Genomic DNA, 57,671 nt, shown 5'->3' with positions numbered 1-57,671 from the left:
TTTATTTTTTCTTCTTCCACTAATCGCATGACAGCTGCGCAAGTAAATGATTTTGTCAAAGAAGCTAAGCCAAATACAGTATTCCGATCAATTGGTAATGCTTTTTCTTTATTTTTAAAGCCAAAACTTTTCTCGTAAACAATATTCCCTTGTTCCGCAACGGCAACAATACATCCTGGCACTTCATATGCATCCAGTAAATGTTCGATGCGTTCTTCAAATTCATTGAACTTCTTCATAAATTTCCTCCTAAACAACAGCTATGTTAAGTCATGATTCATATACTGGCCTAAATTTCAAGAAGTTTTGATAGGCAAAGCCTTTTACCTCATCCTCTGAATAGTATTTTAATAGTTCATTAATTAAATTTTGATACTTCGCACTATTCTCCAAGCTTGTAATATAACAATCTATTCCGTCAAAATCCGATCCAAATCCAATTTTGTTCACTCCACCTAATGAACATAAGTGATCAATATGTTTGATCAAATCAGAAATCTTTACCTTATTCGCATTTTCTTTAATAAAAGGCGGGTTAAAAACGACATGGATTAATCCATTTTTCTCAAATAAACATTTGATTTGCTCATCATTAAGATTACGTGGATGGTCACAAACACTTCGAGCATTAGAATGGCTAGCGATTGGATAGTTTGCAAGCTCCATCACGTCCCAAAAGCCTTTTATTGATAAATGAGATACGTCAGTTAAAACGCGATGTTCATTATTTAATTTGACAACTTCTTTCCCAAGGGCGGTTAAACCGGCACCCCGTTCTTCTCCTACACCATCTGCACATAAGTTAGCATGATTCCATGTAAGTCCTACTGACATTACACCAAGATCATATAGCTCTTTTAATTTATTTAAGTCATTTCCGAATGCATCAGCACCTTCTAATGTTAAAATAGCACCTATTTCCCTATCTTTTAAACTATCTATCTCATCCCAGCGTTTAATAAACTTCATTTCTGAGTTTTTTTCAATAATTTCCGTATGAAACAATTCAGCCTGTTCTAAAGCGTACTCCCATAATTTATCTGTCGGAACTTCTGGAGAAATAAATATTGCAAAACATTGTAATAACAGTTCCCCTTCTTTCAACCTTTCTAAATTCGTGTCTAACGTTTTTTCCTTTTTAAAGTCCAAAAACGTATTACTGCGTTTCGCCTGTTGCATTTTATATAGAGCATCACAATGTGTATCGATTATTTTCATCCAAACGATTCTCCTTTGTCTATTCATCCATTCATAAAAATGAATCATAAAGTTATCTATCTACTATTATTTTTATGTTAGAATCGATTTCCACTACAGGTGGTCGCTGTGGAGACTCAAGACTCATGCTAATCCCACCGGAGTCGCCACCTTTCGTTCTAGGTAACTCACCTCGATATTCAAATACTTAATTATTTTTATGTTAAATTAATAATAAAGGTTAGTCCCCAAAAAGGATATTTTTCAAAAAAAGGTTATCCAAAAACACGATATATAGTAGTTTTTTCTATCACGATACATCTATATATAGTGCAAAAAATGGATAAGTTACCTTTTTGGGAGTGAACCATAATAAAGAAAAAGTGTCTAAACGTTGAAGTGTTATCATTTTAATGACTAAAATTCTTCTTTACTTAGGTTTAATTATATAAATGACAAGCAACAAAATGATTCGGTTCAACCTCTCGCCATTCAGGTTTTACTTGGGCGCAAATATCCATTGCCATCTGACAACGAGTTCTAAAAACACAACCGCTTGGGGGATTGATGGGGCTTGGGAGCTCTCCCTTTAAGATAATGCGTTCTCTTGTTTCTTCAATATCCGGATCTGGTATCGGAATAGCCGATAATAATGCCTTTGTATATGGATGAAGCGGCGTTTCATAAAGTTGATTGCTAATTGTTAATTCAACCAAATTCCCTAAATACATCACACCGATTCGATCTGAAATATATTTAACCATCGATAAATCGTGAGCGATAAATAAAAATGTTAAACCTTTCTCCATCTGTAATTTTTTTAATAAATTGACAACTTGTGCTTGTACGGACACATCAAGTGCAGAAATAGGCTCATCAGCAATGATGAATTCTGGTTCTAGAGCAAGCGCTCGTGCAATACCAATTCGTTGACGTTGCCCTCCACTAAATTCATGTGGATAACGGTTCGCATGATCACGATTTAGACCTACTTCTTCTAATAGTTGATATACTTTTTCCATCCGCTCTTTCCGGTTCCTACTCATCCCATGAACTTCCATTGGATCTGAAATTACTTCACTAACTGTAAATCGAGGATTTAAAGAAGCATAAGGGTCTTGAAAAATCATTTGCATCTTACGATAAAACGGCCATTTATCATCGTCTGAAAGCTCATGAACATTTTCACCATCATAAAGGACATCACCGGATGTTTTATTATAAAGTCCCATAATTGTACGACCAATCGTTGATTTTCCACAACCCGATTCACCAACGAGTCCAAATATTTCTCCTTTTTTCACTTCAAAACTAACTTCATTGACTGCTTGTAAAACTGATCCTTTTCCAATATTAAAGTGTTTCGTTAAATCGTTCACCTGTAAAATAGCATCTTTCATCCAATTCACCCCAGCTCACTGAAGACTTACTTTTATCGTATAAATGAGGAGTGGCTCCTATCTAAGCGAGCCATTCCTTCGATCATTAATTTTATTAGTTTTCAATATCTGCATATTTCAAGTCAAAGTATCCAACAGGGTGCCTTAGTATGCCCGATACCCCTTCTGCTTCGAGTACCACCGTGTTATAAAAACGAATCGGTGTTGCGATCGCTTCTTCAGCAAGTAGTTTTTCAGCTTCGTATAAGGCTTCCCAACGTTTTTCTTCATCTGGCTCCGACTTACCTTTTTGAATTAACTCATCGTATTCTTCATTTGACCAGCCAGTTCTGTTCATATACGAATCAGTAATGAAGCTTTCTAAGAAGTTCACTGGATCATAATAGTCGTTTATGAATGAACTTCTTGAGAATTGAAGTTCTAAATTTTGCTGTGCTTCAGCAAAAACATTCCACTCTTGGTTTTCTAATTTTACTTCTACACCTAAATTTTCTTTCAACATATCTTGAATTGCTTCAGCAACTGCTTTATTACTATCGGTCGTGTTATACGATAACACCACTTCAGGTAATTCATCGTATCCTTCTTCTTTCATTCCTTCTTCAAGTAGTTCTTTTGCTTTTTCTGGGTCAAGTGTAACTAAATCACCATTTACATCACGGAAATCTTCTCCTGTAGGACTAGTAAAACCAGGAGATACATAACCGAATGCTGGTTCAACTTTATTCTTTACAACATATTCCGCAATTGACTCTCGATCGATCGCATAAGAAAAGGCTTGACGAATCTTTTTGTTATTAAATGGTTCTTTCGTGACGTTAAAGCGATAAAATTCCAATCCTCCAGACTCACCGATATAAACATTGTCACCTTCGATTAGCTCATCCGATAACTCTGAAGGTATCGAAGCAGTATCAAGTTCTCCACTTTGGAACATTTGGTATTGTGTTTTCTCATTATTTACCATGGCAAAGTGAACTTTGTCTAGCTTTACGGCGTCAGCATCCCAGTAATGCTCATTTTTAGCAAATACCATTTCATTGTCATGTTCCCATGATTCTAGTTTAAATGGACCATTTGCTACGAATGAATCGGCTTCTGCATGCCAATTTTCATTTTCTTCAGCTACTTTATGATTGATTGGAAAAAATGCTGGATTCGTTAATAAATCCAAAAAGAATCCAGTTGGCGCAGTTAAGACAACTTCTAATGTTTTTTCATCAATCGTATTGATTGCTACGTCATCAGCCGATCCTTCTCCTGCATTGTACTCTTCGGCGCCTTCAATAAAATAGGCTAGAAAAGCTGCAGATGAGGCAGTTTCTGGATCTAACATATACTTCCAAGCATAAACGAAATCTTCTGCTGTAACAGGATCACCATTTGACCAATTTGCGTCTTCACGGAGATGAAAAGTATAGGTTAATTTATCGTCGGAAATATCCCATTTCTCCGCTACACCCGGGGCCGGTTGGGAGTCCTTATCAAGACGAGTTAATCCTTCCATCAAGTTATTCAACGGATCCCAAGACAATTGATCAAACCCAATTGAAGGATCAAGCGAAGTAGGTTCTTCACCATTATTTAATCGCAGTATTTTTTCCCCACCATCTCCATCTGTCTCACCTTCTTTAGTCTCTTCATCTGTCGTTTGCGTCTCTTCTTTTCCTGCATCTTCATTTGCTGTACAAGCAACTAAAACAACCACTGTTAATAAGGCAAATAGTAACAACAAATATTTCCTCATGTTTTTACCCCCTCATAGTTTTACGGCTATAGAAGCCATTACTTTTTTCGCCCGCTCATCTTGGAGCCAACAATCTACATGGTGAGATTGACTAAATGCTGTTTGTGCGGGATAAACTTTTTTACACACCTCCATGGCATATGGACACCGTGCGGTAAACGGGCATCCTGCAGGAGGTGAGAATAAATCAGGTGGTGTACCATCGATTGGTGCTAATTGTTCTTCTCTCATATCTAAACGAGGAATAGAGTTTAAAAGCCCCCGAGTATAAGGATGTGATGGCTGATAAAAAATTTCTCGTTTCGTTCCTGTTTCAATAATTTTACCGGCATACATTACTGCAATACGATCAGCAACTTTAGCAACAACTCCAAGATCATGTGTAATTAATATAACTGCTACACCTGTTCTTTTCTGTATTTTGTCAAATAGTTCTAAAATTTGCGCTTGAATGGTAACATCAAGAGCTGTTGTGGGTTCGTCAGCAATTAATAAATCAGGTTCGCAAATTAAAGCAATAGCAATAACGATACGCTGTCTCATCCCTCCACTAAATTGATGTGGATAATGATTCATCCTTTCTTCAGGATTTGGTATCCCTACAAGGTTCAACATTTCGAGTGCTTTTTTCTTAGCATGATCTTTATCTATTTTATGATGTTGACGTAACCCTTCTGTCAATTGACTTCCAACCGTTAAAGTTGGATTTAATGCTGTCATCGGATCCTGGAAAATCATAGAAATATCAACACCGCGTATGGAACGCATTTTTTTTGCACTTATTTTTGTTAAATCATCTCTTTTAAACAACACTTCCCCTCGGGTTATTTTGCCGGGCGGATCGGGAATTAATCGCATAATAGCGTTAGCCGTGACACTTTTTCCACACCCCGACTCCCCCACTATTGCAAGAGTCTCTCCTCTATTAACATGAAAATGAACGCCCCTTACTGCTTTAACTGTTCCTCCATACGTGGAGAAAGTTACGTGAAGATTTTTTACCTCTAATATTTTCTCCATATTTTCTCCCTACTTCCTTAACTTTGGATCAAGTGCATCTTGTAATCCATCACCTAGTACGTTAAACGCAAACATTGTAAATGAAATAAAAAATGCTGGGAAAAATAATGTCCACCAGTTTCCAGATAAAATAGCACCTAACGAATCGTTTGCCATCACACCCCAACTCGCATATGGGGCTTGTATACCTAATCCTATAAAACTTAAGAAAGCTTCGGCAAAAATAGCAGAAGGTACTGTTAATGTCATTTGTACAATAATCGGCCCCATCGTATTCGGTATAAGATTCTTTCGAATAATCCTCGATTTTTTAGCCCCATACGATTGGGCGGCAAGGACGAACTCGTAATTTTTTATTTGGAGGACTTGCCCCCTTACAATCCTTGCCATTCCGACCCAGCCGGTGACTGTCAAAGCTACTATAATTGTAAATAAACTTGGTCCAAGTACAACGAGTAATAAAATAACAACTAATAAATAAGGTAGGCCGTATAAGATTTCAACAATTCGCATCATAGCATTGTCTGTTCGGCCTCCTTTATAACCGGCAATCCCTCCATAAATAATCCCGATCGATACGTCGATTAATGCAGCCATTAATCCAACAAATAAAGAAATACGTGCTCCATACCATGTTCTTGTAAATACATCTCTACCTGCAGAATCTGTTCCAAACCAATGTGCAGCAGATGGTTTTTGGTACTGTTCAGGTAAATTTTGCGTATTTACCTCGTACGGTGAAAGGATGGGACCGAAAATTGCCATGAATGTTAATAATATAAGGAAGATTAATCCTACCATCGCCAATTTATTCTTCTTTAATCTATTCCATGCGTCTTTCCAATAGGAGAGTGAAGGGCGTGCTACTACTTCCCCCATCCCTTGCTCTTTTTCTAGTAAGCGGAACCATTCATCGGGTGCTTCGGCAGGAGAATTTTTTTCAGGTTGCATTTCATGAAGTGCTTTCATTTATTCTCCTCCTTTCCGATGAACTTTAATTCTTGGATCTAATATGCCGTAAGCGATATCAACTAAAAAAAGCATAATGATCAAAAAGGCACTATAAAACACGGTCGTTCCCATAATAACTGGATAGTCACGTTGGTTAATGCTTTCAACGAAATATTTTCCCATCCCCGGAATAGCAAAAATTTTTTCTATAACGAACGTTCCTGTTAAAATACTTGCAACTAATGTTCCTAATATTGTTACAACTGGCATTAACGCGTTTCTGAGGGCATGTTTTACAATAATTTTCCATGGAGACAGTCCTTTTGCCCTTGCCATTCGAATATAATCTTGTGTCAATACTTCCAACATAGAGGATCTAGTAAGTCTAGCGATAATCGCCATTGGACCGGTAGCTAATGCTAACGTTGGCAAAACCATATGAGCTGGACTAGACCACGTTGCTACAGGTAACAGTTCTAAATTCACCGCAAGATGTTGGATTAATAACGTCGCTAAAACAAAGTTTGGAATTGAAATACCTAACACTGCAAACCCCATTGCTAAATAATCTATCATCCCATTATGTCGTAATGCAGCGAACACACCTAACGTAATTCCAGATAGTACAGCGACAATGATTGTAATGATCCCTAATTCAAAAGATATTGGAAAGCCCCTACCTAAAAGGTCATTTACCGAATGATCTGGTTGTTTAATAGAGGGACCAAAGTCAAATGTAGCAATCGATTTTATGTAAAGGAGATATTGAACATAGTAAGGTTTGTCTAAATTGTAATGTGCTTCTAAGTTTGCTTGAACAGTTTCGTTAGAGGAACTTTCGCTATTAAATGGGGAACCTGGAATACTTACCATTAAAATAAATGTTAATGAGATGATGATCCAAAGCGTAATTAGCATAATAAGTAAGCGTTTTAAAATATAACGTAACACTCGTATCACCCCTATTTATTAACTAGTGTTTTTCTTTACTCCATATTTGCTACGTCATTTAACTTGTATGTTTTTACCTAAAATGGTTTTGTTAGCGATTTCTATTAAAGTGGTATTCATTTCCATAACTTAATATTTTTATTTAATTATATAGAATATTACCCTATATTTCCAATTAATATTATTTGTTCTACTTATTTAAAAAGCTAATAACCCTTTATTTATCCGCCTTAAGTATGATGAAAATACCCGTATTTACTATATAATTAATAAATAGATATGAAAAAAAATAGAATTTTATGAAGAATATTTTTCAATGCCTCTATACAAAAGATTGATAACATAGGTGGTATAAAAATGAATTTGAATCAACTAGAAGCTTTTTTATATGTTTCATTTACTGGTAGTTTTAGTAAAGCAGGAGAAATTTTATTTATATCCCAACCAACAGTAAGTGCTCGTATCAAATCATTAGAACAAATCTTAGGTTGTTCATTATTTAACCGAAATGATAAATATGCTACGTTAACTAAAGAAGGAGAAATCTTTTTACCTTATGCTAAAACAATGCTTGAACAAATGGATGAAGGAATCCATTCCATTCAAAATCGTAATTTAATTACTGAAGGAGAAATAAGTATTTCATCTGTATTAATTATGGCAGATTTTATTTTACCAAAAATAATTAGTGAATTTTATAAAGTCTTTCCAAAAATTAAACTAACCGTTCATACAGGACATACCCATAACGTATTAAATATGGTTCTAAATTATGAAGTACCGTTAGGGATTACTCGTTCCGTTAATCATCCTAAAATTGATTCCATTCATTTATTCGACGATGAACTGGTGTTAGTGACGTACCCAAGCCATCCTTTTTACCACAAACAGCATGTTTCTTTGCAAGATGTCGCCAATGAGCCGTTAATCTTATTCAATCGTGGTTCAATCGATTGGACTTTGATTAATAAAGCATTTCACAATTTAAAAATAGAATCGAACATCGTTTTAGAAACGGATAATATTAAGCTCGTGAAGCAAATGATCATGAAAAAAATGGGGATTGGTATTTTGCCTAGATTATCTTTAGAAGAAGAATTAAGAGCAGATAACCTTCGTATTGTAAATATTAGCGATTTACCTCAACTTAGTCGTCCATATCAAATTATTTTTTTAAAAGATACAAAAATAGAAGGTTTATTAAAGTTCTTTGTAGACTTTGTATCCACCCAAATTAAACAAATGATGAAATAACTCTTTAGTGCAAACTTTAGAAAACTTGGCTTATCGCCAAGCCTTGGCGAAAGCCTTAGTTGCACTTATGCAGTAGGAAAGTTTTATACTTTCTTATCTGCTAAAAAAGGGACTGAAGAGCACCAGCCCTACAGTCCTTTTTTCTATTCTACAGCCAATCTTACTTGCTTTGTATAAAAATAACGAACAATTATAAAATAAACAACTTGGATAACAAAGAAACTTCCGAGGACAATTGCTGACTCCGTAAATAAATTATAACCAAACATATGTGATAAAGCGGTTAATGCCACTGCCCCATGGATTATTGCGACAATAATCGGTGCAAAAAAGAGTAATGTAATTTGCTTACCGATGACGCTGTTCATTTCCTTTGTCGTTAAGCCAATTTTACTAATTGCCATAAACTTCTCTTTATCATCATCAAGGTCCGTGTACAGTCTAAAATACAAGAAACTTCCTGCCGATACGAAAAACACGATCCCAATAAATAATCCAACAAACATTATCGGGCTCCACATTTTATTAATATCATGGACAGCATGGTCTATTGCCATGATTCCAGGAAATTCTTTCGAAACTTTCTGACCAGCTGCGATCAATTTATCTTTATCTCCGTTTTGAACTTGCCATCCAATAACTTTTTTCGTGTGTTCCGGAGATGAGAGTTGCTCGTAAATATGGTCTCCCACAATGTAATAATGCATTACTTCTGGTAGCACATTGGGCTTTGCAATACCTAACAAATTTTTATCCACATTCGCATTCGTTCCGTCCTCTAATGTAATAAATGAGTTTTCTAAATTAGCTTGAGGTACCAACATATTACCAGAACTTTGCTCCACCACGGCCACTTGAGTATCTTTTAAATCAATTTCTTTTTCGCCTGTAATCCGTGCAAACGCATTATACGTCTCAGCAGTTGTAATTAAAATTGAATCCTCATTCTGATTGTAATAATTTAATTCTATTTCAGCTTTATCATACGTTAAATCGTATTGATCAAGCGTTTGTTCAATTTTGTTAATTTCATTGTTATTCTCTTCTGCCTCCTCTGCCGTATAAACAAACGAAATAGGATGAGCAGATTTTAGCCCACTTGTTAAATAAGAATTCAGTCCAACGAGTGTTCCAATTGCACTAAATGCAACGGTAGAAATAATGGCAACCATAAAAAAAGCTCGTGCATTATCTTTCATCCGATATGATAAATCTGAAAACAACAGCATATTTGTTTTTTTCCAAAATAAACGTTCACTTTCTTTTAGCTTTCTGACGACATATACATTGAGTTGTGTAAATAAAAAATAAGTTCCGATTATAACGAGTGTTACAACGGGAAACAAAGCAAAGGCAACTGCTGGGCCTTTCACATATAAAGCAATTGCATATCCGCTTCCTACTAAAAGTACGGCTATAACTGTTAACCAAATGGATGCTTTTGGTTCACTTTTTCCAATTTTATCTCCCTTAATTAACTTCACTAGCTTTTTCGTTCGTAGTACAAAAGTGACGAAAATAGAAATAAAGAAAAATAAAATCATAAACGAAATAAAAGTTACAATTAATGCTTTCATCGGAAAATAAAAGCTTAAACTACCATCTAAAACTAACACATTTTCCGCAATAAGTAGTATTGCTTTTGAAAAAACTAGTCCAAGTGCAATCCCTATTACTGTAGCAAAAAAGCCGATAACCATATTTTCTAAAAATACCATCCATCGAATTTGTTGATTTGACATCCCTTGGATCATTAATACACCAAATTCTTTTTTTCTTGATTGCAAAAAAGAACTCATCGAATAAAGAATAAAGAAAAAGGAAAATACATAAATAATCCCACCAGCAACGGACATCCCTTTCGTTACACTGGGATGTATTCCCTCCCCATTTAATCCAGGATGAAAAGCAAAATTTAAAAATGTAAAAAACACCATAACCGTAAATACGCTACTTAAAAAATAAGCAACATACAAGCGTTTATTTCGGAAGACATTATTAAACGCGAACTGACGAAAGGTCATCATCATTACCTCCCATTAAGGAAAGTGTATCGATAATCTTTTGGAAGAATATTTGCCGATTATCCCCTTTATGAATTTCGGAATACAACTTCCCATCGCGAATAAAAATGACTCGATCTGAGTAACTTGCCGCTTGTGCATCATGTGTAACAAGCATCATCGTTGTCTCTTCTTGCTCGTTCATCAAAGAGAGCATTTCCATCACATCTTTTGACGCTTTTGAATCCAGATTTCCTGTCGGTTCATCGGCTAAAACTAATTTCGGCTGGTGAATCATCGCTCGAGCCACCGCAGTTCGTTGTGCCTGCCCCCCAGATATTTCATATGTTCGTTTATTCATTATTTCTTTTATTCCTAACGTTTCTGCAATAGCATGTGCCTTTTCCTTCATTTCTTTTACACGTTTACTATCGAGTGTTAAAGGAAGAACAATGTTTTCCTCTACAGTCAATGTGTGTAATAAATTAAAATCCTGAAAGACAAAACCTAATTCCCTTCGACGGAATTTAGCTAACTTATTTCTATTTAACTTATGTGGATTTTCTCCTTTTATTAGCACTTCACCAGTTGTTGGCTCATCTATTGTTGCAATAATATTTAATAGCGTAGTTTTCCCGCTACCAGAAGGACCCATAATGCATACAAATTCTCCTGTATCAACAGTAAAACTTATATCCGTTAAAGCTCGATAAGGTATTTTCCCTTCATAAACTTTACTTAAGTTTTTCACTTGTAACAACTTAAAAACCCCTTTCGTTCATGTCTATCTTTAGCTTATAACGGATTGTCTATGGTAACTATTGATTTTTCTTTCACTTACCTTACAATGTTGTAAGAAAAGGGTCAGTGCAACCCAGATGAAGCGGATTCGAACTAGAATTCAGCGATTCAACTAAACATTCAGCGAATAACGAAATAATTTAGCGTAATTTTCAATCTTGTTGATGCCTCTAAAAATTAGTTGAAAATAATGCAAAATGTTGATCCCTCTCCAACTGTCGATGTCACTTCTATTTTATGTCCCAAATACTCGGCAACTTCCTTTACTAAAAATAATCCCATCCCTGTTGATTCACGATATTGACGACCATTTTCTCCAGTATAAAATGCATCAAAAATTCTTCTTACGTCTTCTTTTGGAATACCGACTCCAAAGTCCCTCACTTCTAGTACTACATTTCCATCTTGTTCATCCAAAACAAATTGGATTTTATTCGATTTTCCAGTTGAATATTTCACTGCATTTTGAACAAGTTGTGATACCATAAAAAATAACCATTTTTCATCCGATTCTACCATGATGTTAGTTTGCTTCTCATTGACCTCAGGATAAAGATTATTTCTAATATATAACCGTTTATTATCCTGATTTACTTCCTGAATTAATTTTAATAAATCTACTTTTTTAATATGAAAGTCTTGCTCAATTGTCCGCAGCCGCCCCATATATAACACCATATTTAGACCGGCTTTTAATCGATCCGTTTCTTCTCGAAAACTGGAGGCATCGGGCTCATCCAAATCTTTTGCCATTAATTCGATAACTGATAGAGGTGTTTTCATTTGATGAATCCATCTGTCCATAAAGATCAGGTGTTCTTCCTGTTTTTTCCCCATAACGATAAATTGTTCTTGGAATAAATTGTATTGTGCTTTCAAGAGTTGGTTTAATGCTTTTCCAATTGCAACATCATCTTGTTCTTGCAATGTCTCATCAAGTGTTCTAACTGGTACAGATAATCGTTTGTAAAAGTTTCGGCGTCGAATGTAATAATAAATGAGATAACAAACGAGAAAAAAGCCCCCTAAAAATAGGCTATATAAAATAATTTCAACTTGACGAAAACCAGCAAGCCAAACTATTCCAACAACTGTAGTAAGTTGAATAATCTGTACAACTATGAGGAATATATGTTCTTTTAAAAACAGCTTCATGATGCATCTCCTTACCATGTCACATGTAATCGATACCCAACCCCGCGAATTGTTTCAACTGCATCCGCTATACCAACTTCTAAAAACTTTTTCCTTACTCGTGTTATATTAACATTTAACGTATTTTCATCCACAAATGTTTGATCATCCCATAATTTCTCTAATAAATCTTCTCTGCCAGCAACTCGTGGAAAACGCTCTAATAATATTTCAATAATATCCGCCTCATTTTTAGTTACAGAGATTGTTTTATTATTAAAGCTAAGCTCAAGTCGTTCAGGAAAAAGTTGCAGTCCTTTTTGTTCTACAATCCGTTCTTGTTGTTGAGCCGCGTATTCTCCATAAGCTCGTCTTAATTGACTTCGCACTTTTGCCATCACAATTTCTGGTGAAAAAGGTTTCGTAATAAAATCATCCCCACCATTTTCGAGTGCCATTACTTGATCCATCTCTCCAGTACGGGCAGAAATAAAAATGACCGGACAGGTCGATACTTGCCGTATTTGCCTGCACCAATAAAAGCCGTCATAACTTGGTAAATTAATATCCAACAATACAAGATGAGGTTGATAAATATTAAATTCGTTCATTAGATTTGAAAAGTCAGTACCTATTAATACGTCATAGCCATATTTCTTAACTTCCTTCGCTAAATGAGTGGCTAATTTTTCATCGTCCTCTACAATTAATATCTTTTGCACCTGCTTCTCCTCCTGATAAGAGAAATAAAAAACATCTTGTCCCTATCTTAATTATATAGTAACAAGATGTATGGAAATTTAAAACTTATGCTTTCTGAACGATATTTGCTTTTTGATACCACGCAATTAAACTTGTGATTACAATTGCGATAAGCGCCGGTAATAACCATCCAAGACCTTGGTCATACAACGGGAGTACCGAACTGTAGAAATTAATAATTGGTTCCATCCAACCTAAGTCTTCTATACCAAGCGAATCATACAGTGCAGTTAATCCGTCAAAAATACTAATAAGAAATGTAACTGCAATCGCTCCGACATACACGATTTGTGAATGATTAAACAATGGCGAAAGAAATGTTAATAACATTAAGACAATTGCAAGTGGGTATAAGAACATTAATACCGGGATTGAAAAAGTAATAATATTTGCTAGTCCGAAATTTGCAAAAATAAATGTAATCAATGAGAAAAATACAACTAATGTTCTGTAACTGATATTAGGGAATAACGTATGGAAATATTCTGCGTTCGCTGTAATTAGTCCGATTGCCGTTGTTAAACAAGCTAGGATAATTACAATTGCCAACATGATGTTTCCAAATGTTCCAAAATAATGACCAGCAGCTCCACTTAATACAGGACCACCTGTATCAAATATACCTAATGTCTGAACACTCGTTGCTCCTAAGTAAGCTATACCGACATAGATTAAACCTAATAAAATAATTGCTATAGTACCTGATTTGGCTGCCTCAGCAAATATTCTTTTATTATCAGTTACACCTAAGGAACGAATGGCGGAAATAACTATGATTGCAAATACAAGTGATGCTATAGCGTCCATCGTGTTATATCCTTCAAGAAATCCTTTTACAAAAGCTCCACTTTGATAAGCTTCTTCTGGTGCTTGAATTGCCCCCATTGGGTTAAACATAACGACAAATAATAGAATAGCAAGTAAAAAAACTAACGCCGGAGCCAATATTTTACCAACGTTATCCACAATTTTTGCAGGGAATGCGGAAAATAAAAGTGTAACGATAAAAAAGAGTAATGTAAAAATAAATAGTCCTATTTGTTGAAAACCATCAGCGACAAATGGAGCAATCCCTACCTCATAAGCAACCGTTCCCGTTCTTGGTGCCGCAAAAAATGGCCCGATCGTTAAATAAAGTAGTGCTGTGAAAAAAAGTCCATATATGGGATGCACTCTACTCGCTAGTTCTTGCAAGTTTTTACTTCCCGAAAAGCCCATGGCTAATATTCCAAGTAAAGGTAATCCAACCCCTGTAATTAAAAAACCAATAACTGCAGGCCATATATTTGTACCTGAGTATTGTCCTAACTGTGCTGGGAAGATTAAATTTCCTGCTCCGAAAAATAAGGCAAAAAGCATAAAACCAATTGCCAGGTGAGATGAAAATTTTAGTTTATTCATAATGATGTCCTTTCTCCTTTAGACAACTGGCAAATCGATCTAATTCGTTTGTCCAAGTCTTTTATTTAGTTTAATTATACTTTTCTGTAAATTCAATATACGTGCGTGTTCAAAAAGGAGGATAAAAAGGATCAAGAAGTTCGAGGCGGCGCAGTTCCCGTCAGCGGAATGTATGCATTTAGATACATGAGTAGCGGAGAAACAAGCATTCGTGCGAAATTCGCAGTGTCATTTTTACCGGACTTTTTGAACATCCTCTATAAAAAAAGATAATAAGATACTAGATCTATATCTTTTCTTCTATTTCTGATTTTTCTTTTACTTTGTCAATTTTTGCTTGTAGTGCTTCATCTGTTTTTTGCTGCAGCAGTTGTTTTTTTAGTTGATCTTTAATTTCTTCAAATTCCGGAATACTATCATTTCCTTCTTTCGCTTTTTCATATTGTTCTTCTACTTCTTCATCCGTTACCGTAACTTCAATCGTTTTAGCCAGAAATTCATTTAGCGTTAGTTCAAACTTCAGCTGATCTTTAAAACCATTTTCAGTAATCTGATACTGTTCAAGCAGAGTTTCAAGTGCTTCTTTATTTTCGGATTTAATAGTTTCAAACTCAGAATTAACTACTTCTTCCGTAATTTCAATCCCTTCTTCTTTTGCCTGTTGCAAGAGAAGTTGTCTATCTATTAAGGATTCCATTGTAGCTTGTTTAATTTCATTATTATCTACTTCTTCTTCAAAAGCCCCAGCATGAAGTTTCAATTGTGAATAAACAAGATTATATGTTTCACCTTTAATATCATCACCATTTACAACTGCAACAATATCGGTTTCGTCAACCTTTTCAGCTTCCGTTATTTCTACTTTCTGTTCCGATGACTCCTCTATTTCTTTCTCGTTATCATCCCCACAACCTACTAGTATTCCAGCAAATAAGAATACTAAGAATCCTATTATATAATTTTTCATAAAATTAAATCTCCTTTTGGAATTGCTGTACATCTATTCAATCAATTTTTTATTTATTTATCAAGTAATAATGACTAGAAAGTGAATTCTAAATTTTAACATTTTTTCTATTATACCGACAAGTCATCTATTGACCGTTTTTAATAAATGTGATATTAATAGTATAATATTTTTTTACAGATTAGTCATCTGATGACCTTATGTATTTTTCAGAAAACTTGGCATTAGCCAATCCCTTAATGGCGAATGCCTTAGTTGCACGTATGCGAGTCAAGAAAGTTTTATACTTTCCTATCTGCTGAAAAAAGGAGGAAATAATGTTATACGAACCGATAAGTTCAAAGAAAAACTATGAAAAAGTAATTGAACAAATTATTTCAATGCTTAAACAAAAAAAATTAAAAGCGGGGGATCGGCTTGATTCTATTGAACAACTTGCCAAAAACTTTGGTGTCAGCAGATCGGTCATTAGAGAAGCATTAAGCGGTTTAAAAGGGATGGGCATCGTACATATACAACATGGTGAAGGAACATTTATTGCTGACTTCAATGCCGATTCTATTTCTCTACCAATTACGACGGCGTTATTAATGAAAAAGGAAGATATTAAAGAATTAATGGAAGTGAGGAAAATTTTAGAAGTTGGTGCTGTACGATTAGCTGCTCAACACCGTACACATGAGGATCTCGTTCAAATAGACCAAGCAATAGTAGATATGAAAACGAACCAGTTAGATGAAAAATCCGATTATCATTTTCATTTTTTAATTACGAAGAGTTCCAGAAATAAAATGTTAATGAATTTACTACAAAGTATCTCGAAAATGATGATTGAAACAATTCGCGATGCCCAAGAAATTATTCTTGAGTCAGAGAATAATAAGAATCTATTAATAAACGAACATGAACTCATTTTTAAAGCGATTAAAAACAAACAACCTGAACAAGCAGCGACATACATGATTCAACATTTAGAAAGTGTAGAAAAATCTCTCTCACCATATATTAACTAATTTTTGGAGGTGACAATCAGTATGAAAGTTTCCTTATTTATTACTTGTGTATGTGATATGTTTCATTCAAATGTGGGCAAGGATACGGTAGAAATTTTAGAACGTGCAGGATGTGAAGTCGATTTTCCTGAATCCCAAACTTGTTGTGGGCAGCCTGCATTTAATAGCGGTTATTTACAACAATCGAAGAAAGCAATGAAACAAATGATTCAGGCTTTTGAACATGCCGAATATGTAGTAGGGCCATCTGGTTCATGTGTCGGTATGTTAAAAGAATATCCAAAAATATTTGCCGGTGATCCTGTATGGGAAGAACGAGCAACAGAGCTTGCAAATAAGGCATATGAGTTAACGCAATTTTTAGTTGATATCTTGAATGTCGTTGATGTCGGCTCTAAATTCGTTGGGAAAGTCACTTATCATCCTTCATGTCATATGACTAGAGTTCTAGGAGTGAAGGAGGCACCTATTCAACTTTTAAAACAAATAAAAGGGATAGAATTAATCGAGCTCCCGATGAAAGAAGATTGTTGCGGGTTTGGTGGAACATTTGCGATTAAAAATGCCGACATATCAACGGAAATGGTGAAAGAAAAGTCACGACATGTGTCAGAAACAGGAGCTCATTATTTAGTCGGGGGCGATATGGCATGTTTAATGAATATTGGCGGCATGATGTCTCGTGAAGGGAAAAATGTGCAAGTCATTCATATTGCTGAAATATTAAATACACAATAATTGGAAGGAGGATTTTTATGGGTATTCAAATTAATCAAAGTCCTTACGAAGCGCGGGTACAAAAAGGATTAGACGATACATTTATGAGAAATGCTGTTTCATCAGCACAAGAGCGTTTGAAAACGGGACGTATTCGGTCTGAAGAAGGGATCGGAAACTGGGATGATTGGCGAGCTTTGGGGGAAGAAATCCGTAAACATACGATTGAACATCTCGACTATTATTTAGATCAGTTAAGTAATCAAGTTGTAAAGCGTGGTGGAAATGTATTTTTTGCACAAACAGCCGAAGAAGCCACTGATTATATTAAAACTGTTGTCAAACAGAAAAACGGAAAAAAAGTAGTTAAATCTAAGTCAATGGTGACAGAAGAAATTGGTCTTAATGAAGTATTGCAAAAAGAAGAGGTTGAAGTTGTTGAAACAGACCTAGGTGAGTGGATTTTACAATTAGATAATGATCCCCCTTCTCACATTGTTGCACCTGCTTTACATAAGGATAGAGAAAGAATTCGTGACGTTTTTGCAGATAAAAAAGGGTATGACGGAACTGCAATTCCCGAAGACCTTACCCTTTTTGCCCGTGAGCAATTGCGCAAAGATTTTTTATCAGCAGATATTGGAATAACCGGCTGTAATTTTGCTGTAGCAGAATCAGGAACAGTGACACTTGTTACAAATGAAGGTAATGCAAGGCTTGCCACTTCCTTACCAGATACACAAATAGCTGTCATGGGGATGGAACGAATTGTACCGACATGGGAAGAACTTGATATATTAGTAAGCCTGTTAACTCGAGCTGCGGTAGGTCAAAAACTTACAAGTTATATTACAGCGTTAACTGGAACGCGCCTTGACAAAGAAATCGATGGACCATCCGAATTCCATCTCGTAATTGTTGATAATGGACGCTCCAAAATAATTGGAACAGAATTTCAGTCTGCTCTACATTGCATTCGTTGTGCAGCATGTATTAATGTTTGTCCAGTTTATCGTCATATCGGCGGCCATGCATATGGATCCATTTATCCGGGACCAATCGGCGCGGTCATTACACCTCTTCTTGATGGGTATGAAAATCATCAAGAACTTCCTTATGCGTCATCTTTATGCGCGGCATGTACAGAAGCCTGTCCCGTAAAAATACCACTACATGAATTGCTTATTAGACACCGGGAAATAATTGTGGAAAAAGAAAATAAAGCACCTGTTTCAGAAAAAATGATGATGGCAGGATTTGCACAATGGGCATCAAATCCCGCCGCTTATAAACTAAGTGCAAAAATGGTTAGAACGACCTTAAAACCATGGATAAAAGAAGAACAAATATCCAATGGACCCGGACCATTAAAAGGTTGGACAGATACACGTGATTTTCCAGCTCCAAAAAGACAAACCTTTCGCTCGTGGTATCGTAACAGGCAGAAAGGAAGAACACAATGATTAAAAACAGAGAAAGTTTTTTAAAAAATATTGCTGACCAACTTAACAGACCGCGAATAAAGACTGAAATTACAAAACCTGTGTGGACGAAACAACCGCAATGGGAAGTATATCATGAACTGTCTAAAAATGAATTAATTGATGTTTTAGAAGAACAATGTAAAGTGATTCACACTACGTTTAAAAGAGGAACGAAACAAAATTTACCGGGGATATTGCATGAGACGATTATCGAATATGGTGGAGGATCAATCATAACAGCAAATGATAAACGAAATTCAGCATTCGGATTGAGCTCTTTTTATGATCATCTTAATTCCGATCATATCGAAGTTTGTAAATGGGATGAAAAGAAAGGCAACGAAAATGTTCATTTTGCGGAACAAGCAAATATTGGGATAACGTTTAGTGATATAACATTAGCAGAATCCGGAACGGTAACACTACTAAACAATAAAAATAACAGCCGTACGATAAGCTTGCTTCCAACTCATTATATTGCAATTATCCCTAAAGAAACGCTTGTGCCTAGAATGTCCCAAGCAACACGAATCATCCATGAAAAAAACAAAAATGGTGAAGTAATCCCATCTTGTGTTAGCTTCATAACGGGTCCAAGTAATAGTGCAGATATCGAGTTAAATTTAGTAGTCGGTGTACATGGTCCTGTGAAGGCTACTTATATTGTTGTTGAATAGTTATTACATTTTTTTAAGTCGCCCTCGCCAAAGTGCAAGGCGATTTTTCCAATGGATAAATGAGAACCTCGTTATTCACGATTTAGCTGGATAAAGTGAGACTTCGTGGTTATTTCACGATTCTCGTGGATAAATCCTGATCTTCGTGGATATTTCGGGATTCTCGTGGATATATCGGAAGCTTCGTGGATATTTCACGATTCAGCTGGATAACGCAGGAGACCGTGGGCATTTCGGGATTCCCGTGTTTAAGTCCTGATCTTCGTGGATATTTGGGGATTCTCGTGGTTAAATCGGTATCTTCGTGGATATTTCGGGATTCTCGTGGATATATCGGAAGCTTCGTGGATATTTCGGGATTCCCGTGGTTAAATCGGAAGCTTCGTGGGTATTTCAGGATTCTCGTGGTTAAATCGGAAGCTTCGTGGATATTTCTAGATTCAGCTGGATAACGTAGGAGACCGTGGATATTTCGGGATTCCCGTGGTTAAATCGGAAGCTTCGTGGGCATTTCACGATTTAGCTGGATAACGCAGGAGACCGTGGGTATTTCGGGATTCATGTGGTTAAATCGGTATCTTCGTGGATATTTCACACGATTCAGCTGGATAACGCAGCAGACCTTGGTATTTCAGGATTCCCGTGGATAAACCTTGATCTTCGTGGTTATTTCACGATTCCCGTGGTTAAATCCTGTTCTTCGTGGATATTTCTAGATTCCCGTGGATATATCGGTAGCTTCGTGGGCATTTCACGATTTAGCTGGATAACGCAGCAGACCGTGGGTATTTCTAGTTTCCTGTGGTTAAATCGGCATCTTCGTGGTTATTCTGCTTTTTCCTAAAAAAATAAAACTATCTTTCTCAGATAGTTCAACGTGTTGAGATTGATATTTAATTAACCGAACTGGCCGCTGACATATCCTTCCGTACGTTTATCACTTGGATTATTAAAGATATGGGCTGTTTCGGCGAATTCAACTACTTCTCCATTCAGAAAAAATGCAGTTCGATCTGAAATTCTAGCTGCCTGTTGCATATTGTGGGTAACGATAGCAATCGTGTATTTTTCTTTTAATGTACGGATTAATTCCTCCACCTTTAACGTCGACTGCGGGTCTAAAGCTGATGTTGGTTCATCCATCAAAATTACACGAGGATCAATCGCTAAGCATCGAGCAATACATAATCTTTGTTGTTGACCACCAGATAGTCTATACGCATTTTCATGTAAACGATCTTTTACTTCATCCCAAAGATACGCATTCCGTAAGCTTGTTTCAACAATTTCATCTAAAATCATTTTATTTCGTATCCCATGTATTTTGGGTCCATAAGCAATATTATCATAAATTGATTTCGGAAATGGGTTTGGTTTTTGGAAAACCATTCCGACTTGGGTTCGCAGTTGTTCCACCGTTACCGAAGGATCAAAAATACTTTTATTATCATAAATGACTTTTCCAGTCATCCGGACATTCGGGACTAGCTCTACCATTCTATTTAACGCTTTTAAATAAGTAGATTTTCCACAGCCGGAAGGTCCAATGATTGCCGTTACTTCTTTTTCATGAATGGAAATATCGATATTTTTTAACGCTTGCTTTTCCCCATACCATAAATTAAAATTTTGTGTTTCGAACATAGCTTTCTTATTTACTTCTACCGTCTTTAACACTTTTACATTTGCTTGTGGTTTATTTTTAGGACGTTCAATTGTTACAGTACTCAATTTTCCCAACTCCTTATTAATATGTTTTTTGAAACTTATTTCGAATGATAATCGCTGTCAAATTTAAAATTAATAGTAAAGCTAGCAATACAATGATCGCAGCTGCCGCAAGATTAGCATATTCCTTAATCATCGTTGAATCTAAGGTCCAATAATATATTTGTACAGGAAGGACAGTAAATTTATCAAATATACTTCCTGGTAATGGTATTAATAAAGCAGGAATGCCAATGACAACGAGCGGTGCAGTTTCACCAATTGCTCTAGATAGAGAAAGGATAGCTCCTGTTAAAATACTTGGTAATGCAGCGGGAAGAACGATATTTTTAATCGTTTGCCATTTCGTTGCCCCCATCCCGTATGATGCCTCACTTAAACTAGCGGGTATGGCCCGTAACGCTTCTTGACTAGCCACGATCGTGATTGGCAATATTAATAAAGCCATTGTGAGACCACCAGCTAACACAATATTTCCAAGCTGTAATGTTCTTACGAAAACCGTCATACCAAGAATTCCATATACTATGGATGGAATACCTGCAAGATTAGAAATATTCGTTTGAATGATAGACTGTATTTTTCCCTTTTTAGCATACATCTCTAAATAAATTGCCGTGCCCACACCTAAAATCATCGTTACCGGTGCAACGACAAGCATTAACCAAAGCGTTCCAAGAATAGCACCTAATATCCCCGCTTTTTCAGCATCTGTCGATAGCTTGTTTGTTAAAAAGTCAATATTTAGCCAACTGAATCCATCTGCAAAAATTTGATATAATAAAATTCCTAAAACTACTATTCCAAACAATGTTGCTAGAAGAAAAAGATACTTTGCTAATTCATTTATAATAATACGCATTTTCATTCTAGTACCTCTTTCACTTGCACTTATATAATGAATGGTCATTCTCCCCTTTTCTTACTCATATTGGTATCTCCACTTTTTTGAAATGAAAGTTGCAAACAAATTCATTACAAGAGTAAAAACAAACAGCGTCATTGCAACGGCATATAAGCTATAATAAATGGTTGAACCAGCTGGAGCATCTCCACCTGTTACTTCAACAATATAAGCAGTCATCGTCTGCATTGATTGAGTTACATCCAAGGTGAAATTCTTTGTACTTCCACTTGCTATTGTTACAATCATTGTTTCTCCGATTGCTCTAGATAAAGCTAGTACCACCGAAGCAATTATCCCAGAAAGTGCTCCTGGAATAACAATTTTGAATACCACTTCTAGTTTAGTAGCCCCTAACGCTAAAGCACCTTCTCGCATCGTGTTAGGTACAGCACTCATTGCATCTTCTGATAAAGAAGCTATCATCGGTATAATCATGACTCCCATTACTATTCCCGGGCTTAAAATATTCGTAGCTTCAAGCTCCGGAATAATATGTTTTAATATGGGAGTAACAAAGGTGAATGCAAAGAATCCATATACAATCGTAGGAATACCAGCTAATACTTCAAGTAGTGGCTTACAAATTCTCCTAATTCGATCTGGAGCGTATTCACTTAAATAGATTGCCGACATGAGCCCAACAGGAAGTGCCACGAGCATTGCAATCGTTGTAGAAATTAATGTCCCCATTAACAAAGGCAACACTCCGAATGACGCTTCGGAACTCAAAGGCTTTAATACTGTTCCCGTGAAAAACTCTATGATAGATACCTCTTTAAAAAATTGCATAGATTCTTTTAACAGAATGTACATGATCCCTATTGTTGTAACAATGGATATACTAGCAATTAAAAAGAGAATAAATGGAACAACTTTTTCCATCCTTACTCTCCATTTATTAGAGTTTTGCTTTTCTTCTATTAATCTTTGAACATTCACTTTTTCACCATCCATTGAGTATGCCAAAAAGAAACCTCCTTTCTGATAAATTTAGTATTATTTATTCTAGACCTTCTAAAAACTCTAAGTTCTCTTGGATTTCTTCATTAGGAATCGGTGCAAATCCGGTTTCACCTGCAAATGTATTGATGTTTTCTAAGGTATATTCGGCGAAGTCAAGTACTTGTGCTTTTTCTTTTGCGTTATTTACATTTAAATAGGTGAAAACAGGTCTTGTAAAATCTGCATAATCCCCATCTTCAGCAATTGTATCTAATGATGGCTCTACAGGCCCATCCCCAAAGTCAACATGCACTGCTTGAAGTTTATCCTGGTTGTTCACATAGTAACCAAATCCAAAAAATGCAATCCCATTTTTGTCATCAGCTATTAAGTTTACTAATGTTGAATATTCTTGCTGTAAATTAACGTCGTTGACTAAATCTTGTTCTTCCAACACATTTTCAAAGAAAAATTCATATGTTCCATGGCTTTCATTTGGTCCATACGTATTGATTTTCTCATCAGGCCACTCTGGATTAATGTCCGACCAGTTCGTTACTCCACCATCAGCTAGGAAAATTTTCTTTATATCTTCTGCTGTCATTTCAGTTGCCCAATCATTTTCCGGATTGATCACAAATGTTAAACCATCAAGTGCAACTTTAAGTTCTTTTACTTCAATCCCTAATTCTTCTGCTTTTTGTACTTCTTCATCTTTTATTTCTCTAGAAGCGTCGTTAAAATCTGTACCATTCTCTACTAAAAACTTTTCAAACCCTGCACTAGTTCCTGCTCGACCAACCTCTACAGAAACTCCTTCTTGTTCTGTCGACATATATTCTTCTGCAATTTTTGCCATTAAAGGGTACACTGTTCCTGAACCATCAATTACGACACTGCCTTCAAGATCCGTACTATCACTTTTCACTTGTTCTTCGTTCTTTTCTGCTGTTTCATTTGACTCTTTACTTTCTGAATCTGAACTCTGACAAGCTACTAAAACAACAGCTAATACTCCAATAACTAAAAGCCCCCACAATTTTTTAAGCTCCATTCTTTGATTCCTCTCCTTTGAAAGATTTTTAACTTCAACATCAGTATAAAACTCGAATGTGTATTAACGATTAATTTAATGTAAAGAAGATGTAAATTTTATAAAGACACTTACCAAAACGTTTCCTTTATGAATGAATATGACGTTCTTTCTCTGTTCACATTGAGCTAGTAGACTGGGAAATATAGTACATTTTATAAGAAAATGAACTTGAATAGGTGGACTGCCTGTAAGTGTAAAAACAAGGCTCGGATATACGTATATTGACGAATGGAAGGAGTGGTTGACCCACATCCTTAAACTAGACATTGTAAATTTATCTATTCATTTACGAACAAAGAAAAAAATTCCCAATGTAGATGCACATTGGGAATTGATTCCATAAATCTAGAAACTTCGGGATAAAATAGCTCCGCAGACTCTCTTAACGATTAACGGAGATATACCTGATCGTCGAACAATACGGTGTGGATGGAATTATGATTGGGCGTGGAATCTTTAAAAACCCATTATAGGTTGCGCTCGTGACACTCGGTCTAGAAAGGCCTAGCGCTCTCGCTCCCTAAGACAGACAGCAAAAAAATATCCTCAATTCTGTTGAAAGCAATCACGCACGACTTTTAACAGATGAGGAATAAAAGTATTGGTAAACTCAAATTATCACAAAGTCTTCCTCTTTAAAATTATAATTAAAAATGTTAATCCACCAACAATTTCGATAATAATTGATACTACGCCTTGAGCATTAAACACATGGTACATAATAAAATATGACCCAGTTAGTATTAAAAATCCGATAGCAAGAGCCATTGGAAAAATATAGCGATGATCATAAGTTGGCGCCAACTGATAACTCAAAGTTGCAACCAAAAACCCGAAGAAAGTAAGTGGCCCAACCAAAGCCGTTGAGACTGACATTAAAATAGAAACTAATACAAGAACATAAATTATACTGAATTGATGATTAACTCCCAAGGATTTAGAGATATCCTTTCCGAGCGACAATACATTTAATTTCTTAGAATAAGCAAAAAGAAGAAATCCTACAATTATTATTATTGGAATTGCAATCGGAAAATAACCTGAGTCCGCATTATTGACAGAACCAAACAATTTTGCCTGTAAAATATCAAACTCAGCCGGTGCAAGCAGTTTTCTCATAAAAGTTGACAGAGATCTTAGCCCAGTTCCGATAATGATTCCAACCAAAAGCATAAGTTGTAAATTCCCATACTTTCCAGAAAGCAACCACCCATAAAGTATCAAACACATCAACACCATAACAACCACTTGAAATATAAATGATCCAGTGCCACTATAACCTATAAATACACTAGCACCAAAGAAAAACATTGTACTTGTATGAATGGTAGAGTAGAGTGCTTCAAATCCTAAAAGTGAAGGAGTTATAACCCGATTATTCGTAACCGATTGGAAAGCAACGGTCGCCATACTCTGACAAATTGCAGCAATAATCATTGCAGTAATAGCTACCATTCTTCTTTTTACGACGGGGATAAAAGAAGGCGAATCTACTGGAACTGGATTGTTATAAACTAAAAGTCCGTACGAAGAAAGAACGCCCAATCCAATCAACGCTGTCAGCAATATCCAATAACGTTTTTCATCCTTCTTAGAACGAAAAGCTTTAGCTGCTCTACTTTTATTTTGAAGGCTAGAATCAATTTCGACATGTTTCTTATTAATATATTCCAATTTTTTATCCTAGCCTCCTTCTTCTCAATAAAATAACAATAAATACAACTGCGCCCACTGTTCCAAGTATCAACGAGACAGGCACTTCAAACGGTTTTATAATTGTTCGGGATATTATATCAGAGATGGTCAGCGCCCCCATTCCAGACACACATACCCAAGGCAAATTACTCCTAAGATCATCTCCTCTAAACATGGAAACAATATTTGGCACAATTAAACCTAAAAAAGGTAAGTTTCCAATAACAGCCGCAACAATTCCAACTGCAAAAGCAATAAGGCCAGTACCTATAAGAACAATCTTATTATAACTCACTCCAAGACTTGTTGTAACATCTTCTCCTAATCCAGCTAAAGTCAATCTATCAGCATAGATAAAAATAAGAAAAGTAATTACAACAATCAGCCATAAATATTCATATCTTCCAATTTGAATCGATGCAAAAGAGCCTACAAACCATGTTTCCACACTTTGCGACATTTGAAAAGCGAGTCCAATAAAAGTGGAAATTGCAGAAATAACCGCTCCAAGCATTATTCCAATAATCGGGACAATTAAAGAAGAACGAAGTTTAACTCTTCTTAAAAACAAAAAGAAAACCATCGTTCCTATAAAGGAAAAAATGATTGCTCCAGTCATTCTTAGAACTAAAGTTGGCGCAGGGAATAATAAATAAACAATAACCAGCCCCAGACCTGCCCATTCAATTGTTCCGGTTGTCGTAGGTTCAACTAAGCGATTCTGTGTTATAAGCTGCATGACGAGTCCTGACATCGCCATTGCAGCTCCAGTCAACATTAGTGAAGCTGTCCTTGGAATACGAGTGATGAAAAACATCTCCATTCCATCCTCTTGTCCTCGAATATCATAAACTCCAGTAAACATAGAAATAATCCCTAGAATAATAACAACAATGATTGCTAAAATAAAAGGTTTCGTCCATATTTTTTGATGATTATAACGTTGGGGCTGGGAATTCCCAGCCCCAAACATTTTCAGCATTCTATTTTTAGGCACTATAGTTACTCTCCTATACTACTCAGCTAAAATATCAGCAAGATCTTCAAATATCTTTATAAAAGTTTGAATTGATTCATTTGTGTAAGTGTCCGCTGGTGCATAATATAATTGTTCTTCAGTAATAGCAGTTGTATTTTGAAGAGCAGGTGCATTATCGATTACATCTTGAGCAGGAACTGCATCTTCTGTAGAAGATATCGCAGCATCACGGTCCATTACGAAAATCCAATCAGGATTAGTTTCTGCTATTGCTTCAACAGAAATATCATCACCTTGGTGGTCTGAAGAAGCTTTTTCAATTTCTAATGCAGGAGTCCAGTCGAAAATATCATACAATGGTCCCCAAACACGACCAGATTGAGGAGCTGAAAAATTAATATCTCCACCAGATACGACAACACTCATAATTGTATCCGTTCCATTATACGCTGATTTAGCATCTTCAATAGCTTGATCAAAATCGGCTATCAACTTTTCAGCCTCTTCATTTTTATCAAAAATTTGTCCCAAAGTGGTTGTAGCATCCTTAAATCCATTTACTAAATTGTCTCCAGGAGTATCCGCTTCCTCGGAAACATCAAAATTAAGATCAATAACAGCTGCATTTGGCACTAATTCTTTTATATCTTCATAATAGTCGCCAAATCTTTGACCAACAATTACAAGTTCAGGGTCAACAGTTGCTATAATTTCAAGATTTGGTTCACGGTGGTTTCCTATGTTTTGAATTGATTCATCATCTGCATATGGTATATCTGCAGGTATTAAATCCCTTGGAGCAGCAGCTAATTCAATTCCCCAATCAGATAATGTTTTAAAAGTTCTACTATCTAAAGCAACCACATTCTTTGGATTTACCGGGACTGTAACAGTTCCATGCGCATCAGTGATTTCAATCGTTGTATCTTCGGAAGAACCCCCTGCTTCTTCATCCGTTTCAGTAGAATCATTTACTTGCTCATCAGCATCATCCGTTTCATTACCTGAATTTGAACAAGCTCCCAACATCAAAGTGAAAATCGCGAAAATTGCTATAATAAAAGTAAATCTGAAAATATTGGATTTTCTCATATCTTTTAATTCTCCCTTTATGTAAATTTTTAGAAGTTTAGACTATTGAATTGATGAAATTAATATCTATGTTATATTTTAGTACATGATTTAAATAATACTTATTTCACTATAGTGCACAAAGACAAAACAAAACATTGATATTGATAATCAATCTCAATTAATCTATTTAGAGTATATCAAATCAAAAAACATTGTCAACTGTATTTTGAAAGTTTGAAATTTTTAATCTTATACCTTGTACAATAATCACCAGCTTAAAAATTCCATTATTCCCATTCCATTCTCAACTACAGATTCGATGATAAAATGATTCATGTAAGAATAGTAACTTAAACAATGGAAGAAACCGTTTAAACACAAGCTTCTTGAAAAGATACAATCATTTGGTTGAAACTATGTTCCACATCATAGACATGCGTGCTCCCTATGAAAGAAGCACGCACGGGGTCGATTAATCGTTTTGTTTTTAAATTAGTTGTATCCTCCTAAGTAAAGTTGCCATAGAGAAGATGTTTTCCCCAAATGGTATTCATTGAGAAAGCATGAAGTTTGGAGATTTGTAGGAAAACAGTTAATGTCTCAACTTGGCTTCTGGAAGTTCGGAACGGTTAGCCTGCTTTTAAACTATTTGAGAATCAAAGTATACGCAAAAACGACAACCATTTTTCATATGAACTGGAATATGCATATCATAGACTTCGTTTAATGCCTCTGAATTAATAATTTCGTGTGTTGGACCATCTTTTACAAGACGTCCATCTCTCAATGCTACGATTTGATCTGAATAAACAGAAGCAAAGTTAATATCATGTAATACGATCACAACTGTTTTACCTAACTCATCGACAAGTTTACGTAATATTTTCATAATTTGTACAGAATGCTTCATATCCAAATTATTCAATGGCTCATCCAGTAAAATATATTCTGTATCTTGGGCAATAACCATGGAAATAAATGCACGTTGCTTTTGACCGCCAGACAGTTCATCTAGAAATTTATGTTGGATATCTGTTAAATTTAAATATTCAATCGCTTGATCGACGATGCGATTATCCTCCTTATTCAGACGACCTTTTGAATATGGATAACGACCAAACGACACTAATTGTCGAACCGTTAGTTTTACATTGAAAAAATTTGCTTGTCTTAAAATGGCAATACGCTTAGCAAATTCATTAGATTTCATATTCTTTATATTGTTTTTATCAAGTAACACATCTCCAGTGTCTGCATCAAGCAGTCGGCTTACCATGGAGAGTAACGTTGATTTCCCTGCACCGTTTGGTCCGATAAACGACGTAATTTTTTTAGGCTTAATTTGAACCGATACATCTTTTACGACAGATTTATTTCCATATCTCTTTGTCAGTCCTTTAATTTCGATCATCTCATCGCCCTACTTTCTTTAGGTATTTAATAAATGAACTAATTATCAACAACAAAGTTAATAATAATATCCTGATGGTGTGTTATTGCACCAGCAATCAGTATAGAAATCTTGGAATTCTACTTACAAGTAAGACTTCGGCTTGCTCTTCTATTAAGTTCAACAAATCAGTTGGAGAAAGATCTGTTACATTTAGAAAACTAGGCTTATCGACAAGCCTTTATGGCGAAAGCCAAAGTTGCACTTATGAAGTAAGAAAATTTTATACTTTCTCACCTTCCAATAAAAACTGATGTAACCGATAATATAGTTAATATTTTTACTAAATAACGAAGTTCATATTTAATCTCTCTATTTATCATCATTATTATCTACGAATTAATCTAAATAATAATGATATTCATTATCAATTAGTACGTCAACCTGAGTATACCAAAATTAATTAGGGCGCGCAACTGAATTACTTCATATTACATTTTTATCCTTTTTTATCTTTCACATTTAGATACGAATTAAAACTAGGGTTCTAAAATTGCTACAAGTCTCTTTTACACAGAGAACTAGGCACGAAAGCACCGCAGGACTATTCGATCTATTTTTATAGATAATAAAAAAAACAACCAACGCATTCTGATCATTTGTTAGTTGTTTCAAATTTATTCACTAATTATTCACATCTTACAATTGATCACAATCGTCTCCAACACAATAGGACTTACAACATTGTTCAGTGCCCTTTTTTACGTCTAAATGTCCTTTACACTCTTCCCATGTTTCTTCAAGTACGTTTTTAAATATTTCAATAGTTTGAACGCCTGATACCGCAAGTTGTTCATTGAAAATGAAAAAAGGAACATCTTCTATGCCTATTTCTTTTGCAATTAACTCATCGTTTTGAACTGCTCTTCCGTATTTATTTAAACATAAGAGAGAGTCGACCTCTTTATCATCTAAACCCGCTTCTTCAGCAATCGATAATAGGACATTTTTATCCCCAATATTTTCTCCATCTCTAAAATATCGTTTAAATAATAGATCAATTACATCTAATTCTTTACCTTGTTTTTCAGCATATTTAACAAGACGATGGGCATTAAATGTATTTGTTTCTACGAGACTTTCAAAATTAATAATTAAACCAATTTCTTCCGCATGACTTCTCATTTCTTGCTTTTTTTCATTTGGAATATCATACTTCTTTATTTTTTCTTCAATCGAATCTAAACAGACATTAGGATCTAATTCATAACTTTTAAATTCAATTTGAATAAATTGTCTATGTTCAAATTGTTCAATTGCTAATTCTAATTTTTTTTTACCAACATAGCAATAAGGGCAAGTAAAATCAGACCATATTTCAATTTTCACTTTCTACACCTCGTTCACGTTCTAAAGCGTATTTTATCATAATCTTTCCTTGCCCATACAGTATTCTGCTTAGAAAAAGAGAACAATTTATCAATTCTTTAAAAAGCATAAAACTAAAGTACAGAGCACTGTTCATTCTATCATTTATATGTTTGTATCATCCAATAATGATCGTCCCATAATGTTAACTCGATTTGTATTTTTTAAAGCCTCAAGATCTATTGCACCAATACCAAACATCGTCATTTTCATTTCAAATTCAATTTGATCCATCACTTCCATAACCGCTTGTACCGATTCTGTTGCAGCCTGTAATAAGCTGCGTGCAAAACCAACGATATCCGCACCAATAGTGATCGCTTTAGCCGCATCAAGTCCGGTTTTCATTCCACCGCTGGCAACGATTGGAGTTTTCGGAAGTTCACTTTTAACAGATACGATACAGTCTTTTGTAGGGATTCCCCAATTGTTAAACGCTTCGGCAGCGGCTTTTCTGAGCGGGTCTTTGGAACGTAGCTTCTCAACCTGGCTCCACGATGTTCCACCAGCACCGGCTACATCAATATATGCAATCCCTACATCATGTAACTTTTTAGCAACACTTCCGTCAATTCCGAAGCCTACCTCTTTAACACCAACAGGAACCGTAATTTTTTTGCATACTTCTTCAATTTTAGGTAATAAATTTTCAAAGTTCAGATCTCCCTCATCTTGAACAACCTCTTGAAGGCTGTTTAAATGGAGAACGAGAGAATCAGCTTCTGTTCGATCAATAATACGTTGGCATTCTTCTACCCCGTATCCATAATTGAATTGAACAGCCCCTAAGTTTGCGATTAAAGGTACGGTTTTCGCATGGGTTCTGATAAGAAAAGATTCTTCATGTGCTTTACTTTCTAGGAGTGCTCTTGTGGATCCCAATCCAATTGCCCAGCCTTTTTCTTCACTAGCTGTTGCTAAGTTAATGTTTATTTTTGCTGCTAGATCCGATCCACCCGTCATTGAACTAACAAGAAAAGGCGCTTTCAACTGTTTATTTAAAAATGTTGTTTTTAATTGGATATCATTAAAATTGATTTCAGGTAAAGCATTGTGGATAAATGATATTCCTTCTAGTCCCGTAGATTTGTTTACACCTTCTACTTGCTCCGTCAAACATAGTCTAATATGTTCTGTTTTTCTAACGTTAATATCTGTTTCCATTTGCAACACATCCCTTGAAGCGTATTAGTTCCATTTAAATACCAGTTTACTTTCTTCTTGTTTACATTGAAAGAAAAGTGAATCACTGCGGTTCTCATAAATGAACACCGAAACAATACAATATTCAAATGCAATCGGTTTATCTCTTCTCATTTCGGTCAGTTTAGACTGTAAAAAAAAGAGTTTCCTTAGACAATAGTCCCATTAATTATATTTCATATTAAAAGTGCCTATCCTACCTATATTATTTGCAAATAGAACGGAGGAATGAAGATAAAAACAAAAAGAAATGGAAGAATTTCTTAATAGATCAGCAGTCTGATCAGATCTCTCAATTAGTACAAGTAGTAAAAGATATACGGAGCAAACAAATTTACTTGCACTAAATGCGGCATTGAAGCAGCACGTGCGGGAGATACATGGCCGAGGATTTGCCGTTGTAGCAAATGAAGTAAGAAAATTAGCAGAACAAGTAACAAACTCTGTTACAGAAATTACGAATATTCAATCAGAAACAAATGAAAGCGTAACACCATTAAATGAAGGTTATCAAGAAGTAAAAGAAGGTATTAGCCGGATCGAGAAAACTGGTGAAAGCTTTGGTACAATTGATAATTCCATCTCTGGAATGGCTAACAGTATTTCACAAGTTGCAAATAGATTAAAAGAAATAGCGGAAAATAGTGAACGCATGAACAATTTAATTGAAGATATTGCCGCTGTTTCTGAAGAAGCCGACTCGGGTGCGGAACAATCTTCTGCGTCTACTCAGCAAACATCCAGTTCAATGGATGAAATTTCTGAACTAGCTGAACAGCTTAATCAGGAAATTTCCGGATTTAAACTAAAATAGAAAATATATATTATTTTTTGAAAATAATATTGACAGTTATAAATAGTCACGTTATAATTACATTTAAATTACATAACATGAAGCAATGATTGGAAATAGTAAAAGGATAAGTAAGCTCTCAGGGAGCCAATGGTTAGTGAAAATTGGCAGTTATTTACCTTTGAACTCGTCCAAGAGCTACTCCGTGAAAATCTTAGTAACGGACGTCGGTTTTCTACCGTTATATGGATAGATGGTGATCGCCATTGAAAATGAGCTGAATTAATATACTTATTAATTAACTAGAGTGGTACCGCGAGCAAATCCTCGTCTCTATCTTTATATAGAGACGGGGTTTTTTATTTTCAAAATAAAAATTAACAAAAAAGGGAGTGCTTCAAATTGTCGAGAAAAATTTGGGTGTTTGATACAACTTTACGTGATGGAGAACAAGTTCCGGGAGCGAAACTAAATCTATATGAAAAATTAGAAGTTGCCGAGCAATTAAAACGTCTGCAAGTTGATATTATAGAAGCAGGGTTTCCTGCATCATCTGAAGGTGATTTTAATGCAGTAAAAGAAATTGCAATGAAGGTTGGAAACACGGATGATATTATGATTACTGCTTTAGCAAGAGCAGTTAAAGCAGATATCGACTCTGTTTATCATAGTGTAAAGCATGCAGAACGACCAATGATTCATATGGTACTAGGTACGTCAGATATTCACGTAGAAAAGAAATTTAGTAAATCGAAAGATCAAATTTTAGATATTGGAGTGGAGGCAGTTAAATATGCAAAAACTCTCCTTCCAGAAATTCAATATTCTACAGAAGATGCTTCACGTTCTGATTTTGAATACTTGTGGTCTACAATTGAAGCTGTCGTAAAAGCAGGAGCCACAATGATTAACGTTCCCGATACGGTAGGTTTTGCTGAACCCGAAGAATTTGGTGAGTTAGTTTATAAATTAAATGACCGTTTGAAGAATCTAAATGATCAAGTATTACTAAGCGTTCACTGTCATAATGATCTTGGAATGGCAACTGCAAATACACTTGCTGCAATTAAAAATGGTGCAGATAAAGTTGAATGTACGATAAATGGAATCGGAGAACGTGCCGGTAACGCTGCGCTAGAAGAAGTAGTAATGGCAATTAATACACGATCTGATGTTTTCAATGATGTCCATACAAATATAAAAACAAAAGAAATCATGAACACATCTCGTCTCGTCAGTAGTTTGATGGGATTAGAAGTCCAAGTGAATAAAGCAATTACAGGAGATAATGCGTTTGCTCATTCTTCAGGAATCCACCAAGACGGACTACTTAAATCAAGAGATGCTTATGAAATTATTAATCCCATAGATGTTGGGTTAGACGGTATGGAGCTTGTTTTAACCGCTCGATCAGGCCGTCATGCAGTTAAAGATACATTAAATAAACTTGGTTTCATTGATTTAACAGCCGAGCAATTCGAAGCAGTTTTTACCGATTTCCTAGCATTGGCCGATCAGAAAAAAGAAATATACAATCATGATCTATATGTAATTGTGAAGAACTATTTTGCTAAACAGGAGATTGAAAAGAAAGACATCGAGGACTACGCAAATAACTTTTATGAGTTAGAAGATCTACAGGTTGTAAGTAATACAATTTTTCCTTCCGCTAGCGTCAAAGTGAAAAAAGGTGATGAAATATTACACGGAAGCGCTGTTGGAACTGGTCCAATCGACGCCTTATATACAGCAATCGTCGATATTGTTGATTTAGACATTCAGCTACTTGAGTATAAAATAAGCAGTGTTTCCAGAGGGAAAGAAGCGTTAGGAAAAGTAAAAGTGATTGTTGAGTTTAATGGAGAAAAATATAATGCAAATGCAGCAGATACTGATGTTATTAAAGCTAGTGCACAAGCGTATATTAATGTAATTAATAATATTATTGTAGAGAATTTACTTCCTGTTAGCTAAAAGACTGAAAGTTCGCTCTTTATCAAATTCTTGATCGAGAGCGAACTTTATATGTCTTGTTTCCTTATTAGTACTGTTCAAAAAGGAAGGCAAAAAGGACTAAGAAGTTCAAGGCGGCGCAGTTTCGAGCACCGGAATGTATGCATTTAGATACATGAGCAAAGATCTAGCACGCAAGAAAAGTGCTTTCCTTTTTCAAGGAACGGAGAAACAAGCCAACAAAGAGATTCGCAGTGTCATTTTTGTCGGACTTTTTGAACATCCTCTATTAGGTAGTGAACACTTTATTAAATTTATTACGTAACTCATGCTTTAATATTTTACCGCTACCGTTTTTAGGCAATGCGTCCATAAATACAACTTTTTTGGGCGCTTTAAAATGCGCAAGTCTAGCGCGCGCATAGGCAATTATTTCATTCTCTGTCGTGCCTTCATATCCTTCACGCTTAACTACCAACGCTAAAGGTACCTCTCCCCATTTTTCATGTGGTGTAGCCACAATTGCTGCTTCCTTAATAGAAGGATGATCGTAAATGACACTCTCAACTTCTAATGAAGAGATGTTTTCTCCACCACTTATAATAATATCTTTTTTACGATCAACAATCGCAATATTATTATCAGGGTAAATAACAGCTAAATCACCAGTATAAAGCCAACCATCACGGATCTTTTCCTTTGTAGATTCAGGGTCATTCCAGTAACCTTTCATCACTCCAATGCCCCTGACAATAATTTCTCCAATTTCTGTACCATCTCGCTTTACTTCAGCACCATTATCATTTACTACCTTCACTTCAGAACCGATTAATTCATAACCTGTTTTCGCTTTCAAATGAAAAATTTCCTCTTCCGACAAATTCTTTTGTGTATCACGAATCTCCGAGTACGTAATTAATGGTGATGTTTCCGTCATACCGTACACTTGGATAAATTTCCAATTTAACTCTTTTTCAACGCGTTTAATAAAAGCTAAAGGTGGAGCGGCTCCTGCAACAAATATTCGTACACGGTGTGTTTGCTTCGGTACCTTATTTTTCTCAATATATTCTAAAATACTATTTAAAACGGTAGGTGCCATATGGATCACCGTCACACCATATTTATTTATCTTTTCAAAAATTAGATCAGGTCTCACTTTATCTAAACAAACATGTGTCGCCCCATTCGCTGTATAATAAAATGGTGAACCCCATCCATTAACATGAAACATCGGTAGTACATGTAAGAGAACGTCTTCGTCTGAAACTCGCAAATGATGCATTGAGCTTAAAGCATGCAAATAATTATTACGATGTGTTAACATAACCCCTTTAGGGTCACCTGTCGTACCACTTGTATAAAGTAAGGTTGCTAAATCATTTTCATCTATGTGAAAATAGTCCATATCCTCTTTACTATAAAAGTTTAGAAACCGATTGTATGGAATAACGCCTGTCTCTTCGGTTACAGTCCCATTACTGATTATCGATTCAACCATAGTTAAACGATCCCGCGCCTGAAGTATACTTTCAATAAATTGTTTATCGGCGTAGAGGATTTTAGCTCCACTATGATTAATAATGTAAATTAAATCATCTATGCTTAATCTAGTATTTAACGGAACAAGTACAGCACCTAGTTGTAAAACGCCAAAAAACCCTTCCAACATTTCAGGAGTGTTGGTCGACAAATAAGCTACTCGATCTCCTTTTTTTACTCCTAACTCAATTAAGCCGCATGACAATTGATTTACTCTAGCATTTACCTCCTTGTAAGTTAGCCGTATATTATCACCTATCACCGCTTCCTTATCGCCATAAAGTTTTACTGCCCTTTTTAAAAACTGAGGTAAAATTAATGGATAATTCAATGATTACTCCTCCCTTTTCGTTAACTAAAAATGAAAGCCCTTTCGTAAAATTGTACACATCTTTTAATAAGATGGTATGGGTTGGAACACAAAAATGTTTATTTTGTTTGTGTTGTAGCACAACAACGAATCATTTATAATAAACAAATAAGGAGTGGTTTCAATATGTCTTCGATGAAAAAACAATTCGCATCATTATTAATTCAAGATTTACAACGTGCTGCAATTCATTCAAAAAAAAGACATTATTTTATTTTTCGCGCTTTAAATAAATATATTTCTATGACAGATGCTTTGGGAGTTGCGTTGATTCGTTATGCCGACCATTATGAAAACGCCTACAAAACTATCTATTGTGGTTCAGAGCAAACATGGATGAAAAAATGGCTTCAAAATAGAGTAGCAACGTCCATTGAATTGACTGTCGCTAATTTAAGTAAGGTTCCTACTATCTTTTCAGACGCCAATGTAAAAATTATGCCATATACGAATGGCGTGCAAATTATATGGTACCTTAATAATTTGGATATATCAGATGATGATCACAAAAATATTTTAAATCATTTGGAAGCAATTTCATATGTCGAAGAAAAGGAAAAACAATATTTTTATGGTACAGACCGAGCCTTTGAGCCTGAACTGTCAAAACTTATTACACATAAAGACAAAGGCGGACTAATTGAACTATTATCCCTAACGAAAACAATTAGTGAAAGTGATTTTGTTTTTTGGGGAGATGCGAATTCAAAACAGATTGAAGTAACAACACATCTGGGGTCACAAGATAGTGGATTTGGCTTTGAACTCCCCTTTGGTCAAGGAATCGGTGGGAATGCGGCACAAAACAAACAATTGCTTCAAGTTAAAGATTATAAAAACTGCGAATATCGCTATCACCATGTAAGTTCAACAGTGGATGAAGAAGACGTTCGAACAGTACTAGCGCTTCCAATAAAAGACAATAAATTAAATACGAGCGGTGTACTCTACACGAGTAATCGAGAAGTAAAACCATTTCCTTTGAATAAAAAGTTACTATTACTTCGTCTAGGAAGTAGTATCGAACCACTGACAAAACAAAGAGAATTAAAGCAATTTTTCACAAAAAATTACTATCAAAAATACATAAACCAGAAAAAAGAGGAACTGAGAAATATACTTCAAAGTGCGAAGCAAATCTCTGAATTAGAGATTTGGCTAGAAGAACTTATCAAAGGCGTTGTCATCATCGTTGATCAGAAGGGACGGAAATATGCAGATCGAGTAAGAAAAAAATCATGGACAAAAAAACGTGCGCTTACATTCCCACTTACATATGAGCAACAACAGCTTGGTAAGCTTTTAGTCTGGACAGATTTACAGTTACCTCTCAATGGCTGGTCTGATTTAATTGATGACGTGATCAGCGCAATTTATATCATTCTCGAACGGGAAAAAAGGATCCACCATGTAATTGAAATGGAACGTTCACAATGGATTAGTAGTTTGATGAACCGTTCATCCACTCTTTCCACACAATACAAAAAAGGGATTCGTTTACAGATTCCTGTCGATCGGGGTGAAGTATGGGCAATCTACTGGGAAATGAATGATGGACAAATTACCACAGAGGAAAAAATACAATTAGAAGAAGTTGTATTAAAATGGACAAAAAATCCTATAATTTATTTGGGGAATATGGGCTTTATTATTTTTGACAAACATTGGCAATGTCATCCTGAAGAATTAAGAAACCAATTATTGAAAGAGCTTCCTATCACTACTTGGATTGTTCATAGTGCCATGTATTCGTCTTTTTCTGAATTACAGAACATCTTAATTCAATTGCAATTATTAATTGAACGGATGACGACATTTGAACAAGAAAAGTACGTATTGGAATTTAATGATTTTGGCCTTGAATATTTATTAACCAATCATAAGATAGCTGATGACTTAAATAAATTTGCCACCAAAACGTTACGCCCCATTATCGAATACGACCGTGAACATCGTACTCAATTTACAAAAACATTAGCCCTTTCCCTTGTTTATCAATCACCAACTAACGTTGCAAAAGAAATGTATATTCATACAAATACAGTTCATTATCGCGTCAATCGAGCGAAAGAATTACTGGAAATGGATTTAAGTCGACCTGGAAATGATATTGCTTTAAGATTATCTGCCTATACTTGGCTCTATAGCCAGCAAAATTCATGCGAATAAAAAGTACAGCGTCTCATTTCATTAGAAAGCTGTACTTTTTTATTTTTATTAAAAGAATAACAACCCAATTGCAATTGGGAAAAAACTATAAATCAAGATAATGACACAAAAGCCCATAATATCTCTTACTTTTAAGCCTGCAATCGCAAGTAGTGGTAACGTCCAGAATGGCTGAATCATATTTGTCCACGCATCTCCCCAAGCAACCGCCATTGCTGTCTTTGCATTATCAACTCCCAATTCCATTCCGGCAGGGATCATAATGGGTCCCTGTACGGCCCATTGCCCACCACCAGATGGTACAAAGAAGTTAACAAGTCCTGCACTAATGAACGTAAACAAAGGATACGTAAATTCAGTTGAAATGTTTATAAACCATAATGACATCTGGTCTGACAATCCAGAATCGACCATCATTCCCATAATTCCAGCATAAAATGGAAACTGGACGATAATTCCACCGACGTTTTTTACCGCATTGTTTACGCTGTGCAAGAAACGCCGTGGTGTTCTGTGGAATACAATTCCTAAAAATAACATAATTAAATTAACAATATTTATATTTAAGTCAAGCCCATTTGTCACAAAATGATAGATAATAAAAGCAAGGCCAAGAAGTCCAATCAATAATGAGATAATCTGACTATTTTCAAGACGATCAGATGGAGTATAACTATCTTTTGATTCCTCTTTATATTCATCCTCAAATGAATTATCTTCCCAATCAGTTGGATTCGTTATTTCTAATCCTTCTCTAGACTTCATTAATAAACGATTTAAGAAAGGCAAAGTTATTAATAAAACAAAAACAATAAATAAGTTAAAACTACTAAACATTGTCTCTGTTACTGGTATAGTTCCCATCGACTCTTCCAAAAAATGATCTTCTGTTGCAATTAATAATGGAATAGATCCGGATAATCCACCATGCCATAATAAAAATCCGCTGTACGCACTAGCGACAAGTAAGCGATAATCTACAGATGGTACTCGCTTTATTACCTGAATCGCAAGCAATGCTCCAACAACTAGACCAAAACCATAGTTTATTAACGATGCAAGCGATGCTACAAAAGTAACGAGTAAAATTGCCTGTCCCGGTGATTTAGCGAGCATACTTGTTTTTTCTAACAATCCTTTAATTAGTGGTGTATTTGCTAAAACATACCCTGTCACCACAATTAAAGACATTTGCATCGCAAAAGCAAGCAAATCCCAAAATCCGGTTCCCCAATATTCTACCATTTGAATCGGTGAACTACCTGTCATCACGATACCCATAATAAAAACTACTATGGTCAAAATTATCGCAAATAAAAATGCATCTGGTAAGTATCGTTGGACTATTCGGTCAAAAAAATTAGTTATTGCTCTCATTAAATTTCCCCCTCCCTTATTTTAAGCGCTTACAATTATTTGAGAATTAATGTATTCACCTCTCATTGTTTAGCGCTTTTCTTGAATAAATAATTTTTTTCTCTATACCACTGTCCATAAAAGTACTTCCTTAGATTAAAACGCCTTTTCCGACATGATTAATTCAGGTTCTGTTGAATTAATTATATCATTTAATGTGTATCCTTGTAATACTTCTACTAAATTTAATCCCTCATTTGTTACATCTAAAACTGCTCGCTCTGTAATAATTCTGTCTACTACACTTCTACCTGTTAATGGCAACGAGCACTTTTTTAGTATTTTAGGTTTTCCTTGCTTATTAACATGTTCCATGATAACAATAACACGTTTGGCTCCGTGTACTAGATCCATTGCACCTCCCATACCTTTAATCATCTTTCCAGGTATCATCCAATTTGCTAAGTCACCCGTCTCTGAAACTTCCATTCCACCCAATATAGCTACATCAATATGTCCTCCTCTTATCATTGCAAATGATTCGGCATTATTGAAATAACTTGCCCCTTTTATCGTTGTCACTGTCTCTTTACCTGCATTTATTAGATCTGGATCTACCTCATCTTTCCTCGGGTATGGCCCTATGCCTAATAAGCCATTCTCTGATTGAAGCACAACATTTTTATTTTCTGAAATATAATTTGCTACAGTAGTTGGCATTCCAATTCCTAAATTTACATAATGACCATCTTGAATTTCTTTTTCTGCCCTTTTTGCTATTTTCACCCTAATATTCATTTGAAACCCTCACTTTCTTTCGTTATCCTATTCACTTATTGTTAAATGTTCAATTCTTTTTTCTTGTTTTCCTATAATTATTCCTTGCACATATATCCCAGGAGTATGAATTTCATCTGGATCCAATTCTCCCACTTCAACTATTTCTTCAACCTCGGCAATAGTAACTTTACCAGCCGCAGCCATCATTGGATTAAAATTTCGAGCTGTTTTTCTAAATACTAGATTTCCATGCTTATCCGCTTTCCAAGCACGAATGAGACTAAAATCGGCTACTAGACTTTCTTCCAACAGATATTCTTTTTCATTAAACGTTTTTGTTTCTTTTCCTTCAGCAATTAATGTTCCGACACCCGTTGGCGTAAAAAAAGCCGGGATCCCCGCCCCACCTGCACGAATTTTCTCAGCTAAGGAACCTTGAGGTACCAACATAACTTCCAAATCTCCATTTAGTACTTGTCTTTCAAATTCCTTATTCTCACCTACGTAGGATGAAATCATTTTCTTTATTTGTTTATTTTTTAATAATAGTCCAAGTCCCCAATCATCAATTCCACAATTATTTGAAATCACTGTTAAATCCTTTACATCTTTTTCATATATAGCTTTTATTAAATTTTCCGGAATTCCAACAATTCCAAATCCTCCAACCATGATTGTCATTCCATCTTTTATACTATCGACGGCTTCGTAAAAATTACTAAATATCGTCTTCATTTTGTCAGCTCCTTTTTATAATGCGTGTTCAAAAAGGAGGATAAAAAGGACCAAGAAGTTCGAGGCGGCGCAGCTCCCGTCAGCGGAATGTATGCTTTTAAATACATGAGCGGCGGAGAAACAAGCCAACGAAGAAATTCGCAGTGTCATTTTTACCGGACTTTTTGAACATCCTCTTATACATCTCTTTTTACAATAGTAGCTACACCTTGCCCTCCACCTATACATAAAGTGGCTAATCCATACGTCTCATTTCGTCGCTTTAATTCGTGGAGTAAAGTCACCAAAATTCGTGTTCCACTTGCACCAATTGGATGACCTAAGGCAATTGCTCCACCATTAACATTGATAATATCTTCTGATAGTTGTAATTCTTTTTTCACCGCTAATGCTTGAGCTGCAAAAGCTTCATTTGCTTCAATTAGATTTAGTTCATCCATTGTTATGCCTGCCTTTACTAACGCTTTTTCTGTTGCCGGAACTGGCCCAATTCCCATGACACTAGGATTAACACCAGCACTTGCATTAGCCATTATCGTAGCTAAAGGTGTTATGTTTAGTTCTTCTGCTTTCTTCTGACTCATTAATAGAACCGCTGCTGCTCCATCATTAATTCCTGAAGCATTTCCCGCCGTAACACTCCCATCCTTTTTGAAAGCGGGTCTTAATTTACCTAACTTTTCTTCGGTAGTATCCATTCTCACATACTCATCCGTATCAAACGTAATCGGACCTCCTTTTCTTTGCGGTATTTGTATCGGAACAATTTCCTCTTTAAACCTCCCTTTTGAAATAGCATTCACCGCTTTTGTCTGACTAAGTGCAGCAAATTGATCTTGTTCTTCCCTAGAAAGTTCGTATTGTTCACAAATGTTTTCCGCTGTATTTCCCATATGATAATCATTAAAAGCACACCATAATCCATCTTGAATTAAGCTATCTACTATTTTTTGATCTCCCATTCGGAAACCTTCTCTCGCTTCCATTGATACATATGGTGCTTGACTCATACTTTCCATTCCACCGGCAATTACAATTTCAGCTTCACCTGCTTGAATAGCTTGCGATGCTAGATGTACTGCTTTTAAACCCGAACCACATACTTTATTTATAGTCATGGCTGGCACTTCCTCAGGAATTCCTGCTTTAATGGCTACTTGTCTTGCAGGGTTTTGACCTAACCCGGCTTGAAGAACGTTACCCATGATGACTTCATCGATCATGTTTTTATTAATTACAACCTGTTCGATTACATTTTTAACAACGATGGAGCCTAATTCAACTGCACTAATGTTTTTCAAACTCCCTCTAAATTTACCAATAGGAGTTCTTAAAGCGCTTACAATAACTACTGAATTGTTTGCCATATTATCTCTCCCCATAACATAAATAAACTTTTTTAATTTTTCTTACCATTATTTTATACGAAGAACACTTATAAGTTAAATGAATATATTGAATATGTTATATTTATATTATGAATAAATAAGCAAGCCCTTAAAAAAAATAAATGTAATTTTATTTTTATTAGAAAATGATTTGGTCTTGGAGGGAGCTTCAAATAATGGAACTAACTGAATTACGCCATTTTATAGCTGTGGTTAATTACGGCAGCTTTACGAAAGCAGCAACAAATATCTATGTTTCTCAACCTACATTAAGTAGATCTATTAAAAAACTAGAACAAAAACTTAAAGTAGAATTATTTGAACGTTCTACACGAAAATTAATTTTAACGGATACGGGACTTCTAGTATATGAACAAGCAAATAAAATTTTAGCGGCTACCAGTGAACTATATACGCTCCTAGATGATTTAATGAATATACCGTCTGGCGAAATCAAAATAGGTGTGCCTCCTTTAATTGGGACGCTATTTTTCCCTCGAATTGCTGTAAACTTTGATCGAGTAAATCCAACTATTTCTTTAAAATTAATAGAACATGGTGCTAAAAAAATTGAATACTTAGTAGAGGACGGTCAAGTAGATGTAGGGATTGTTGTGTTACCTGTCAATAATAGTAAGTTCAACATTTTACCTTTCATTCAAGATGAATTTATGCTTTTTACTAGCAAAAAACATTCTCTCGCAAATAAAAAGATTGTTCAACTGCAAGATTTGGAAAATGAAAATTTTATTCTTTTTACTCGTGAATTTTCTTTACATTGGTTGGTCATTAATCAGTGCGAAACGGTAGCAGGTTTCAATCCAACGATTTCTTATCAAAGTTCTCAATGGGATTTAATAACAGAACTAGTAGCGGCACAATTAGGAATAACACTCCTACCAAAATCTATCTATTCCAAAATGGACAAAAACGAAATTAGTATGATACCAATCGAATCTCCGCCTCTTTGGGAGTTAGGAGTCATTACAAAAAAAGAAAGCTATCTTTCTTTTGCAGTGAGATCTTTGATTCGCTACTTGTCTGAAGAATTCCAATAATTAAAGTGGCTTTCTTCATTTCAGTTGTAAACGAAGAAAGCCTATTTATTATACTGCAGCCTGAGTTATCCCTTTTATCGCAGATGATATTTCGGTAGTAACTCAGCTAAATTATTGCTCTTCTATTCCTTGTTCAACCTCATTCCCCTCAGCTTCAATCCACTCACTAAACCCGCCAGGATATATTTTCACATCTTTGAATCCTGCATTTTTTAGTGCAACAAGGTTCATACAAGCTGAATTACCGGAACCACAAGAAACGATAATTTCCTCATTTGGATCAAGTTGATTAAAATGTTTTTTTAATTCTTCAGGGTTTTTCCAATTACCATTTTCTTTAAACACTAGTTTAGAATGATAGTTTTTGGCTCCAGGAATATGACCAGCCTTTTTGTATTTCGGTTCATCCTTACCTATATATCGTTCATATGCTCGAGAATCTATTAACGTAGAAGTTGTTTCTTGATCAATTCTATTCTTTATTATCTCAATATCTACAATAACCTTTTCTCGAAGTTGTACATTATATGTAGTCGAGTCATTCTTTGATTGTTCGGATGTTACTCTGTATCCTGCCTCTAACCATGCAGTAAATCCTCTATCCAAAACAAATACATTGTCGTGACCAAGATAATAGAAAACTAACCAAGCTTTAGAAGCAGATCGATGATTCCCCTGATCATAGAGGATAATCTCTGAATCTTGATTTATCCCCATTTTCCCAAGTTTAGCAGCAAGTTCTTCTACTTCAGGTAAAAATGAATTTTCTCCTGATAAGTCTTTTTTAAAATCTAGATAAAACGCCCCGGGAAGATGGCTATGTTCATAAGCAGCTTTTCCCTTTTCAAATTCCTTATCTTTTGTACGAACGTCTATAATCCTTACGTTACGGTTATTCATTTTTTGATATAATTCTTCGGCGCTTACAATTATCGACATGATACCCCTTCTTTCATCACTTTTCATGATATAAATAGCAATCAACCGTATGATCATTTACAAGACCGACTGCTTGCATAAAGGAATAACAAATAACAGGCCCTACAAATGAGAAGCCTCTTTTACGAAGTTCTTTACTTAATTTCTCTGACTCTTTTGTTGCAGCTGGTACTTCCTCATGACGCTTCCAATGATTTTTTATTTGTTTTCCGCCAAAAAACTCCCACAAATAATGATGGAAACTTCCGCACTCTTCTTGTATGTTAATAAAAGCTTTTGCATTATTTACAGTTGATTTGATCTTTCTCTTATTTCGAATAATTCCCTTGTTATCAAGCAAGTTTTTAATTTTCTCTTCCGTATAAGCTGCCACCTTTAAAGGATCAAACTGATCAAAAGCTTCCCGATAATTTTCGCGTCTTTTTAAAATGGTGATCCAACTCAATCCAGCTTGCGCACCTTCTAATGTAAGCATCTCAAACAGGTAATGATCATCACAAAATCGCTCTATATTCCCCCACTCTTCATCATGATATTGAATATAGAGCAGATCTTTCGTTACCCATTCACATCTATTTTTCTCCATTTTTATTCCTCTTTCGTTTCAACAGGATTATCTTTATAAGAGATCCAATCACTAAAACTACCTGGGTAGAGTTTGACATTTTTATATCCTGCCATCTTAAGGGCAATAAAATTAGGGCATGCTGAAATCCCTGACCCACAAGATACGATAATTTCATCTGCGTCTTTTAGCTTTTCAAAGTGTTCTTTTAACTCTTCAGGTTTCTTCCAAACACCTTTATCATTTAGAACGTCTCTCCAAAAGTAATTTTTCGCACCTGGGATATGTCCGGCTTTTTTATATAAAGGTTCCGTTTTTCCTAAGTATCTTTCCTTTGCTCGTGAATCTATCAAAACACTTTTGTCATCTCTTCGTTTTACATCCTCTATATTTGCAATGACTTCAGGACGTAGTTGGGGAATAAATTTCTTTGCTTTTCGAGCAGGGATATCCATAACAACTTCGTAACTCGCTTCACTCCAAGCTTTATATCCTCCTTCTAATACAAAAACTTGTTCATGCCCCATGTAATATAGGAGCCACCAAGCTCTAGAGGCAAACATATCATTATCGGCATCATAAATGACAACATGCGTACTATGATCAATCCCTATCTCCCCTAGCCTTTTTGCGAGCTCATCCATATTAGGGAGCGGATGATTCCCACCATGTTGTTCAACTCTCCCGGACAAATCTTTTTCCAAATGTAAGTAATAAGCTCCAGGAATATGTCCCTTTACATAAGATGCATACCCTAAATCTGGATGATATAAGTCAGAACGAACATCAATTACAACCGTTTCATCCTTTTCAAGTTTCTTTATTAATTCTGATGGAGTTATGATATAGGTCATTCATTATTCCTCCTTAATTAGTTGCACTTTTATTTAGTTTACCATACCATTTTTTAATAAGACTATAAGAACGGAGGAAATATAAATGCCTTTACAAGAAAAATTAAAAGCACGCTTGATTCGTTATGCAAAAATTGATACTCAGTCAAATGATCAAAATGATACGACACCAACAACAGAAGGTCAGTTGGAGCTTGCACGTTTATTAGTTAAAGAATTACAGGAAATTGGAATGGCCGATGTAAGTATTGATGAAAACGGGTATGTTATGGCAACGCTACCTTCAAATAGTAAAAAATCTGTTCCCACTATCGGCTTTCTTGCACATGTGGACACAGCAACCGATTTTACTGGCAAAAATGTCAATCCCCAAGTGTGGTCGAATTATATTGGAAAAGATATTATACTAAATGAAGCTCTAGATATTGTAATGACTACAACAGAGTATCCGGAATTACATAACTATAAAGGACATACATTAATCACGACGGATGGAACAACATTACTTGGTGCTGACAACAAAGCAGGGATTGCAGAAATCATGACTGCTATGGAATTTTTAATTCAAAACCCAGATATCACACATGGAGATATTCGGGTAGCCTTTACACCGGATGAAGAAATTGGACGTGGTCCACATAAATTTGATGTTGAAAAATTTAATGCAGATTTTGCTTATACCGTTGATGGCGGTCCTCTTGGGGAACTTCAGTATGAAAGTTTTAATGCAGCTGCAGCCAAGCTTACTTTTAATGGTAACAATGTTCATCCAGGAACAGCTAAAGGAAAAATGGTACACTCTACCAAAATTGCTAACGAGTTCATGAATCTTCTCCCAGAAAAAGAAGCACCTGAATACACAGAAGGGTATGAAGGTTTTTATCATCTAATCTCGATAGAAGGTACAGTAGAACAAACGGAACTTTACTATATCATCCGTGACTTTGATAAAGAAAATTTTGAAAAAAGAAAGTCTTTCATACGAGAAAGTGTATCTAAATTAATAGCAAAATATGGTGAAACTTGCATTGAACTCGAAATGACAGATCAGTATTATAATATGAGAGATAAAATTGAGCCTGTGAAAGAAATTGTTGAAATTGCAAAAGCTGCAATGACATCATTAGATATTGAACCAATTATCGAACCAATTCGTGGAGGAACTGATGGTTCACAACTTTCCTATATGGGACTGCCAACTCCTAATATTTTTACTGGTGGAGAAAATTTCCACGGAAAATATGAATTTATTTCTGTTGACAATATGGAAAAAGCGGTACAAGTCATTATTGAAATATGTAAATTATTTGAACAAAGCATCTATGGAAATTAAATTTTGTATATTTTATAACAGATGAAATAATTGATTGCTTTCCCACTAGAATTTATGAGAAAATAGCTATCGGATATGGGGGATAAATTATGAAAAAAAGTGTGATTATTTTTGGAGTGATAATAGCTATTTTCGTCATTGGATGCAGTGCTAAAGAAAAAGACGTTATACAAAATGACCATAACGAGCAGGAGGGTCAAATGGTAGACAAGAAAATGAGCGACACAGAACTTCCTGAGGTGGAATTACAAAAAGGCGATCAAGGGGATCAAGTGCTTGCTTTACAACATGCTTTAGTTGAAATTGGCTATCCTGTGGAAACGTCAGGAAAATATGACGCACTTACCACATGGGCAATCACGGATATTCAATTACAACATGACAATTTACTTGTTTCTGGAATATATAATCAAGAGGTTAAAGAAGTTATCGAGCAAGAAAAAGCAGTATCTGTAGCAAGTAAATTAGCGGAACCAACCGCTCCTGATGAATTTGTTGAAATAGTTGAAAATCCTTATGAAATTCTTGTTCTAGTCAATAAAAACTACGCCCTTCCAAATGGCTTTGACCCGGAAGATCTAGTTGTACCAGATGTTCGTTTTCCATTTTCTGAAGATGATCCAAAAAAACAATTACGTAAGGAAGCGGCAAATGCATTAGAAGAGATGTTTAGAGCTGCCGATGATGAAGGAGTAACTTTATTTGCTCAATCCGGGTATCGGTCGTATGAAAGGCAAGAGGCAATCTTTGCTTCTAATGTTGAACGCCACGGCGAAGATCATGCCAACACGTACAGTGCTCGAGCGGGAGAAAGTGAACATCAAACTGGACTCGTTATGGACGTCACCTCAGAGTCAGTCGGATTTGATTTGAATACAGATTTCGGTGATACAGAAGAAGGGAAATGGGTCAGAGAACACGCCCATGAGTATGGATTTATTATTCGCTATCCTGAAGGAAAAGAACATATTACAGAATATCAATATGAACCGTGGCATTTACGGTATGTTGGTAAAAAAGCTGCCCAAGAAATTGCGGAAAAAGATTTAACTTTAGAAGAATATTTGGGGGCTGAATAAGAGATAAGAAAAGGTAGTAGTTGCGACTGATTTTGGCAGGTAAGAAACCAGCATGACTCTGTATTTGCGGAAGCCACCATCTATCATGAAAAAGGTTTGTTTTTCATACAAAAGTATAAATCCTTTCTTGACTCGTATAAGTGCAACTAAGGTATTCGCCGTAAAGGCTTACACTCCAGAGCATAAGTGCAACATCACCTCCGTCTTTCGCCAATCGGTGTGTTTTCTTTACCGAAGCCAAGTTTTCTAATCCCAAGTGATCATTATTTATCATTTGGGACGTTTTTTCTTTCATTTTTCTTATCACACTGTCAATGAAGTCCCCGCTAAAGACGTATGGTCTCACTTCATCGTTGTAGCATTTCATTTCCGATCCTTCCAAATAGCCTCCTTTAGCGTTCTGAAAATTGCCTTGATTTCAAAAAGTACAAATGCTATATTTAGGTCACATTGTTTAAAAGGGGTGAAGGAATGAAGTTAATAGGAAAATTGGTCATTGGTATTGTGAGTGGTATTATTATTGGCTTAGTTGCTCCAGAATTTCTCATTCGGATTATCGTTACATTTAAAGAACTTTTCGGACAATTTCTAGGATTTACAATACCGCTAATCATTATTTTCTATATCGCTAGTGGTATTGCCAGTTTTGGTAAACACTCCGGAAAAATGCTCGGAATCACCGCTGCAATTTCGTACGCTTCAACGATTCTTGCAGGTACGTTAGCGTTTATTGTTGCTCTTATTATTATTCCTAGACTCGTTGGTAGTAGTGGAGGTTCGGCAGAGGAAGGAGCTGGATTTGAGCCTTTCTTTGAAATTGCAATTGACCCAATTACAGGTGTCATGACTGCACTTGTGATTGCTTTTGTATTTGGTATTGGGATTACACGGATTAACAGTCCAACCTTACAATCATTTTTTGATGAAGGTAAGGAAATTGTTGAAAGACTTATTTGGAAAATTATTATTCCATTTTTACCATTCTATATTGCAAGTATTTTTGCTGAACTTGGTGCGGATGGTGCAGTGTTTGAGACGCTAAAAGCATTTGGACTTGTTCTTGTTATGGCGGTTGTCGTACATTGGATTTGGCTCATTATTCTTTATATAATTGCAGGTACATACACAGGGAAAAATCCTTTTTCTGCTTTAAAAACGATGCTCCCGGCTTATTTTACGGGACTGGGGACCATGTCAAGTGCAGCAACGATCCCGGTAACTGTTCGTGCAACGAAAAACAATAAAGTAAGTGATGGAGTTGCTGACTCGGCTGTTCCGTTATGTGCGACGATTCATTTATCCGGAAGCACCATTACACTCGTCATTTGTTCGGTAGCGGTTATGGTACTTGCGAATGGTTTATCACTTCCAACATTCGGGTTAATGATGCCGTTTATTTTCATGTTAGGGATTATTATGATTGCTGCTCCAGGCGTTCCAGGTGGAGCTGTTATGGCAGCACTAGGTCTTCTCAGTACGATGCTTGGGTTTGATGAAACGACATTGGGTTTAATGATCGCACTGTACATGGCGCAAGATAGTTTTGGTACAGCTACAAACGTAACAGGAGACGGAGCGATTGCTTTAATGGTCGATAAATTAATCGGTGATAGTTCTAATAATCACGCAGCATAACAAAGAGGGTGCTAGACACATTGCGTGCCTGGCACCTCTATTAGAAAGCTTGGCATTTGCCTTAGTTGCACTCACGAGTGATTGACGTGCTAGTTCTGGTGCCCGTGACAATGCTTTACGTTGGGACGAACGAAAGTACAGTCCTAGGACGTAGCGCTTTTAGCAAGTGTGTACTTCTAAAAAATACTACCTGTCCCTTGTCTTTTTTTATTTTGCCCGTCAACTAAATCCAGTTTATAATTTTTCTTTGCTAGGTAAATTTGATATTGTTTAAAATAATGACATCATTAAAGAGGGTGGGATTCCATGCAAAAAAATAAAAAATCTATACTACTCAAAGACTTTACTATATATGTATGTTTATTCGTTATATTCTACTTAGCTGTAATGCTTTTAAAATATTTAACGAATGATAATTTAAACTGGTTAAACACCTTCTTATTTATGTTTTCTATTTCGATTGTATTATTTTTCTTAAGACGGACAAAAAGAAGAGATACAGATTATTGAGTTAAATTTCTTTAAGACATTTAACTTGTATCCAGCCAAGTGTTAATACTACTCAAGTAAGAAAGGATTTCTTACCTTTCAAAAGGTACTGTTATCCATTTTAGTGCGTGTTCAAAAGAGGATAAAAAGTACCAAGAAGTTCAAGGCGGCGCAGTTTCGAACAACGGAATGTATGCATTAAGATACATGAGCAAAGATCTGCCACGCAGGGAAAGTGATCTTCTTTTTCAAAGAAGCACTTCTAGCAGGCGGAAAAAGTGCTTTCCTTTTCAAGGAGCGGAGAAACAAACAACGAAGAAATTCGGCAGTGTCATTTTACCGGACTTTTTGACCATCCTCTTTTAGCCGTTAATTACAGAGTGAATAAAATGCATTGGTGAACATTCAAACAGTGAAAAATAGTGAATTGGATGCCGGCTCGGGAATGATTGTTTTCTGATTTGTTTAGGTGACATGCCTTTGTTATATAAAAACAATACTTCCTGTTGCTTACTAATTAAATAGTCAAGTTTCTTTTTAATTGCATTTTTCCCTTCAAATAATACCCCCGCATGTGAACATATATAAGTCTCAAAATCATATGCCAACACTTTTCGTAAAGAATGGATTATTTCAGGTACTGATTCAAACTTAAAAAAGCTTTTTGGCTTTGGATTTACAAATAAATCTCCTCCAAATAACCACCCTTTTTCACGATTAAATAATGCAATATGGTCATCTGCATGTCCAGGAGTATGGATAATATCCCACGTATAATAGTCTGTTTGAAATGTTTTACCTAAAGGAGTTGCTTCAAAAGGCTCACGTTTCCCCCAAAATAAATGCCGATATAAAGGTAGTTTTGCCGCTATCTTACATTTCTCGATTCCATTCTCATGCATATAAATTTTAACTTGTTGATTATGCTGCAACCAGTTTGCAAGGCCTGTATGATCTTCATGATGATGAGTTAAAATTACATTTTGTATTTCCCACTTTTCAAATAGCGGAATAAGATAGTCGTCTTTTCTAGAAGGTCCTGTATCAATTAATACATTATCAATTAAAAAGACAGAAACAAGTAGTCTCTGCCCTCCCCGAATAACGTTCAATTCTGCTTGCAAAAGATCTTCATATGATTTAATTTCCATTGTTACACCCCTAACATTCCAATTCCTCAGGAGTTATTAAAAAGGTTTTGTAATCATTAATAATATGATAATGAAAAAAATTATATTGGTAATTCGTTCATAAAAAAACAACTCTTTTGAAAGTTCATAATATCTTGCAGGAATATGCTCTCCTTCATGTTCTTTCAATATATTTTTTATAGGTTTCGATTTTGGAGAAAGTAGGAAAGGCCCTGCCCCTAATGCGATAAGAAAAAGTACAAGACTACTTATAAACCAGATTTGGCTAAATAAATATGGACGTAATATCCCCATAACCAATCCTGTCAGAAGCAGCAGCGTCCCACCAATCATGACAAAAATATGGATTTTGTTTCGGATTTTATAAACATGTCTTAATTCCGTCATCGTCTCGGCTTTTGTAACTATGTAAATCATGACAAATCCCGGACCTAAGCCGACAATAGCGGAAAATATATGAATGACGACAAGAACATCATAAAAGGTCAAAACAAAAACCTCCAAACTGCTTTTAGTTTACAACTAAACCATACACTATTTCAACAATTGGAGGTGTAACTTTTTTCACTATTTTTATAAATTCCCTACGTATCGATTTAAAATATTATCAACATCTTTACCGTATGTCTCTCCAAACAAATTAAGGTGGGCTATTAAATAATATAGCTGATAAACCGGTTTAACATCCTCGTAATCTTTTCTTAAAGGATAACTTTCCTCATACGCCTCATAAAATTTATTTGAAAATCCGCCAAATAATTCAGTGTATGCAATCTCAAAATGACGATCACCATATAAAAACGAAGGATCAACAATATATGGTTCTCCACCGGGCCCGACTATCCAATTGCCTGCATATAGATCTCCGTGCAAATGAGATGGTTCTACAAAACTTGGAACCCATTCATTCAGTCGTTCCATTAAAAGCTCCATCTGCTTACGACGAGTTCCGGTAATGAACCCTTTTTGGATCCCTTGCTCCAATTGTGAGCCAAGTCTACATGTTCGAAAATATTCTAACCAATTTGCATTTAGTTCATTCGGTTGCGGTAATAAACCAATATATGTGTCATTTTTAAATCCATGCATTCTGCCAAAACTTCGATGTAACTCAGCTAGCTTTTGTCCTAGGGTGACTTCCGTCTTATCAGTCTTCGCCCCTTCTATCCATTCTAATAGTAAAAAAGCTTTTCCAGGTTGGTCAGAATATGATAAAAAATTTGGCACTGAAATTGTACCCGTTTCCTTAATAAGTCTTAATCCGGTTGCTTCGCTTTTAAAAAAATCTTTTGGTGAATTAGCATGGAATTTCATAAAAAATTCTGCATCGATTGTTTGCACATAATATGCTTCATTAATCGAGCCGCCTTTTATTTTCTTAATCGCTTGTAATCCGGAGTAATCTCTACCGTTTTCCAATGCAATTTTAGCTAGTCTCTCCATATTTATATTATCCATTTTTATGTCTCTCTTTCCACATTTTCATTGGATTTTTACAATTATCAAGTGGCATCTGTTTCATAATAAGAGAGCGTTCTTCATTCGGCTTTTTAAAGTCATCATAAATTACCTTTGACTTGCCAAGTCCTACCGACACTGCGTCTTCAACAGATGCACAAAAGTATACATCGTTTATTCCCGAAAAGTACATAGAAGTTAAACACATTGGACAAGGTTCTCCACTTGCATACATTGTATATCCTGTTAAGTCATGTGTCTTCAATTCTGATTGTGCTTTACGTATTGCTATAAGTTCTGCGTGACCACTGATGTCAAATTTCTTATGCAGTTCATTTACGCCTTCAGATACAATCTTGCCATCTTTGACTAAGACGGCTCCAAAAGGTTCTCCACCTTCTTGAACATTTTCTACAGCCAGTTCGACAGCCCTCTGCATAAATTGATCCAATTTCTCATCCCCCTATGACAATAGCATTATATGTTATCTTATTATAATTGATTGTTAAGTTCCATTTTTCATTACAAATTCTTTAAGACACGCACTTTAATGTTTAAAAGCAAATTGTGTTATTCTTTTATTGTATCTTATTTATCAGTTAATTTCTTATTAATGCTTAATTTGTTACAATCAAAGGGTTAACGGTGGGTTTTTACTGATAATTACAAACGAAACTTATACACAATAAATGTCATGCAACAATTATTTTTCTATTCATAGTTGATTTTCATATCACCAAGTTTAATCCAACCAATTTTCCTTAATATTACGGTAAAAATAAAACTTATAATTGCGGGACCTACAATATGCAAAATGAAAACAGACCAAAAAACTTTCATGGAAAAGCCCATCGTTTCAAACGCCATGATCTGACCAACAAGTCCGCTCGTTCCCATCCCGGCTCCTGCAGTATTATTTATCATTTTGAGCCAAACAGTACCGATTGGTGCAAGGATAATACCCGCTACTGTTGGGGGTATAAGAATGGCCGGTTTTCTTATAATATTAGGAACTTGTAACATCGAAGTGCCAATAGCTTGAGCTAAAAAACCACCAAATCCATTGTCACGATAACTTGAAACTGCAAACCCTATCATTTGCGCAGAACATCCAATTGCAGCAGCTCCAGCAGCTAATCCATCAAGTGAAAGCATAAAAGCGATTGCTACACTCGAAATAGGTGCTGTTAACGCCCATCCCATTAATACAGCTACTAAAATTCCCATAATAAAAGGTCTTTGTGTTGTAGACCAATTAATAATTTCACCAAACCAAAGCATAAATGTGTTTATCGGCATGCCAATTAATTTACCTGTTATATAGCCGACAAGAATGGTAACGAAAGGAGTCACAATTATGTCAACTCTCGTCAGGTTATAGACAAGTTTTCCAAACTCTGTTGCAAAAAGAACAGCTACATAACTTCCTGCAGGGCCTCCAAGTTCTGCTCCGAATGCTCCTGCAAAAAGAGCTGAAAATAAAACTAAGGGTGGTGCTTTTAGTCCATAGGCAATAGCGACACCAATCGCCCCTCCCATTACTTTTGAATCCATTGCAAAATCGCCGATCTCGACAAAATACGCCAGACCCAACTGTTCCCCAATTGTTTTAAAAATCAATCCTATAATTAATGATGAAAAAAGTCCAAGTGCCATATAACTTAATGCTTTAATGATATAATCCCGTGCAGATAAGGATATTCCTTTGCTTGCTAAATAATGTTTCAACTTGTTCCCTCCACAAAGTATGTGAATACATTCACATTTATTCAATTATTTACATTATACGACTTCACTTGTGTCTTGTCACCTGTTTTACCGATTGTGAATAGTATATATGATAGGACAGTAGTTGCTAAACAATAGTTATTTAGGTATAATTTGGTTGAATATGTTACAAATACACATATGTGGGGGTATCACTCAACATGAATGTTAAAAATAAATCGGCAATAGCCGCCATCATCCGCGAGCGACGCGCGGTTAAGAAAGGATACACGAATAAAAAAGTTGAAGAAGAAACAGTACGGGACTTGCTAGAAGATGCCATTTGGGCACCTACTCACGGCATGAGACAACCATGGCGTTTTATCTTTATTGACAAAGATAATTTACCCTCTTTTGCTAAAAAAGTATCCGAAACCTATACTCCGGATATGCAACAAAATCGTGAAGAGTATTTAAATGAACCAAATGCGATTCTTGTCGTAATTATGGAAGAGCCGGAAAAGCAAAAGCAATGGGAAGAAAACTACGGTGCTGTTTCGAGTATGATTCAAAACTTCTGGTTACTTGCTTGGGAACAAGACTTAGGAGTTGTTTGGAAGACAAATCCTCATATTTATGACCCTAAAGTAAAAGAAATTTTGAATGTAAGTGGTAATGAAAAAATTGTCGGCTTTATCCATCTTGGTTATTTTGATAAACAACCACTGAAAAAAGCTCGTATCTCACTTGACGATAAATTCACAAAATATGTAGGTTAAATTTTAATAGAAGCACATATGCAATAAAGCGTATGTGCTTCTATGTTGTTAAGAAACAAGGCATCAATTTTGAAGCGCTTCTCTCGCTCTTCTGCAGAAAGGAAGATTCGGGATAATATGATAAATAGGACTCTGTAGTCTAAAAAAGCAGTGACAAAAGTGTTTAGCATAAAGAAAAGAGGTTGGGACATAACTAGCTTAAATGAATAAAAAAGAATCCAATCATTGATTTTAGATGATTGAAATCTTTTTTCGTTTATATAATTTATGTTTGTTACTATTTTATGCGTTTCTAGCTATATACTTTCTCAAGTTCACCCCCATGAACACTAATTCTATTTCGTTTTTGACTTTCTTTTTGCCCCGGATGGACATACGGGTGAAACCCAAATTAGCCTTCAGAAATTCGAATACAGGTTCTACATCAATTTTACGTTTTCCGTAAAGTTCACATATTCTCTTTTGAAATCTGTTGTCTAATACATTCTATTTGTTACTCCCACTTTTCGTTATAATTATTTTTTCGACACATATTATATGTGATTAGTGGAGTACATCTCCGATTAGCAATTACATTTATATAATTATGTTCGCTACCATAACCCGCATCGACAACAAAGCTACGGCAAATCACAAAAATTTTTTTCTTCAAGTGGAGCTTATCAGTATAAAATTATACTCTTCAAATTAATCATTACTTCTGTTATTTTTTCTTAAATATGCAAATCCTGTTCCTGCAATAAATGCGGCTAATACCGAAAAAGTCCCAAAGACAGAGATGATGTTTCTTTTAAAAAATAAACACCTATAAAAGTGAAGATAGTTAGACTAATCGGAATAAACCAATTCAAAATTCAACCTCCCTTTGGTTAAGAATAACGTCCCTGAAATGTTACAGACGAAAGAAACAATAGATGGAGTGTTTGAATGGGTGGTAGATCCTACGACTAACACAGTAACCTATAGAACATTTATACCTGGTGGCAAAGTTACAGGAAAAATAAATCAGTGGGGGAAATAGAAAATTGTATAAAATTGAAATAGTCGAGAAAAATGGATTAAATTGTAACTGGAATACGTTGTTTATTGGTAGACAGTTTAAGTTAATATCTATCTTCCTTAGAAGTAACAAATTATGCTGTTGAATATCTAAAGAATAATCCTAATGTTAATAACGAGTTGATCCTTGAATTGGCGTGGGAACAAGTAGAAGATAAAGTAGATGATATACTTGAAAGAATAATCTCTGACAGTTCTTTGGAAGACATGACTAAAGAGTATCATAAGTGGTTATATAGCATTATAAAAGAGGCATATAATAATTCTTCTGATGAAAATATCTTTCAAGAAATTGAAAATATTTTTTCAATGTTTAATACGCCCCAAAATATGTATGACTTTTTTAGAAAAGTATCGGATGCATTTTATTATCCATCTGATTCAAAACATACAATTAAAGAACTTGTTGAGGAGTTTTTGGATGCTGAAAAGCAATTAATATTAAATAACTAGGGAGTTTAAAGAGAACGATGGACTAATAAGCCATCGTTTTCTTTTAAGTAGGGCTCGACACTCAAAAAAACAAGTCTCGTAATGTTGATGTAGAAGGAGAGCATT

General features: G+C 35.5%; 50 protein-coding genes, 3 pseudogenes and 1 other annotated feature (1 of these 54 running past the window's edge). Of the genes and pseudogenes, 16 read left to right on the top strand and 37 right to left on the bottom strand.

All coding sequences use genetic code 11. From position 1 onward, the window contains the following. From SPD89_RS12425 to SPD89_RS12395, 7 genes are all read right to left on the bottom strand, one after another. On the bottom strand, nt 1-239 hold the start of the coding sequence (locus SPD89_RS12425; RefSeq protein ID WP_336262267.1) for a serine hydrolase domain-containing protein. Its footprint begins 1,204 nt before the window's first position; the window shows 239 of its 1,443 coding nt (coding positions 1-239); its start codon is at nt 237-239; the stop codon falls past the left edge of the window. Nucleotides 240-270: 31 nt separating this feature from the next. Beyond that, the gene (locus tag SPD89_RS12420) at nt 271-1,218 is read right to left on the bottom strand and encodes a dipeptidase (RefSeq protein ID WP_336262266.1); all 948 of its coding nucleotides are present in this window, start codon (nt 1,216-1,218) and stop codon (nt 271-273) included. Nucleotides 1,219-1,637: 419 nt separating this feature from the next. After that, nucleotides 1,638-2,597, bottom strand: a complete 960-nt coding sequence (locus SPD89_RS12415) for an ABC transporter ATP-binding protein (protein WP_336262265.1) — start codon at nt 2,595-2,597, stop codon at nt 1,638-1,640. Nucleotides 2,598-2,691: 94 nt separating this feature from the next. After that, a complete protein-coding gene (locus SPD89_RS12410; protein ID WP_336262264.1) occupies nt 2,692-4,344 on the bottom strand; it encodes a peptide ABC transporter substrate-binding protein in 1,653 nt (550 codons plus the stop codon). Between the two features lie 12 nt (nt 4,345-4,356). Beyond that, complete coding sequence (locus SPD89_RS12405; protein ID WP_336262263.1) at nt 4,357-5,364, bottom strand: ABC transporter ATP-binding protein; 1,008 nt, start codon at nt 5,362-5,364, stop codon at nt 4,357-4,359. Nucleotides 5,365-5,373: 9 nt separating this feature from the next. Further along, on the bottom strand, nt 5,374-6,333 hold the full coding sequence (locus SPD89_RS12400; RefSeq protein WP_336262262.1) for an ABC transporter permease: 960 nt from the start codon (nt 6,331-6,333) through the stop codon (nt 5,374-5,376). Continuing rightward, on the bottom strand, nt 6,334-7,266 hold the full coding sequence (locus SPD89_RS12395; RefSeq protein ID WP_336262261.1) for an ABC transporter permease: 933 nt from the start codon (nt 7,264-7,266) through the stop codon (nt 6,334-6,336). Between the two features lie 357 nt (nt 7,267-7,623). On the opposite strand from SPD89_RS12395, the gene SPD89_RS12390 reads away from it, so the two are divergent. After that, nucleotides 7,624-8,520: a LysR family transcriptional regulator gene (locus SPD89_RS12390; protein ID WP_336262260.1), complete on the top strand. Its 897-nt coding sequence runs from the start codon at nt 7,624-7,626 to the stop codon at nt 8,518-8,520. Between the two features lie 143 nt (nt 8,521-8,663). Here SPD89_RS12390 and SPD89_RS12385 read toward each other — a convergent pair whose 3' ends face one another. The 6 genes from SPD89_RS12385 to SPD89_RS12360 all read right to left on the bottom strand — a co-directional run bounded on the left by SPD89_RS12385 (nt 8,664) and on the right by SPD89_RS12360 (nt 15,588). Next, the gene (locus SPD89_RS12385; RefSeq protein ID WP_336262259.1) at nt 8,664-10,544 is read right to left on the bottom strand and encodes an ABC transporter permease; all 1,881 of its coding nucleotides are present in this window, start codon (nt 10,542-10,544) and stop codon (nt 8,664-8,666) included. After that, nucleotides 10,519-11,283 (bottom strand): ABC transporter ATP-binding protein, encoded by a 765-nt coding sequence (locus tag SPD89_RS12380; RefSeq protein ID WP_336262258.1) that lies wholly within the window; start codon nt 11,281-11,283, stop codon nt 10,519-10,521. The genes SPD89_RS12385 and SPD89_RS12380 overlap by 26 nt, the downstream gene beginning before the upstream one ends. Before the next feature lie 218 nt (nt 11,284-11,501). Next, nucleotides 11,502-12,479, bottom strand: coding sequence for a sensor histidine kinase (locus SPD89_RS12375; protein ID WP_336262257.1), 978 nt, complete (start codon nt 12,477-12,479; stop codon nt 11,502-11,504). An 11-nt stretch (nt 12,480-12,490) separates the two neighbouring features. Beyond that, entirely contained in the window at nt 12,491-13,180 is a 690-nt protein-coding gene (locus SPD89_RS12370) for a response regulator transcription factor (protein WP_336262256.1), read from the bottom strand. 85 nt (nt 13,181-13,265) lie between these two features. Next, nucleotides 13,266-14,624 carry a branched-chain amino acid transport system II carrier protein gene (gene brnQ / locus SPD89_RS12365; RefSeq protein ID WP_336262279.1) on the bottom strand — a complete coding sequence of 453 codons (1,359 nt, stop codon included), beginning with the start codon at nt 14,622-14,624 and terminating at the stop codon, nt 13,266-13,268. Between the two features lie 283 nt (nt 14,625-14,907). Further along, entirely contained in the window at nt 14,908-15,588 is a 681-nt protein-coding gene (locus SPD89_RS12360; protein ID WP_336262255.1) for a SurA N-terminal domain-containing protein, read from the bottom strand. A gap of 317 nt (nt 15,589-15,905) precedes the next feature. On the opposite strand from SPD89_RS12360, the gene SPD89_RS12355 reads away from it, so the two are divergent. Genes SPD89_RS12355 through SPD89_RS12340 form a run of 4 tightly spaced genes read left to right on the top strand, consistent with a single transcriptional unit; the run spans nt 15,906 to nt 19,479 of the window. Next, nucleotides 15,906-16,601, top strand: a complete 696-nt coding sequence (locus SPD89_RS12355) for a FadR/GntR family transcriptional regulator (RefSeq protein WP_336262254.1) — start codon at nt 15,906-15,908, stop codon at nt 16,599-16,601. A gap of 21 nt (nt 16,602-16,622) precedes the next feature. Next, nucleotides 16,623-17,339, top strand: a complete 717-nt coding sequence (locus SPD89_RS12350; RefSeq protein ID WP_336262253.1) for a (Fe-S)-binding protein — start codon at nt 16,623-16,625, stop codon at nt 17,337-17,339. A 17-nt stretch (nt 17,340-17,356) separates the two neighbouring features. Continuing rightward, nucleotides 17,357-18,781, top strand: a complete 1,425-nt coding sequence (locus tag SPD89_RS12345) for a LutB/LldF family L-lactate oxidation iron-sulfur protein (protein ID WP_336262252.1) — start codon at nt 17,357-17,359, stop codon at nt 18,779-18,781. Continuing rightward, nucleotides 18,778-19,479 carry a LutC/YkgG family protein gene (locus tag SPD89_RS12340; protein ID WP_336262251.1) on the top strand — a complete coding sequence of 234 codons (702 nt, stop codon included), beginning with the start codon at nt 18,778-18,780 and terminating at the stop codon, nt 19,477-19,479. The genes SPD89_RS12345 and SPD89_RS12340 overlap by 4 nt, the downstream gene beginning before the upstream one ends. An 897-nt stretch (nt 19,480-20,376) precedes the next feature. Here the strand turns inward: SPD89_RS12340 and pstB are convergent. From pstB to SPD89_RS12320, 4 genes are all read right to left on the bottom strand, one after another. Then, nucleotides 20,377-21,156, bottom strand: a complete 780-nt coding sequence (gene pstB, locus SPD89_RS12335; protein ID WP_336262278.1) for a phosphate ABC transporter ATP-binding protein PstB — start codon at nt 21,154-21,156, stop codon at nt 20,377-20,379. 70 nt (nt 21,157-21,226) lie between these two features. Then, nucleotides 21,227-22,075: a phosphate ABC transporter permease PstA gene (gene pstA, locus SPD89_RS12330; RefSeq protein WP_336262250.1), complete on the bottom strand. Its 849-nt coding sequence runs from the start codon at nt 22,073-22,075 to the stop codon at nt 21,227-21,229. Nucleotides 22,076-22,129: 54 nt separating this feature from the next. Continuing rightward, entirely contained in the window at nt 22,130-23,068 is a 939-nt protein-coding gene (gene pstC, locus SPD89_RS12325) for a phosphate ABC transporter permease subunit PstC (protein WP_336262277.1), read from the bottom strand. Nucleotides 23,069-23,114: 46 nt separating this feature from the next. After that, nucleotides 23,115-24,110, bottom strand: a complete 996-nt coding sequence (locus SPD89_RS12320; RefSeq protein ID WP_336262249.1) for a PstS family phosphate ABC transporter substrate-binding protein — start codon at nt 24,108-24,110, stop codon at nt 23,115-23,117. 217 nt (nt 24,111-24,327) lie between these two features. Between SPD89_RS12320 and SPD89_RS12315 the strand changes: the two are divergent. Continuing rightward, nucleotides 24,328-24,619 (top strand): annotated as a pseudogene (locus SPD89_RS12315) (tRNA-dihydrouridine synthase); the annotation flags it as partial. 151 nt (nt 24,620-24,770) lie between these two features. Here the strand turns inward: SPD89_RS12315 and SPD89_RS12310 are convergent. The 6 genes from SPD89_RS12310 to fni all read right to left on the bottom strand — a co-directional run bounded on the left by SPD89_RS12310 (nt 24,771) and on the right by fni (nt 31,882). Further along, entirely contained in the window at nt 24,771-25,826 is a 1,056-nt protein-coding gene (locus tag SPD89_RS12310; RefSeq protein WP_336262248.1) for an iron chelate uptake ABC transporter family permease subunit, read from the bottom strand. Between the two features lie 4 nt (nt 25,827-25,830). Continuing rightward, nucleotides 25,831-26,829, bottom strand: a complete 999-nt coding sequence (locus SPD89_RS12305; protein ID WP_336262276.1) for an ABC transporter permease — start codon at nt 26,827-26,829, stop codon at nt 25,831-25,833. Nucleotides 26,830-26,862: 33 nt separating this feature from the next. Then, entirely contained in the window at nt 26,863-27,918 is a 1,056-nt protein-coding gene (locus SPD89_RS12300) for a siderophore ABC transporter substrate-binding protein (protein ID WP_336262247.1), read from the bottom strand. A 622-nt stretch (nt 27,919-28,540) separates the two neighbouring features. Continuing rightward, the gene (locus SPD89_RS12295) at nt 28,541-29,311 is read right to left on the bottom strand and encodes an iron ABC transporter ATP-binding protein (protein ID WP_336262246.1); all 771 of its coding nucleotides are present in this window, start codon (nt 29,309-29,311) and stop codon (nt 28,541-28,543) included. 678 nt (nt 29,312-29,989) lie between these two features. Continuing rightward, entirely contained in the window at nt 29,990-30,679 is a 690-nt protein-coding gene (locus SPD89_RS12290) for a DsbA family oxidoreductase (protein ID WP_336262245.1), read from the bottom strand. A 144-nt stretch (nt 30,680-30,823) separates the two neighbouring features. Continuing rightward, nucleotides 30,824-31,882 (bottom strand): type 2 isopentenyl-diphosphate Delta-isomerase, encoded by a 1,059-nt coding sequence (gene fni / locus SPD89_RS12285; protein WP_336262244.1) that lies wholly within the window; start codon nt 31,880-31,882, stop codon nt 30,824-30,826. Between the two features lie 406 nt (nt 31,883-32,288). Here fni and SPD89_RS12280 point away from each other — a divergent pair, with 406 nt between their 5' ends. Both SPD89_RS12280 and SPD89_RS12275 read left to right on the top strand, forming a co-directional pair. After that, nucleotides 32,289-32,735, top strand: coding sequence for a methyl-accepting chemotaxis protein (locus SPD89_RS12280; RefSeq protein ID WP_336262243.1), 447 nt, complete (start codon nt 32,289-32,291; stop codon nt 32,733-32,735). A gap of 76 nt (nt 32,736-32,811) precedes the next feature. Beyond that, nucleotides 32,812-33,052 (top strand) — a binding site (T-box leader). A gap of 64 nt (nt 33,053-33,116) precedes the next feature. Then, entirely contained in the window at nt 33,117-34,688 is a 1,572-nt protein-coding gene (locus tag SPD89_RS12275; RefSeq protein ID WP_336262242.1) for a 2-isopropylmalate synthase, read from the top strand. 268 nt (nt 34,689-34,956) lie between these two features. Here the strand turns inward: SPD89_RS12275 and SPD89_RS12270 are convergent, their stop codons facing one another. Then, nucleotides 34,957-36,540, bottom strand: coding sequence for a long-chain-fatty-acid--CoA ligase (locus SPD89_RS12270; protein WP_336262241.1), 1,584 nt, complete (start codon nt 36,538-36,540; stop codon nt 34,957-34,959). A 165-nt stretch (nt 36,541-36,705) separates the two neighbouring features. Here SPD89_RS12270 and SPD89_RS12265 point away from each other — a divergent pair, with 165 nt between their 5' ends. Continuing rightward, nucleotides 36,706-38,748 (top strand): helix-turn-helix domain-containing protein, encoded by a 2,043-nt coding sequence (locus tag SPD89_RS12265; protein ID WP_336262240.1) that lies wholly within the window; start codon nt 36,706-36,708, stop codon nt 38,746-38,748. 48 nt (nt 38,749-38,796) lie between these two features. Here the strand turns inward: SPD89_RS12265 and SPD89_RS12260 are convergent, their stop codons facing one another. The 4 genes from SPD89_RS12260 to SPD89_RS12245 form a co-directional block, all read right to left on the bottom strand. Beyond that, on the bottom strand, nt 38,797-40,125 hold the full coding sequence (locus tag SPD89_RS12260) for a short-chain fatty acid transporter (protein ID WP_336262239.1): 1,329 nt from the start codon (nt 40,123-40,125) through the stop codon (nt 38,797-38,799). Nucleotides 40,126-40,260: 135 nt separating this feature from the next. Beyond that, entirely contained in the window at nt 40,261-40,902 is a 642-nt protein-coding gene (locus SPD89_RS12255) for a 3-oxoacid CoA-transferase subunit B (protein WP_336262238.1), read from the bottom strand. 27 nt (nt 40,903-40,929) lie between these two features. Beyond that, nucleotides 40,930-41,619, bottom strand: coding sequence for a CoA transferase subunit A (locus tag SPD89_RS12250; protein WP_336262237.1), 690 nt, complete (start codon nt 41,617-41,619; stop codon nt 40,930-40,932). 176 nt (nt 41,620-41,795) lie between these two features. Then, the gene (locus SPD89_RS12245) at nt 41,796-42,986 is read right to left on the bottom strand and encodes an acetyl-CoA C-acetyltransferase (protein WP_336262236.1); all 1,191 of its coding nucleotides are present in this window, start codon (nt 42,984-42,986) and stop codon (nt 41,796-41,798) included. A gap of 197 nt (nt 42,987-43,183) precedes the next feature. Here SPD89_RS12245 and SPD89_RS12240 point away from each other — a divergent pair, with 197 nt between their 5' ends. After that, a complete protein-coding gene (locus SPD89_RS12240) occupies nt 43,184-44,065 on the top strand; it encodes a LysR family transcriptional regulator (RefSeq protein WP_336262235.1) in 882 nt (293 codons plus the stop codon). A gap of 111 nt (nt 44,066-44,176) precedes the next feature. Here the strand turns inward: SPD89_RS12240 and SPD89_RS12235 are convergent, their stop codons facing one another. The 3 genes from SPD89_RS12235 to SPD89_RS12225 are packed head-to-tail and all read right to left on the bottom strand — an operon-like array spanning nt 44,177 to nt 46,423. Next, nucleotides 44,177-45,004, bottom strand: coding sequence for a sulfurtransferase (locus SPD89_RS12235; RefSeq protein WP_336262234.1), 828 nt, complete (start codon nt 45,002-45,004; stop codon nt 44,177-44,179). Nucleotides 45,005-45,020: 16 nt separating this feature from the next. Beyond that, nucleotides 45,021-45,590 carry a DNA-3-methyladenine glycosylase I gene (locus SPD89_RS12230; RefSeq protein WP_336262233.1) on the bottom strand — a complete coding sequence of 190 codons (570 nt, stop codon included), beginning with the start codon at nt 45,588-45,590 and terminating at the stop codon, nt 45,021-45,023. A gap of 2 nt (nt 45,591-45,592) precedes the next feature. After that, on the bottom strand, nt 45,593-46,423 hold the full coding sequence (locus SPD89_RS12225; RefSeq protein WP_336262232.1) for a sulfurtransferase: 831 nt from the start codon (nt 46,421-46,423) through the stop codon (nt 45,593-45,595). Nucleotides 46,424-46,508: 85 nt separating this feature from the next. Between SPD89_RS12225 and pepT the strand changes: the two genes are divergently transcribed. The 3 genes from pepT (at nt 46,509) to SPD89_RS12210 (ending at nt 50,470) form a co-directional block, all read left to right on the top strand. Continuing rightward, nucleotides 46,509-47,756: a peptidase T gene (pepT, locus tag SPD89_RS12220; RefSeq protein ID WP_336262231.1), complete on the top strand. Its 1,248-nt coding sequence runs from the start codon at nt 46,509-46,511 to the stop codon at nt 47,754-47,756. 89 nt (nt 47,757-47,845) lie between these two features. Further along, nucleotides 47,846-48,835, top strand: coding sequence for a D-alanyl-D-alanine carboxypeptidase family protein (locus tag SPD89_RS12215; protein WP_336262230.1), 990 nt, complete (start codon nt 47,846-47,848; stop codon nt 48,833-48,835). A gap of 471 nt (nt 48,836-49,306) precedes the next feature. After that, complete coding sequence (locus SPD89_RS12210; protein WP_336262229.1) at nt 49,307-50,470, top strand: dicarboxylate/amino acid:cation symporter; 1,164 nt, start codon at nt 49,307-49,309, stop codon at nt 50,468-50,470. A gap of 851 nt (nt 50,471-51,321) precedes the next feature. Here the strand turns inward: SPD89_RS12210 and SPD89_RS12205 are convergent. The 5 genes from SPD89_RS12205 to SPD89_RS12185 form a co-directional block, all read right to left on the bottom strand. Next, complete coding sequence (locus SPD89_RS12205) at nt 51,322-52,110, bottom strand: MBL fold metallo-hydrolase (RefSeq protein WP_336262228.1); 789 nt, start codon at nt 52,108-52,110, stop codon at nt 51,322-51,324. Between the two features lie 36 nt (nt 52,111-52,146). Continuing rightward, complete coding sequence (locus tag SPD89_RS12200; RefSeq protein ID WP_336262227.1) at nt 52,147-52,599, bottom strand: DUF2269 family protein; 453 nt, start codon at nt 52,597-52,599, stop codon at nt 52,147-52,149. A gap of 84 nt (nt 52,600-52,683) precedes the next feature. Continuing rightward, the gene (locus tag SPD89_RS12195; RefSeq protein ID WP_336262226.1) at nt 52,684-53,568 is read right to left on the bottom strand and encodes a fructosamine kinase family protein; all 885 of its coding nucleotides are present in this window, start codon (nt 53,566-53,568) and stop codon (nt 52,684-52,686) included. Continuing rightward, a complete protein-coding gene (locus tag SPD89_RS12190; protein WP_336262225.1) occupies nt 53,561-54,019 on the bottom strand; it encodes a nucleoside deaminase in 459 nt (152 codons plus the stop codon). Before SPD89_RS12190 ends, SPD89_RS12195 begins: the two co-directional genes overlap by 8 nt. 260 nt (nt 54,020-54,279) lie before the next feature. Further along, on the bottom strand, nt 54,280-55,296 hold the full coding sequence (locus SPD89_RS12185; RefSeq protein WP_336262224.1) for a PTS transporter subunit IIC: 1,017 nt from the start codon (nt 55,294-55,296) through the stop codon (nt 54,280-54,282). A gap of 200 nt (nt 55,297-55,496) precedes the next feature. On the opposite strand from SPD89_RS12185, the gene SPD89_RS12180 reads away from it, so the two are divergent. Then, a complete protein-coding gene (locus tag SPD89_RS12180; RefSeq protein WP_336262223.1) occupies nt 55,497-56,054 on the top strand; it encodes a nitroreductase family protein in 558 nt (185 codons plus the stop codon). Between the two features lie 282 nt (nt 56,055-56,336). On the opposite strand, the pseudogene SPD89_RS23075 reads toward SPD89_RS12180, so the two are convergent. Continuing rightward, nucleotides 56,337-56,504, bottom strand: a pseudogene (locus SPD89_RS23075) (transposase); the annotation flags it as partial. 439 nt (nt 56,505-56,943) lie between these two features. Between SPD89_RS23075 and SPD89_RS12170 the strand changes: the two are divergent. Together SPD89_RS12170 and SPD89_RS12165 are read left to right on the top strand one after the other, a co-directional pair. Beyond that, complete coding sequence (locus tag SPD89_RS12170; protein ID WP_336262222.1) at nt 56,944-57,075, top strand: hypothetical protein; 132 nt, start codon at nt 56,944-56,946, stop codon at nt 57,073-57,075. 149 nt (nt 57,076-57,224) lie between these two features. Beyond that, nucleotides 57,225-57,566, top strand: a pseudogene (locus SPD89_RS12165) (DUF2247 family protein); the annotation flags it as partial. Between the last annotated feature and the right edge of the window lie 105 nt (nt 57,567-57,671).

Origin of the sequence: Pseudogracilibacillus sp. SO30301A (assembly GCF_037072025.1) — a bacterium.
Lineage (GTDB): Bacteria > Bacillota > Bacilli > Bacillales > Amphibacillaceae > Pseudogracilibacillus.
This window is presented reverse-complemented; position numbering and strand designations above follow the sequence as displayed.

Excerpts from the sequence above, each read along its gene's own strand:
- SPD89_RS12385 (WP_336262259.1), bottom strand. The coding sequence starts at position 10,544 with ATGACCTTTCGTCAGTTCGCGTTTAATAATGTCTTCCGAAATAAACGC.
- SPD89_RS12205 (WP_336262228.1), bottom strand. The coding sequence starts at position 52,110 with ATGGAAATTAAATCATATGAAGATCTTTTGCAAGCAGAATTGAACGTT.
- SPD89_RS12305 (WP_336262276.1), bottom strand. The coding sequence starts at position 26,829 with ATGCTGAAAATGTTTGGGGCTGGGAATTCCCAGCCCCAACGTTATAAT.
- SPD89_RS12400 (WP_336262262.1), bottom strand. The coding sequence starts at position 6,333 with ATGAAAGCACTTCATGAAATGCAACCTGAAAAAAATTCTCCTGCCGAA.
- SPD89_RS12235 (WP_336262234.1), bottom strand. The coding sequence starts at position 45,004 with ATGTCGATAATTGTAAGCGCCGAAGAATTATATCAAAAAATGAATAAC.
- pstC (WP_336262277.1), bottom strand. The coding sequence starts at position 23,068 with ATGGATGGTGAAAAAGTGAATGTTCAAAGATTAATAGAAGAAAAGCAA.
- SPD89_RS12225 (WP_336262232.1), bottom strand. The coding sequence starts at position 46,423 with ATGACCTATATCATAACTCCATCAGAATTAATAAAGAAACTTGAAAAG.
- SPD89_RS12240 (WP_336262235.1), top strand. The coding sequence starts at position 43,184 with ATGGAACTAACTGAATTACGCCATTTTATAGCTGTGGTTAATTACGGC.
- SPD89_RS12250 (WP_336262237.1), bottom strand. The coding sequence starts at position 41,619 with ATGAAGACGATATTTAGTAATTTTTACGAAGCCGTCGATAGTATAAAA.
- SPD89_RS12210 (WP_336262229.1), top strand. The coding sequence starts at position 49,307 with ATGAAGTTAATAGGAAAATTGGTCATTGGTATTGTGAGTGGTATTATT.
- SPD89_RS12300 (WP_336262247.1), bottom strand. The coding sequence starts at position 27,918 with ATGAGAAAATCCAATATTTTCAGATTTACTTTTATTATAGCAATTTTC.
- pstA (WP_336262250.1), bottom strand. The coding sequence starts at position 22,075 with ATGAAAATGCGTATTATTATAAATGAATTAGCAAAGTATCTTTTTCTT.
- SPD89_RS12320 (WP_336262249.1), bottom strand. The coding sequence starts at position 24,110 with ATGGAGCTTAAAAAATTGTGGGGGCTTTTAGTTATTGGAGTATTAGCT.
- SPD89_RS12215 (WP_336262230.1), top strand. The coding sequence starts at position 47,846 with ATGAAAAAAAGTGTGATTATTTTTGGAGTGATAATAGCTATTTTCGTC.
- SPD89_RS12345 (WP_336262252.1), top strand. The coding sequence starts at position 17,357 with ATGGGTATTCAAATTAATCAAAGTCCTTACGAAGCGCGGGTACAAAAA.
- SPD89_RS12245 (WP_336262236.1), bottom strand. The coding sequence starts at position 42,986 with ATGGCAAACAATTCAGTAGTTATTGTAAGCGCTTTAAGAACTCCTATT.
- SPD89_RS12265 (WP_336262240.1), top strand. The coding sequence starts at position 36,706 with ATGTCTTCGATGAAAAAACAATTCGCATCATTATTAATTCAAGATTTA.
- SPD89_RS12405 (WP_336262263.1), bottom strand. The coding sequence starts at position 5,364 with ATGGAGAAAATATTAGAGGTAAAAAATCTTCACGTAACTTTCTCCACG.
- SPD89_RS12360 (WP_336262255.1), bottom strand. The coding sequence starts at position 15,588 with ATGAAAAATTATATAATAGGATTCTTAGTATTCTTATTTGCTGGAATA.
- SPD89_RS12390 (WP_336262260.1), top strand. The coding sequence starts at position 7,624 with ATGAATTTGAATCAACTAGAAGCTTTTTTATATGTTTCATTTACTGGT.
- SPD89_RS12255 (WP_336262238.1), bottom strand. The coding sequence starts at position 40,902 with ATGAATATTAGGGTGAAAATAGCAAAAAGGGCAGAAAAAGAAATTCAA.
- SPD89_RS12340 (WP_336262251.1), top strand. The coding sequence starts at position 18,778 with ATGATTAAAAACAGAGAAAGTTTTTTAAAAAATATTGCTGACCAACTT.
- SPD89_RS12350 (WP_336262253.1), top strand. The coding sequence starts at position 16,623 with ATGAAAGTTTCCTTATTTATTACTTGTGTATGTGATATGTTTCATTCA.
- SPD89_RS12230 (WP_336262233.1), bottom strand. The coding sequence starts at position 45,590 with ATGGAGAAAAATAGATGTGAATGGGTAACGAAAGATCTGCTCTATATT.
- fni (WP_336262244.1), bottom strand. The coding sequence starts at position 31,882 with ATGGAAACAGATATTAACGTTAGAAAAACAGAACATATTAGACTATGT.
- SPD89_RS12410 (WP_336262264.1), bottom strand. The coding sequence starts at position 4,344 with ATGAGGAAATATTTGTTGTTACTATTTGCCTTATTAACAGTGGTTGTT.
- SPD89_RS12295 (WP_336262246.1), bottom strand. The coding sequence starts at position 29,311 with ATGATCGAAATTAAAGGACTGACAAAGAGATATGGAAATAAATCTGTC.
- SPD89_RS12260 (WP_336262239.1), bottom strand. The coding sequence starts at position 40,125 with ATGAGAGCAATAACTAATTTTTTTGACCGAATAGTCCAACGATACTTA.
- SPD89_RS12180 (WP_336262223.1), top strand. The coding sequence starts at position 55,497 with ATGAATGTTAAAAATAAATCGGCAATAGCCGCCATCATCCGCGAGCGA.
- SPD89_RS12195 (WP_336262226.1), bottom strand. The coding sequence starts at position 53,568 with ATGGATAATATAAATATGGAGAGACTAGCTAAAATTGCATTGGAAAAC.
- pepT (WP_336262231.1), top strand. The coding sequence starts at position 46,509 with ATGCCTTTACAAGAAAAATTAAAAGCACGCTTGATTCGTTATGCAAAA.
- SPD89_RS12375 (WP_336262257.1), bottom strand. The coding sequence starts at position 12,479 with ATGAAGCTGTTTTTAAAAGAACATATATTCCTCATAGTTGTACAGATT.
- SPD89_RS12170 (WP_336262222.1), top strand. The coding sequence starts at position 56,944 with ATGTTACAGACGAAAGAAACAATAGATGGAGTGTTTGAATGGGTGGTA.
- SPD89_RS12420 (WP_336262266.1), bottom strand. The coding sequence starts at position 1,218 with ATGAAAATAATCGATACACATTGTGATGCTCTATATAAAATGCAACAG.
- SPD89_RS12355 (WP_336262254.1), top strand. The coding sequence starts at position 15,906 with ATGTTATACGAACCGATAAGTTCAAAGAAAAACTATGAAAAAGTAATT.
- SPD89_RS12415 (WP_336262265.1), bottom strand. The coding sequence starts at position 2,597 with ATGAAAGATGCTATTTTACAGGTGAACGATTTAACGAAACACTTTAAT.